At 72.8% G+C, this 57,671-nt stretch carries 47 protein-coding genes (2 of these 47 only partly in view); 20 read left to right on the top strand and 27 right to left on the bottom strand.

Annotated elements, in window-relative coordinates:
* Positions 1-278, top strand: the 3' end of a protein-coding gene (locus CXR04_RS25635) for a CbiX/SirB N-terminal domain-containing protein (RefSeq protein ID WP_101424618.1). Its footprint begins 721 nt before the window's first position; the window shows 278 of its 999 coding nt (coding positions 722-999); its start codon lies beyond the left edge, outside the window; the stop codon is at positions 276-278.
* A 122-nt stretch (positions 279-400) separates the two neighbouring features.
* The gene (locus tag CXR04_RS25630) at positions 401-1,564 is read left to right on the top strand and encodes an alkaline phosphatase PhoX (RefSeq protein ID WP_101426604.1); all 1,164 of its coding nucleotides are present in this window, start codon (positions 401-403) and stop codon (positions 1,562-1,564) included.
* Positions 1,565-1,579: 15 nt separating this feature from the next.
* Here the strand turns inward: CXR04_RS25630 and CXR04_RS25625 are convergent, their stop codons facing one another.
* On the bottom strand, positions 1,580-3,757 hold the full coding sequence (locus CXR04_RS25625) for a WD40 repeat domain-containing serine/threonine protein kinase (RefSeq protein ID WP_101424617.1): 2,178 nt from the start codon (positions 3,755-3,757) through the stop codon (positions 1,580-1,582).
* A 291-nt stretch (positions 3,758-4,048) separates the two neighbouring features.
* Here CXR04_RS25625 and CXR04_RS25620 point away from each other — a divergent pair, with 291 nt between their 5' ends.
* Complete coding sequence (locus CXR04_RS25620; RefSeq protein ID WP_101424616.1) at positions 4,049-4,780, top strand: SDR family oxidoreductase; 732 nt, start codon at positions 4,049-4,051, stop codon at positions 4,778-4,780.
* 100 nt (positions 4,781-4,880) lie between these two features.
* Here CXR04_RS25620 and ppdK read toward each other — a convergent pair whose 3' ends face one another.
* Positions 4,881-7,739, bottom strand: a complete 2,859-nt coding sequence (gene ppdK, locus CXR04_RS25615) for a pyruvate, phosphate dikinase (RefSeq protein ID WP_101424615.1) — start codon at positions 7,737-7,739, stop codon at positions 4,881-4,883.
* Between the two features lie 571 nt (positions 7,740-8,310).
* Between ppdK and CXR04_RS25610 the strand changes: the two genes are divergently transcribed.
* Complete coding sequence (locus CXR04_RS25610; protein ID WP_101424614.1) at positions 8,311-10,260, top strand: amylo-alpha-1,6-glucosidase; 1,950 nt, start codon at positions 8,311-8,313, stop codon at positions 10,258-10,260.
* Between the two features lie 13 nt (positions 10,261-10,273).
* Here CXR04_RS25610 and CXR04_RS25605 read toward each other — a convergent pair whose 3' ends face one another.
* Positions 10,274-11,569 (bottom strand): discoidin domain-containing protein, encoded by a 1,296-nt coding sequence (locus tag CXR04_RS25605; RefSeq protein ID WP_101424613.1) that lies wholly within the window; start codon positions 11,567-11,569, stop codon positions 10,274-10,276.
* Positions 11,570-11,761: 192 nt separating this feature from the next.
* Positions 11,762-15,421, bottom strand: coding sequence for a chondroitinase-B domain-containing protein (locus CXR04_RS25600; protein ID WP_234380489.1), 3,660 nt, complete (start codon positions 15,419-15,421; stop codon positions 11,762-11,764).
* Positions 15,422-15,657: 236 nt separating this feature from the next.
* Between CXR04_RS25600 and CXR04_RS25595 the strand changes: the two genes are divergently transcribed.
* Positions 15,658-16,221: a dihydrofolate reductase family protein gene (locus tag CXR04_RS25595; protein ID WP_101424612.1), complete on the top strand. Its 564-nt coding sequence runs from the start codon at positions 15,658-15,660 to the stop codon at positions 16,219-16,221.
* Here the strand turns inward: CXR04_RS25595 and CXR04_RS25590 are convergent.
* Entirely contained in the window at positions 16,218-16,679 is a 462-nt protein-coding gene (locus CXR04_RS25590; RefSeq protein WP_234380488.1) for an NUDIX hydrolase, read from the bottom strand. The genes CXR04_RS25595 and CXR04_RS25590 overlap by 4 nt on opposite strands.
* Positions 16,680-16,801: 122 nt before the next feature.
* Positions 16,802-17,389 (bottom strand): TetR/AcrR family transcriptional regulator, encoded by a 588-nt coding sequence (locus CXR04_RS25585; RefSeq protein ID WP_101424610.1) that lies wholly within the window; start codon positions 17,387-17,389, stop codon positions 16,802-16,804.
* A gap of 64 nt (positions 17,390-17,453) precedes the next feature.
* On the opposite strand from CXR04_RS25585, the gene CXR04_RS25580 reads away from it, so the two are divergent.
* Positions 17,454-17,981, top strand: coding sequence for a hypothetical protein (locus CXR04_RS25580; RefSeq protein ID WP_101424609.1), 528 nt, complete (start codon positions 17,454-17,456; stop codon positions 17,979-17,981).
* Positions 17,982-18,096: 115 nt separating this feature from the next.
* On the opposite strand, the gene dusB is transcribed toward CXR04_RS25580, so the two are convergent.
* The 6 genes from dusB to CXR04_RS25550 all read right to left on the bottom strand — a co-directional run bounded on the left by dusB (position 18,097) and on the right by CXR04_RS25550 (position 22,923).
* Positions 18,097-19,227, bottom strand: a complete 1,131-nt coding sequence (gene dusB, locus CXR04_RS25575) for a tRNA dihydrouridine synthase DusB (protein WP_101424608.1) — start codon at positions 19,225-19,227, stop codon at positions 18,097-18,099.
* 119 nt (positions 19,228-19,346) lie between these two features.
* Positions 19,347-19,946 carry a hypothetical protein gene (locus CXR04_RS25570; RefSeq protein ID WP_101424607.1) on the bottom strand — a complete coding sequence of 200 codons (600 nt, stop codon included), beginning with the start codon at positions 19,944-19,946 and terminating at the stop codon, positions 19,347-19,349.
* Positions 19,943-20,584, bottom strand: coding sequence for a hypothetical protein (locus CXR04_RS25565; protein ID WP_234380487.1), 642 nt, complete (start codon positions 20,582-20,584; stop codon positions 19,943-19,945). Before CXR04_RS25565 ends, CXR04_RS25570 begins: the two co-directional genes overlap by 4 nt.
* Before the next feature lie 166 nt (positions 20,585-20,750).
* Positions 20,751-21,242, bottom strand: a complete 492-nt coding sequence (locus CXR04_RS25560; protein WP_101424605.1) for a hypothetical protein — start codon at positions 21,240-21,242, stop codon at positions 20,751-20,753.
* Between the two features lie 53 nt (positions 21,243-21,295).
* Complete coding sequence (locus CXR04_RS25555) at positions 21,296-22,648, bottom strand: putative T7SS-secreted protein (RefSeq protein WP_234380486.1); 1,353 nt, start codon at positions 22,646-22,648, stop codon at positions 21,296-21,298.
* 5 nt (positions 22,649-22,653) lie between these two features.
* Positions 22,654-22,923 (bottom strand): hypothetical protein, encoded by a 270-nt coding sequence (locus CXR04_RS25550; protein WP_234380485.1) that lies wholly within the window; start codon positions 22,921-22,923, stop codon positions 22,654-22,656.
* Positions 22,924-23,043: 120 nt separating this feature from the next.
* Here CXR04_RS25550 and CXR04_RS25545 point away from each other — a divergent pair, with 120 nt between their 5' ends.
* Together CXR04_RS25545 and CXR04_RS25540 are read left to right on the top strand one after the other, a co-directional pair.
* On the top strand, positions 23,044-23,874 hold the full coding sequence (locus CXR04_RS25545; protein WP_101424603.1) for a helix-turn-helix domain-containing protein: 831 nt from the start codon (positions 23,044-23,046) through the stop codon (positions 23,872-23,874).
* Positions 23,871-24,053, top strand: coding sequence for a DUF397 domain-containing protein (locus CXR04_RS25540; protein WP_101424602.1), 183 nt, complete (start codon positions 23,871-23,873; stop codon positions 24,051-24,053). Before CXR04_RS25545 ends, CXR04_RS25540 begins: the two co-directional genes overlap by 4 nt.
* A gap of 7 nt (positions 24,054-24,060) precedes the next feature.
* Here the strand turns inward: CXR04_RS25540 and CXR04_RS25535 are convergent, their stop codons facing one another.
* Both CXR04_RS25535 and CXR04_RS25530 read right to left on the bottom strand, forming a co-directional pair.
* Complete coding sequence (locus CXR04_RS25535) at positions 24,061-25,791, bottom strand: serine/threonine-protein kinase (protein WP_267898207.1); 1,731 nt, start codon at positions 25,789-25,791, stop codon at positions 24,061-24,063.
* Between the two features lie 167 nt (positions 25,792-25,958).
* A complete protein-coding gene (locus CXR04_RS25530) occupies positions 25,959-27,602 on the bottom strand; it encodes an MFS transporter (RefSeq protein ID WP_442802471.1) in 1,644 nt (547 codons plus the stop codon).
* 371 nt (positions 27,603-27,973) lie between these two features.
* Between CXR04_RS25530 and CXR04_RS25525 the strand changes: the two genes are divergently transcribed.
* Positions 27,974-31,486 carry a BTAD domain-containing putative transcriptional regulator gene (locus tag CXR04_RS25525; RefSeq protein ID WP_234380482.1) on the top strand — a complete coding sequence of 1,171 codons (3,513 nt, stop codon included), beginning with the start codon at positions 27,974-27,976 and terminating at the stop codon, positions 31,484-31,486.
* Between the two features lie 41 nt (positions 31,487-31,527).
* Here the strand turns inward: CXR04_RS25525 and CXR04_RS25520 are convergent, their stop codons facing one another.
* On the bottom strand, positions 31,528-32,667 hold the full coding sequence (locus CXR04_RS25520) for an MBL fold metallo-hydrolase (RefSeq protein WP_234380481.1): 1,140 nt from the start codon (positions 32,665-32,667) through the stop codon (positions 31,528-31,530).
* Positions 32,668-32,791: 124 nt separating this feature from the next.
* Here CXR04_RS25520 and CXR04_RS25515 point away from each other — a divergent pair, with 124 nt between their 5' ends.
* Together CXR04_RS25515 and CXR04_RS25510 are read left to right on the top strand one after the other, a co-directional pair.
* Positions 32,792-33,829 (top strand): aldo/keto reductase, encoded by a 1,038-nt coding sequence (locus tag CXR04_RS25515; RefSeq protein WP_101424601.1) that lies wholly within the window; start codon positions 32,792-32,794, stop codon positions 33,827-33,829.
* Positions 33,830-34,041: 212 nt separating this feature from the next.
* Positions 34,042-34,746: a TetR/AcrR family transcriptional regulator gene (locus tag CXR04_RS25510; protein ID WP_101424600.1), complete on the top strand. Its 705-nt coding sequence runs from the start codon at positions 34,042-34,044 to the stop codon at positions 34,744-34,746.
* Positions 34,747-34,774: 28 nt separating this feature from the next.
* Here the strand turns inward: CXR04_RS25510 and CXR04_RS25505 are convergent, their stop codons facing one another.
* Both CXR04_RS25505 and CXR04_RS25500 read right to left on the bottom strand, forming a co-directional pair.
* Positions 34,775-35,008 (bottom strand): hypothetical protein, encoded by a 234-nt coding sequence (locus CXR04_RS25505; RefSeq protein ID WP_101424599.1) that lies wholly within the window; start codon positions 35,006-35,008, stop codon positions 34,775-34,777.
* A gap of 231 nt (positions 35,009-35,239) precedes the next feature.
* A complete protein-coding gene (locus tag CXR04_RS25500; protein ID WP_101424598.1) occupies positions 35,240-36,622 on the bottom strand; it encodes a glycine--tRNA ligase in 1,383 nt (460 codons plus the stop codon).
* 187 nt (positions 36,623-36,809) lie between these two features.
* Between CXR04_RS25500 and CXR04_RS25495 the strand changes: the two genes are divergently transcribed.
* From CXR04_RS25495 to CXR04_RS25480, 4 genes are all read left to right on the top strand, one after another.
* Positions 36,810-37,832 (top strand): metal ABC transporter substrate-binding protein, encoded by a 1,023-nt coding sequence (locus CXR04_RS25495; protein WP_199850530.1) that lies wholly within the window; start codon positions 36,810-36,812, stop codon positions 37,830-37,832.
* A complete protein-coding gene (locus tag CXR04_RS25490) occupies positions 37,829-38,629 on the top strand; it encodes a metal ABC transporter ATP-binding protein (protein ID WP_199850529.1) in 801 nt (266 codons plus the stop codon). Before CXR04_RS25495 ends, CXR04_RS25490 begins: the two co-directional genes overlap by 4 nt.
* The gene (locus CXR04_RS25485) at positions 38,629-39,528 is read left to right on the top strand and encodes a metal ABC transporter permease (protein WP_199850668.1); all 900 of its coding nucleotides are present in this window, start codon (positions 38,629-38,631) and stop codon (positions 39,526-39,528) included. Before CXR04_RS25490 ends, CXR04_RS25485 begins: the two co-directional genes overlap by 1 nt.
* Before the next feature lie 98 nt (positions 39,529-39,626).
* Positions 39,627-40,046: a Fur family transcriptional regulator gene (locus tag CXR04_RS25480; protein WP_101424595.1), complete on the top strand. Its 420-nt coding sequence runs from the start codon at positions 39,627-39,629 to the stop codon at positions 40,044-40,046.
* A 118-nt stretch (positions 40,047-40,164) separates the two neighbouring features.
* Here the strand turns inward: CXR04_RS25480 and CXR04_RS25475 are convergent, their stop codons facing one another.
* The 9 genes from CXR04_RS25475 to CXR04_RS25435 all read right to left on the bottom strand — a co-directional run bounded on the left by CXR04_RS25475 (position 40,165) and on the right by CXR04_RS25435 (position 50,838).
* Positions 40,165-41,028 (bottom strand): isoprenyl transferase, encoded by an 864-nt coding sequence (locus CXR04_RS25475; RefSeq protein WP_101424594.1) that lies wholly within the window; start codon positions 41,026-41,028, stop codon positions 40,165-40,167.
* A 114-nt stretch (positions 41,029-41,142) separates the two neighbouring features.
* On the bottom strand, positions 41,143-41,889 hold the full coding sequence (gene recO, locus CXR04_RS25470; RefSeq protein WP_101424593.1) for a DNA repair protein RecO: 747 nt from the start codon (positions 41,887-41,889) through the stop codon (positions 41,143-41,145).
* Between the two features lie 114 nt (positions 41,890-42,003).
* Positions 42,004-43,911: a sialidase family protein gene (locus CXR04_RS25465; protein ID WP_234380480.1), complete on the bottom strand. Its 1,908-nt coding sequence runs from the start codon at positions 43,909-43,911 to the stop codon at positions 42,004-42,006.
* A 200-nt stretch (positions 43,912-44,111) separates the two neighbouring features.
* Entirely contained in the window at positions 44,112-44,804 is a 693-nt protein-coding gene (locus tag CXR04_RS25460; RefSeq protein ID WP_101424591.1) for a FadR/GntR family transcriptional regulator, read from the bottom strand.
* Positions 44,805-44,905: 101 nt separating this feature from the next.
* Entirely contained in the window at positions 44,906-45,610 is a 705-nt protein-coding gene (locus CXR04_RS25455; protein ID WP_047015725.1) for a response regulator, read from the bottom strand.
* The gene (locus CXR04_RS25450) at positions 45,607-46,965 is read right to left on the bottom strand and encodes a sensor histidine kinase (RefSeq protein ID WP_101424590.1); all 1,359 of its coding nucleotides are present in this window, start codon (positions 46,963-46,965) and stop codon (positions 45,607-45,609) included. Before CXR04_RS25450 ends, CXR04_RS25455 begins: the two co-directional genes overlap by 4 nt.
* Before the next feature lie 165 nt (positions 46,966-47,130).
* The gene (locus CXR04_RS25445; protein WP_101424589.1) at positions 47,131-49,203 is read right to left on the bottom strand and encodes an MMPL family transporter; all 2,073 of its coding nucleotides are present in this window, start codon (positions 49,201-49,203) and stop codon (positions 47,131-47,133) included.
* Between the two features lie 227 nt (positions 49,204-49,430).
* Positions 49,431-49,697, bottom strand: coding sequence for a protealysin inhibitor emfourin (locus CXR04_RS25440; protein WP_101424588.1), 267 nt, complete (start codon positions 49,695-49,697; stop codon positions 49,431-49,433).
* 10 nt (positions 49,698-49,707) lie between these two features.
* On the bottom strand, positions 49,708-50,838 hold the full coding sequence (locus CXR04_RS25435) for a M4 family metallopeptidase (protein WP_101424587.1): 1,131 nt from the start codon (positions 50,836-50,838) through the stop codon (positions 49,708-49,710).
* Between the two features lie 289 nt (positions 50,839-51,127).
* Here CXR04_RS25435 and leuA point away from each other — a divergent pair, with 289 nt between their 5' ends.
* Both leuA and CXR04_RS25425 read left to right on the top strand, forming a co-directional pair.
* Positions 51,128-52,894, top strand: a complete 1,767-nt coding sequence (gene leuA / locus CXR04_RS25430; protein WP_101424586.1) for a 2-isopropylmalate synthase — start codon at positions 51,128-51,130, stop codon at positions 52,892-52,894.
* Between the two features lie 407 nt (positions 52,895-53,301).
* Positions 53,302-53,997, top strand: coding sequence for a hypothetical protein (locus CXR04_RS25425; RefSeq protein WP_101424585.1), 696 nt, complete (start codon positions 53,302-53,304; stop codon positions 53,995-53,997).
* A 65-nt stretch (positions 53,998-54,062) separates the two neighbouring features.
* Here the strand turns inward: CXR04_RS25425 and era are convergent, their stop codons facing one another.
* Positions 54,063-54,992, bottom strand: coding sequence for a GTPase Era (gene era, locus CXR04_RS25420; RefSeq protein WP_047019898.1), 930 nt, complete (start codon positions 54,990-54,992; stop codon positions 54,063-54,065).
* Between the two features lie 515 nt (positions 54,993-55,507).
* On the opposite strand from era, the gene CXR04_RS25415 reads away from it, so the two are divergent.
* The 3 genes from CXR04_RS25415 to CXR04_RS25405 form a co-directional block, all read left to right on the top strand.
* Complete coding sequence (locus CXR04_RS25415; protein WP_101424584.1) at positions 55,508-55,900, top strand: hypothetical protein; 393 nt, start codon at positions 55,508-55,510, stop codon at positions 55,898-55,900.
* Positions 55,901-55,998: 98 nt separating this feature from the next.
* Positions 55,999-56,229, top strand: coding sequence for a hypothetical protein (locus CXR04_RS25410; protein WP_101424583.1), 231 nt, complete (start codon positions 55,999-56,001; stop codon positions 56,227-56,229).
* 251 nt (positions 56,230-56,480) lie between these two features.
* On the top strand, positions 56,481-57,671 hold the 5' portion of the coding sequence (locus CXR04_RS25405) for a PhoH family protein (RefSeq protein WP_101424582.1). Its footprint extends 927 nt past the window's final position; 1,191 of the gene's 2,118 nt are visible here — the first part of the coding sequence; the start codon lies at positions 56,481-56,483; its stop codon lies beyond the right edge, outside the window.

Raw genomic sequence — 57,671 nt, 5'->3', positions numbered from 1 at the left:
CCGCCGCCGCGCCGACCGTCGCGGAGGCGGCCCGTGCCCTCGCCGCCCGGGGCTGCCGCCGCATCGGCGTGGCCTGCTGCTTCACCGCACCCGGCCTCTTCGCCCACCGCACCGCCGCCGACGCCCGCGCCCTCGGCCTGACCTTCGCCGCGCCGCTCGGCGCGCACCCGGCGCTGGCGCGGCTCGTACTCCACCGCTACGACGAAGAACTCGCCTGCGCCGGCACCCGGGCCGGCGCCCCCGCTACCCCCGCCGCCACCGTCCGCGCCGCCGCCTGACGGCGAGCGGTCAGCTCTGCGTAACCGGACTGTTGCCGCTCCGTCAACCTCGCAGTTCTATGGTGCGAAGGCGGCCCGCGGGCGGCTGTCCCGGGCTCCCCCACCTCAAGGAGTGGATGGTCGTGGAGCGCCGTTCTTTCCTGCGCGGAGCGGTCGTCAGCGGTTCGGCGGCGGCGTTCGGCGGCAGTCTGTGGCGGGGATCCGCCGCCGCGGATCCGGCACAGCCGGGGGCCGGCCCGTACGGGGCGCCCGGCCCGGCGGACGGCAACGGGATCCGGCTGCCGCAGGGCTTCACCAGCCGGGTCGTGGCCCGCTCCGGGCAGCAGGTGGCGGGTACGTCGTACACCTGGCACCCCGCGCCCGACGGCGGCGCCTGCTTCGCGGACGGCGACGGCTGGATCTACGTCTCCAACTCCGAGGTCACCCCCTCCGGCGGCGCCGGCTCGATCCGCTTCACCGCCGCCGGCGAGGTGGCGGGCGCGTACCGCATCCTCTCCGGGACCCGGCAGAACTGCGCGGGCGGCAAGACCCCGTGGGACACCTGGCTGTCCTGCGAGGAGGTCGACCGCGGCTACGTCTACGAGACCGACCCCTGGGGCGCGAACGCCGCGGTCCGGCGCGACGCGATGGGCCGCTTCAAGCACGAGGCGGCGGCCGCGGACCCGGAGCGGAAGGTCGTCTATCTGACCGAGGACGTATCGGACGGCTGCTTCTACCGCTTCCGGCCCGCCACCTGGGGCTCGCTCTCCGCCGGCACCCTGGAGGTGCTGCGGATGGGCTCGGGCACCTCGGGCCCGGTGACATGGGCGCAGGTGCCGGACCCGAGCGGCGCGTCGACGGCGACGCGGAACCAGGTGGCGGGTGCGAAGCGGTTCGACGGCGGCGAGGGCTGCCACTACGCGAGCGACAGCGGCACCTGCTGGTTCACGACGAAGGGCGACGGCCGCGTCTGGCAGTACGACGCGGCGGCGCAGACCCTGGAGCTGGCGTACGACGACTCCCTGATACCGGGCACCGCCCCGCTCACCGGCGTCGACAACGTCACCGGCAGCCGCTCCGGCGACCTCTACGTCGCCGAGGACGGCGGCAACATGGAGATCTGCCTCATCACCCCGGACGACGTCGTCGCCCCGTTCCTGCGCGTGGAAGGACAGGGCGGCTCGGAGATCACCGGCCCGGCCTTCACCCCGGACGGCACCCGGCTGTACTTCTCCAGCCAGCGCGGCACCACGGGCAGCTCCTCGGGCGGCGTCACGTACGAGATAACGGGCCCGTTCCGCACATGAGCCCGCGCGCCCCCGTCACAGGGGGTTCTGCCACAGCCATACGGCGCGGTCCTTGCGGTCGGCGCCCGCGATCAGCTTCCCGTCCCGGCTGAACGTCACCTCCTCGATCAGGCCCTTGCCCTTCCCGTCCTCATCGCCGCTCACCAGCCGCGCGCTCGGCTTGCCGCGGGCGACGTTCCACAGCAGCACGCCGCCGCCGCTTTCCGCGGTGGTGGCGAGCGTCTTCCCGTCGGGGCTGAACTCCAGGTCGGCGACCTCGGTGAGGTAGTCGTCGCGAAGGGTCGCCTTCTTCCGGCCGGTGCTCACGTCCCACAGCCACACCTCGCCGTCGGGGTAGCCGACCGCGAGCGTCCTGCCGTCCGGGCCGCCGAACGCCACGGCCGTCGCCTCCCACGGCTGCTTGAGGACCTTGGCAGGGTCCCCCTGGCCGTACGGCTCCGGGTCGCGGCCGGCGATGTCCCAGAGCCGGGTCGTGTCGCTGCGGCCGGAGGTGCTCTCGGAGTCGTCGCCCACGGAGGCCAGCGTCTTGCCGTCCGGGCTGAAGGCGATGGCCGTGACGTCGTGCTCGTGGTCGAAGTACGCGACGATGTCGTCACCGCGCTCGGCGGGGTCGAAGAGGAACACCGAGCCCGTCCTGCTGCCGATCGCGAGCAGTTTGCCGTCCGGGGAGAACGCCACGTTCTCGCCGCCCATGTGCAGGTAGTTGAGCCACCGCCGCCCCGCCACGTCGTACAGGCCGGTCCCGCCGGTGCCGGTGCCGGTGGCGAGCAGCTTGCCGTCGGGGCTGAACTCGACGCTGACCACCCCGGGCACGTAGTTGCTGACGGTGTTCTTCTGGGTGACGGCGTCGCTCTGCTTGCGGCTTGCGACGTCCCAGAACCGGATCTTGCCGTCGTCGCCGCCGGTGACCAGCGTCCTGCCGTCGGGGCTGAAGTCGATGCCGGCGGGGCCCGGGGCACGGGCGGGGAAGGCGAGGCCGCCGGTGGGCTCGTACGACCCATACGGCGAACTCGACTGCTGCTGCTTGTCGGAGCCGGACGAGGGCAGGAGGACGGCGACCAGGACGATGACGAGCACGACGGCGGCGACCCCGCCGAGCAGCAGTGCCGGCGGCCCGAAGGTGCCGGTCGCGGTCTCGGGGCGGGGGCCGGGGCCGGGCGCGGAGGGAGAGGACGGCGCGGCCGGGGCGGCGGTCCGGGTCAGGGCGTACGGGCCGGGGGCGGCCTGGTCGTGGGCGTCGGGCACCGTACGGGGCGGCGGCACGTCGACGACGGTCGCCGGATGCCCGGCCCCGCCTCCGCTCCCGCCCCCGTCGCCCGCGGCGCGGCGGCACATCCCGATGACCTCGGCGGGCGTCGGCCGCCGCTCCGGGTCCTTCGCCAGACAGGCCGCGGCGACGGCCCGTACCGGCTCCGGACTGCCGCCGAGGTCGGGCTCCTGCTCCAGGATCCGGTACACCACGCCGTGGTCCGTACCGCCGCCGAAGGCGTGCCCGCCGGTCGCGGCGAAGTGGGCGACGCCGCCGAGGGCGAAGATGTCGCCGGCCTCGGCGACGGTATGGCCCCGGATGTACTCCGGCGCCATGTAGGCGGGCGTGCCGGTGCGTACGCCGGTGGCGGTCACGGCGGTGAGGTCCGCGGCCCGGGCGATGCCGAAGTCGATGACCTTGGGCCCGTCGGCGGTCAGCAGGATGTTGGAGGGCTTGAGGTCGCGGTGGATGACGTCGGCGGCGTGGATGGACTGCAGCGCCTCGGCCACCCTGGCTATGAGCGCCAGCGCCGCGTCGGCGGGCAGCGGCCCGCTCTCCGCGACGGCGTGCTGGAGGGAGGGCCCGGGCACGTACGCGGTGGCGAGCCAGGGCTCGTCGGCCCGGAGGTCGGCGTCGACCACGGGCACGGTGTAGAGGCCCTGCACCCGCCGGGCGGCGGCGACTTCCTGCGCGAAGCGTTTGCGGAACGCCGCGTCGCCCGCGTACTCGCGGTGCACGAGCTTGACCGCCACCGCGCTGCCCGCCGGCGTACGCCCCAGATAGACGCGGCCCATGCCGCCCGCGCCGAGCACCGCCTCCAGTTGGTAGGGACCGGCGACGGCGGGGTCGGATGCCCCCAGCGGCAGGCGCGGCGGCGCGACCGTGGACCACCCCGCGTCCCCCGTACGGCCGTGCGGCACCGCCGATTCGTCCGGTCGGGACATGATCCCCCTCACCCCCGGCGGTCTGCCGACCGCCTCGCCTGACCCGAACCGCCACCCGCGGCCCGGTAGAGCGAGCGACAGCGTAACGAACCCCCGGCCTGCGGCGGTCCGCGCGGTGAACGGCCGGTCTCCCCTCCCGTACGGAGTGCCTCGTTTTCGGCGGGCGCGCGGCATCCGGCGCGTTTACGGTGGCCGAGGGGTGTGCGTACCGCAGGCGGCACGGGCGGCAGCGCGACCGCCGGGAGCGGCGCGCGGCGGCCCGACTGCCGCGTGCTCGACGGAAGGTGACCCATGAAGATCGCAGTCATCGGCGGAACCGGCCTGATCGGGTCGCAGGTCGTGAAGAAGCTGACCGCGGCCGGCCACGAGGCCGTGCCGCTCTCGCCCTCCACGGGAGTGGACGTGATCACCGGCGAGGGCCTGGCCGGGGCGGTGGCCGGTGCCGGCGTCGTCGTCAACCTGACGAACTCCCCGACGTTCGACGACGCCTCCCCGGCGTTCTTCCGGACCTCGATGGACAACATCCTGGCCGCGTGCCGGGACGCCGGGGTGGGGCACGCCGTCATCCTGTCGATCGTCGGCGTCGACCTGGTGCCCGGCCTGGACTACTACCGGGCCAAGTCCTTGCAGGAGGACATCCTCAGGGCAGGACCGATCCCGTACTCCATCGTCCGCGCCACGCAGTTCATGGAGTTCATGGAGCCGACCCTGGCCATGACCACCGAGGGCGACACCGTCCGCCTCCCCTCCACCCCGGTCCAGCCGATCGCCGCCCAGGACGTCTCCGACGCGGTCGCCGAAGTCGCCGCGGGCACGCCGCTGAACGGCATCCGCGACATCGCGGGACCGGATGTCTTCCCCCTGGACGAACTCGGCCGGATCACCCTGACCGCCCGCCCGGACGGCCGCGCGGTCGTCACCGACGACACCGCCGGCATGTTCGCCGCAGCCCCCGGCGACGCCCTCCTCGCCCCACCCGATGCCCGCATCGCCCCCACCCGCTACCGCGAGTGGCTCGCCTGAACCGGGGTCGAGGGGCGGCGCCCCCGCACGGGCGCCGCCCCTCTGGGAACCGGTCTGCCGTCGGGTGAGGGTCAGGGCAACACCGACGGTGGCCGGGGGTTCAGGTGGCCGGTTGCGGCTTCCTGCCGGTCCTGGTGCCGGCCGGCGTCCTGCCGTTCGGGGAAGTCCCGTTCTGCGGGGTCCCGTTCGACTTCCCGTTCGCCGCCGCGTGGGCCGCCGCCCGCGCCGCTTCCAGCCGGGCCACCGGGATGCGGAAGGGGCTGCACGAGACGTAGTCGAGACCCACGTCGTGGAAGAAGTGCACCGACTCCGGGTCGCCGCCGTGCTCGCCGCAGACGCCCAGCTTCAGGTCAGGACGCGTCGCCCGCCCCGCCTTCGCCGCGTCGCGGACCAGCGCGCCCACGCCGTCCTTGTCGATCGTCTCGAACGGGGAGACGCCGAAGATGCCCTTCTCCAGGTACGCGGTGAAGAAGCTCGCCTCCACGTCGTCCCGCGAGAAGCCCCACACGGTCTGCGTCAGGTCGTTGGTGCCGAACGAGAAGAAGTCCGCCGACTCCGCGATCTGGCCCGCCGTCAGCGCGGCGCGGGGCAGCTCGATCATCGTCCCCAGCGACAGCTTCAGCTCCACGCCCCGGGCGGCCTCCACCTCGGCGATGACGGCCTCGGCCTCGTCGCGTACCAGCTCCAGCTCCTGCACCGTGCCCACCAGCGGGATCATGATCTCCGCCCGCGGGTCGCCCTTGGCCTCCAGGCGCTGCGCCGCCGCCTCCGCGATGGCCCGCACCTGCATCGTGAACAGCCCCGGGATCACCAGCCCGAGGCGCACCCCGCGCAGGCCGAGCATCGGGTTCTGCTCGTGCAGCCGGTGGACGGCCTGGAGCAGCCGCAGGTCGTTCTCGTTGTGGTCCTTGCGGGACTCGGCGAGCGCGACCCGTACCGACAGCTCGGTGATGTCCGGCAGGAACTCGTGCAGCGGCGGGTCGAGCAGCCGCACCGTCACCGGCAGCCCGTCCATCACCTCGAAGAGCTGCACGAAGTCCCGCTGCTGGAGCGGCAGCAGCTCCTTCAGCGCCGCTTCCCGCTCCTCCTCGGTGTCGGCGAGGATCAGCCGCTCGACCAGCTCGCGCCGCTCGCCGAGGAACATGTGCTCGGTGCGGCACAGCCCGATGCCCTGCGCGCCGAAGCGGCGGGCGCGGGCGGCGTCGTCGAAGTTGTCGGCGTTGGCCCGGACGCGCAGCCGGCGGATGCGGTCCGCGTACGACATGAGGCGGTGCACGGCGACGACGAGTTCGTCGGCGTCCTCGGCGCCCGCGTGCATGCGGCCCTCGAAGTACTCCACGACCGGTGACGGCACGACCGGCACCCGGCCGCGGTAGACCTTGCCGCTGGAGCCGTCGATGGACACGACGTCGCCCTCGTCGATGACCTCGCCGCCGGGCGCGGTCAGTTGCCGCCGCTTGGTGTCGACCTCCAGCTCCTCCGCGCCGCACACGCACGTCTTGCCCATGCCGCGGGCGACGACGGCGGCGTGCGAGGTCTTGCCGCCGCGGGAGGTGAGGATGCCCTCGGCGGCGATCATGCCGTCGAGGTCGTCGGGGTTGGTCTCGCGGCGGATGAGGATGACCTTCTCACCGGAGCGCGACCACTTCACGGCCGTGTACGAGTCGAAGACCGCCTTGCCGACGGCGGCGCCCGGGGAGGCGGCGATGCCGCGGGCGAGCAGGTCGCCCTTGTGGCCGTTGTCGAACCTCGGGAACATGAGCTGCGCCAACTGCGCGCCGTTGACGCGCTGCAGCGCCTCGGCCTCGGTGATCAGCCCCTGGTCCACGAGCTGCACGGCGATACGGAACGCCGCCGCCGCGGTGCGCTTGCCGATCCGCGTCTGCAGCATCCACAGCCTGCCGCGCTCGATGGTGAACTCGATGTCGCACAGGTCGCGGTAGTGCGTCTCCAGCGTCTCCATGATCCGCATCAGCTCGTCGTAGGACTTCTCGTCGAGGTCCTGGAGCTTGGCGAGCGGCACGGTGTTGCGGATGCCGGCCACCACGTCCTCGCCCTGCGCGTTCTGCAGGTAGTCGCCGTAGACGCCCTGCTGGCCGCTGGCGGGGTCGCGGGTGAAGGCGACGCCGGTGCCGGAGTCGCGGCCGAGGTTGCCGAAGACCATGGAGCAGATGTTGACGGCGGTGCCGAGGTCGCCCGCGATGCGCTCCTGGCGGCGGTAGAGCTTGGCGCGCTCGCCGTTCCAGCTCTCGAAGACGGCCCGTACGGCGAGGTCCATCTGCTCGCGCGGGTCCTGCGGGAAGGGCCGGCCGGTCTCCTCGGCGACGATCTCCTTGAATGTGCCGACGAGGGCTTCGAGGTCGGCGGCGTCCAGTTCGACGTCGGTGGCGACGCCCTTGGCGCGCTTGGCGTCCTCGATGGCGGTCTCGAACAGCTCTCCGTCGATGCCCTGCACGGTGTTGCCGAACATCTGGATGAGGCGGCGGTACGAGTCCCAGGCGAACCGCTCGTCGCCGGCCTGGGCGGCGAGCCCCGGCAGGCAGGCGTCGGAGAGGCCGATGTTGAGGACGGTGTCCATCATGCCGGGCATGGAGAACTTGGCGCCCGAGCGTACGGAGACCAGCAGCGGGTCGTCGGCCTGGCCGAGCTTCTTGCCCATGCGCCGTTCGAGGGCGTCGAGGTGGGCGCTGACCTCGTCGCGGAGGGCGGGGGGCTCGGCACCGCTGGCGAGGTAGACCTTGCAGGCGTCGGTGGTGATGGTGAAGCCCGGCGGGACGGGCAGGCCGAGGTTCGTCATCTCGGCGAGGTTGGCGCCCTTGCCGCCGAGGAGGTCCTTGAGGTCCTTGTTGCCCTCGTGGAAGTCGTAGACGAACTTGACCGCGGCGGCCTTGGCGGAGGCGGCCCCTTTCCCCGGGGACTTCTTCGCTGCCTTCTTCTTATCCGGCTTCGTTTCCGGCACGGGATCGACTCCTCGTGTGGGACCCCTGGCGGGGAGCTGCCCTGACGGCGAGGAACATACCCAGATCGAAGGCTCCCGGGGATGAGGCGTAGACGATCACGAGGGGGTTCGGCCCTCACACCTGGGATCCTGTTGGCGACCGGGAGCCGCGCCCCTTCTTCACTTCTCTTAACGACGATCCCGCACGGGCGGGCATCGGCAAGCCGGGACGGGTCATCCGCGTTACGGAACGCGTTGGTGGCTTCGAGGGGTGAAGGGATGAGGATGGCACTCAGTGCCGCGCATACGAGAGATGACGTCCACATCTGAGCGCTCGTTTGAGCGCAAGACGTATCAAGCGTGGGGAGAATCACGCGAATGAGCGCGCGGAATCTCACGATGCGGACAGCGGGGTGTGCGAAACGCGGGCCGGCCCGGCCGGAGCCGGAGGCGGGCGGGCCATGCTCCCGCAACGTGCGTACGTGCGCCCCCGGTTCTGCTTGTCGACCCGACAGCCGCGCGCTAGTTTTGCGTGCCAACCAGACTTAATAGCGCGATGACGCGATGACACCTCGCTGAGGGAGGCGCTCGCATGAGCGGCCCGGAACACCGTCTTCTCTTCCACGGCGGGGCGTTCGCCGCGGTGACCCGCGCCGGGGACATCACCGGCGCCCGCGGCACGCAGCCGGACGGCTTCTTCCTCGGGGACACCCGGCATCTGAGCCGCTGGCAGTTGACGGTGGACGGCGCGGTCCCGACCCTGCTGGTCGCGGAGCGGGACGCGGCGGTCCTCGTACCGCCCACGGCCCGCGACGAGCCGCCGCCGCACACGGTCTTCCGCGAGCAGCGCGTCGAGGGCGGCGCGCTGGTCGACGTCCTGCGCGTCACCTGCAACCGCGCGGAGCCGGAGAAGCTGTGGCTCGCGCTGACGGTGGACGCGGACTTCGCGGACCAGTTCGAGTTACGAGCCGACCACCGCGTCTACGGCAAGCCGCACGCGGTACGGGCCCGGGAGGTGCTGCCGGCGGGCGTGGAGTTCCGCTACCGCCGCGGCGGCTGGCAGGCGAGGACCGCGGTCACGGGGGAGCCGCCGCCGGATGCGGTGGAGGAGACGGGGAGCGGCGCACGACGCCTGGTGTGGCACCTGAAACTGGAGCCCCACGAGACCACAGAACTGACACTCCGTGCCGCGGCCGACCCGGGAGCGGGCCCGGGACCGACGGCGGGCCCCGGTGCCCGGGCCACGGGAACGGAGGCCGCGGAGGCGGCAGTCGACGCGGCCCCGCCCCTCGCGCAAGCCGCCCCCTGGCCCGGCCTCGCCCGCGCCGCCGAGCAGGGGCTCGCCGATCTCGACGGGCTTCTCATTCCCGCCGCGGGGCCCGGCGGCGAGGAGGTGCGGGTGCCGGCGGCCGGGGTGCCGTGGTACCTGGCGCTCGTCGGCCGGCACGCGCTCGTGACGTCGCTGTTCGCGCTCCGCCACCGCCCCGCGCTCGCCCGCGCCACGCTCCTCGCGCTCGCCGCGACCCAGGCCGGGGAGGCGGACGGCGAGCCGGGGAAGATCGTGCACGAGGTGCGCCACGGCGAGTTGGCCCACTTCGGGCAGGTGCCGTACGGGCACTACTACGGGGCCGTCGACACCACCCCGCTGTTCCTCGTCCTCCTCGGCGCGCTCACCGAGCACACCGGCGACGACAAGCCGGCCCGCCGCCTGGAGCCGCAGGCCCGCGCCGCGGTGGAGTGGATGTTCCGCCACGGCGGCCTCGACGACTCCGGCTACCTCCGCCACCGTACCGACGACGCCGGCGCGGGCACCGCCCCGGCGAACCAGAGCTGGCGCGACTCCCCCGGCGCCCTCTGCGCCGCCGACGGCACCCGTATCACCGGCGCCCCCGCGCCCGCCGCCCCCCAGGGCTACGCCTACGCCGCCCTCGTCCACACCGCCCGCCTCGCCACCACCGCCTGGGCCGACCCGCGGCTCGCCGGCCGCCTCACCGCAGCCGCCGAGGACCTCCGTGCCCGCTTCCTCACCGACTTCTGGCTCTCCGCCCAGGACTTCCCCGCCCTGGCCCTCGACGGCGCGGGCCGCCCCGCCGACGCGCTGGCCTCCGACGCCGGGCACCTGCTGTGGTCCGGGCTGCTGGAGCCCGACCGGGCGGGGCGGGTGGGACGGCGGCTGCTGGAGCCGGACTTCTTCTCCGGCTGGGGGGTACGGACCGTGGCCGCCGGGCAGGGGGCGTACCACCCGATGGCGTACCACCGCGGCAGCGTCTGGCCGCACGACAACGCGATCCTGGCCCTGGGCCTGGCCCGCTACGGCCTTCACGAGGAGGCACGCACCGTGGCGAGGGCCCTCACCGACCTGGCGACCCACACCGCGGGCCGCCTCCCGGAGGCCACCGCCGGCTACCCCCGCACCACCCAGCCCACCCCGGTCCCCTTCCCGCACGCCTGCTCCCCCCAGTCCTGGTCGGCGGCCACCCCCCTGGCCCTGCTCACCGCCCTCACGGCGGCGGAGGGCCGGGCGGAGGGTCTGCCGTCGTGAGGGCGGTGATCCGTCAGGCGGGCCCTTCGCCCGGTGTGATCGTCATGCCGACGGACCCGTAGTCCGGGCCGACGCGGTTGTCGCTGTAGAACTGCACGCCGGTCGAGGCCGAGGTGACTTCCATGACCCGGGTCGAGGAGCCCACGAAATCGTTGCGGGTGATCGACACGTTGTCCGGCCCGTCCAGCTTGATGGCCTGGTTCCAACTGTCGCCCATCTCGTTGTCCGCGACGATCCAGTTCTTCATGCCGTCGGTGTTGCCGCCCGAGTTCCCGCCGCGGCCGTAGTCCTCGGCCATCAGCCACTGGTGGATGCTCGGCACGCTGTTCTCGCGGTCCGGGTTCGCCGGGCCGACGGCCTTGTTGCCGCGGATCTGCACGTCGTCACTCGCGATGGGGTGCGAGCTGGACACCCACGTCTGGATGAAGTCGGTGTGGCTGTCGCCCGGGTCGCCGGTCACGAAGTCGATGGCGGTGTTGTAGAGGATCTTGTGCCGGTTGCCGAAGAACGTGATGGCGTTCAGGTCGCCGGGGCCCTCGACGCCCTTGATGTCGTTGTTCTGGATGGTCACGTCGGTGTTGTCGTCCGAGTAGATGCCGTACTGCTGCTCGGCGTCGACCCGGCAGTTCTGTATCACCACGTGGTCGGCTTCGATCAGGACGCCGCCGCGGATGGTGTTGCCCTGGCAGTCGTAGACCTCGGGTGCGGCGGCGGTGCCGCCGGAGTCGATCCCGAACCGGGAATCCTGGTCCGGCACCAGAACCGCACCCGGCGGAGTCGCCACCCCGCCGACGCCGAGAGACTGCCCGGGGGGCTGCGGATCGCCACCGGGCTCCCCGGACACGGCCGCCTCCGTGATGCTCGTCCACCTGGACGAGTCGGAGGAGTCGTTGCCGTGCCCGACGATCCGTACGTAGCGGGCGGGTCCGCCGGCGAAGTCGTACGTCTCCAGGCTGCGCGTGGTGCCGCTGCTGGTTTCCCGGGACAGCACGGTCGACCACGCCGAGCCGTCCTGGGAGAGCTGGACGTCGAACGTCGTCCGCCGGCCGTCCCCGACGTACCAGGCCAGCGATACCGAGTCGACGGTGGTGACCGAGCCGAGGTCGAAGCGGATCCAGACCCCGTCACCGGCGCCGGACCACCGGGTGGACAGGTCGCCGTCGATCGCGTTGGCCGGCACGTTGCCGTCGTGGGAGCTGGCCGTCGCCGCGGTGATGGGCACCGTCGCCGCCGATGCCGTCGGGCCGAGCAGGGCCACCGAGCCGAGCGCCGTGCACGCGCACAGCGCGGCGGTCAGCAGACGTCTCACCGATACGCTTCTGCGCTTTGCCGTACCCGTCCGGCGGAGTGGGTGGGCGACCGGGGGACGTAGGGGGGCGTTCAGATCGTTCACGTGCGTCTCCTTGGAGTACGGAGGGGAGGGCGCCCGTGCCGGAGCGGAGTGTCCGGCACGACGGCACGACCGGTGGCGGCTGAGCCGCCACCGGTCGTGTGGCACGTCCTACGCGGAGCCGGGGCCGACGTCGGCCGCGGTGAGGGGTGCTCGCGTGACGGCGGACGACGCCCGCTCGTCGGCTCCGACGTCGACGGCGCCGGTGCGGGCCTGACCGTCCATGTCGTCGGTCACGAACGCGTGGTCGTCGGTACCGGCGTCGATGGCCGGGCTTCCCGCGCCGATCCGGTGGACCGGCCCGTCGGGGGCCAGCAGCGGATCGACCGCCCTGACGGCGCCGGAGGGCACGGTGACGCCGATGGTCGCCGATCCGGTCGGCCACGCGATGTTGCCGGCGTAGGTCATGTCCACCGGTGCCTTGAGTTCGTTGAACAGCTTGCCGCTGCCTCCTGTGACCACGTTGTCGGCGACGACCGAGTCGACCGGCGCGAGCCTGTAGTTGGCGCCGACCTCGATGTTCGACACGTTGTTCACGAAAGTGTTGTTCACGACGGTCGCCCGGTAGACGCGCCAGTGCGCGTTCAGTGCGCCCGAGGTGTCGGCGTCGCCGCCGTCGATCTGCAGCGCGGCGTCGAAGCCGGTGCCGGTCAGACCCTCGAAATAGTTGTTGTAGACCTGGTGGTCCTGGCCGTAGATCCGGATTCCACCGGTTCCCGCCTTTCCCTCGCCGAGGAAGAAGTTGCCGTAGAAGGCGCCGCGGTTCCCGTGCCTTTGTGACAGCACGCCCTGCGAGGTGCGGAACGTGTTGTGGCGGACGATGTTGTCGTTGCTCTTCACGGAGACGATCTCCGGATCACCGTCGCAGTTCTCGAAGAGGTTCGACTCGACGACGGTGAATCCGCTCGACCGGGATATCTCGCTCCAGCCGACGCGGATGGCTTCCATCTCGTTCTCCGCACGCGGGCCCATGTTGCGGAAGTGGTTGTTGTCGATGAGATCGTGCTGCGACTGCTGGGTTGCGGATCCGTCGATGGTGATGAAGTTTCCCAGTTGGTGCTTCTCCTCGAAGAGGTTGTGATCGATCCGGTTGTGGTGGCTGTTCGCACCCTGGATGATCACCCACTTCAGCGAGGATTCCTCGGTGAGCCGGAAGTGGTTGCGGGTCAGGCGCACGTTGTTCGATCCTGTGATCTTCAGCGTGTCACTGTTCGTCCACTTCAGACCCTCGAAGGTGACGTACGAGGAGTTGGCCACCTCCAACTGCCCGTCCGTGACCACCGCCCGGCCGCGGTTCTCCGCGACGACGGTGATGGGCTGGTCTGCGGTCCCGTTCTTCCCGCTCATCTTGCCGATCGTGTATTCACCGTCCGCGAGCACGACGCGGTCTCCGGCGCGCGCGTCCGCGAACGCGTCCTGTAACTGGTCCGAGTCGGCGACCTCGACGGTACGGCCGGGGCCGGGATCGCCGGGATCTCCGCCGTCGCCGCCGTCGGCCCCGTGGACGGTCGTCTCGGTGATGCTCGTCCAGTCGTTGGAGGTGTTGCCGTGGCCGACGATGCGCAGATACCGCGCGGTGGTGTCGGCGAAGTCGTAGTTCTGCGGCTGGAGTGTGGTGCCGCTGCTGGTTTCCCGGGTCAGGACCTTTCTCCACGAAGACCCGTCGTCGGACACCTCGACGTCGAAGGTGTTCTTTCTGGTGTTGCCCTGGTGCCAGGCGATCGACGCCGAGCCGACGGTCTTCGCCGAGCCGAGGTCGTAGCGGATCCACACCCCGTCGCCCTGGGCGGACCAGCGGGTACTCAGGTCGTTGTCGAGGGTGTTGGCGGGCACGTTGCCGTCATCGGCGTTCGCCGAGACTCCCGTGACGGTCACCGGAGCACCCGGGGAGCCCGGAGAGCCCCCATCCGGCGCGACCGGATACGTCCTGACCCAGTCGACCTCGTACACCGCCGGGCGCAGACCGCTGTCGCCGGTGAAGTTGTCGAGCTGGATGACGAGGTTGCCCAGCGGCATCTTCTGGATGTCCCCGCGGTCGGAGTTCGCGCCGTCCGCCAGCCGGAACCATTCGGCACCGTCGACGTAGCCGACCAGCGCGTCCGGCGTCCACTCGAACGCGAAGTTGTGCCACTCCGTCATGTCCACGGGGCAGAGCTCGCGGTATTCCTTCTCGTCCGACGGGCTCTCCGGGTAGTGCAGGAACGCCGAGAGGCACTGCGCGTCGGGGTTCGAGTACTCGACCCAGTCGTACTCCCCGTTCTTGAGCCGGTCACCGGCGGTGGGCCAGATCAGGTGCAGGGGATGGTAGAGCCCGCCGGAGGAGCCGGTGTTCCGCGAGCGGGAGCGGATCTCCCAGCGGGCGTACTGGGTGTCACGGTTCTGCCTGATCCATCCCGTGTCGCCGTTCGCCTCACCGCGCATGGTCATGATTCCGTCCGCGACGGTGCTGTTCTTCCCGCACCGGCGGCCGTTCCCGGCGTGCCCTTCCCAGCACTGCTCCGTGCCTCCGACGTTGCCCGACGGTACGTCCCACTTCTCCGGGTCGACCGGTCCGGTGTAGTCGAACTCGTCCGAGATCGGCAGCGGTTCGCCCCAGCCGTACCGCTCGGCCGCCTCTGTCGGGTCCTCGGTTTCCTGACCGTCGTCGTGGGTGACGCTCAGGTCGTAGATCTCCACCTGGCCGTAGTTGTCGTCGCTGCACGGCGACGAGCGTTCGCAGTTGGCCTGGGTGTACGCGCCCGCCTTGAAGTAGCCGCCTTCGAAGTCGGCCGCGATCGTGGTCTGCAGCACGCCGTTGTAGTACGCCTTGATCTCGCCGTCGCCGACCACGAACTTCGCCTGGAACCTGTCGCCCAGCGCGTAGTCGTCCGTCACCAGCTTGTAGTTGCTGTCATCGGGAGAGGTGACGTAGAGCTTGGTGCCTTCCAGGCGGAAGACCGAGACGTCGTCGTCGGCGTCGTGGATCTGCCCGGCGACGACATGCGGCTTGTCCGCGGGAAGATCCGTGATGGCCTGGTCGATCACCATCGTGTGCGTGCCGGAGGTCGACGACCAGCTCGCCTTGTTCTGCCCCGTCATCTCGCGCAGCTCCGAGCGGGGATAGCTGGAGCCGCTGGTGGTGACCCCGTTGACGGCGGCGCGGAACTGAACGGCGTCGCAGTCCGGGGTCGCGGTGAACCACGGGTCGTTCGCGTACGTGGCGAGTTCCGGCTGTTCGACGTTGGTCGGCGACTCCTCCTCGCCGACCGGCAGCCCGATGTACCAGTTCGTCAGGTCCAGCACGTCGGCCGGGTAGTCACAGGTATCGCCGCCGCCGCCGTCGGCCCCGTAGACCGCTGTCTCGGTGATGCTGGTCCAGTCGTTGGAGGTGTTGCCGTGGCCGACGATGCGCAGATACCGGGCGGAGGTGTCGGCGAAGTCGTAGTCCTGCGGCTGGAGCGTGGTCCCGCTGCTGGTTTCCCGGGTCAGGACCGGTCTCCACGACGATCCGTCGTCGGACACCTCGACGTCGAAGGTGTTCTTCCTGGTGTTGCCCTGGTGCCAGGCGATCGACGCCGAGCCGATCGTCTGCGCCGAGCCGAGGTCGTAGCGGATCCACACCCCCTCGCCCTCGGCGGACCAGCGGGTGCTCAGATCGTTGTCGAGGGTGTTGGCCGCCACGTTCCCGTCGTCGGCACTGGCCAGGACCCCCGCGACCGTTAACCGGGGACCCGCCTCGGCCGACGCGACGGGGTGGTACGCGGCCGAGACTCCGAGGGCTAACAGCCCCACCAGAAGCGCACGATGTATCCGTCTCACAGGGCCTCACTGTCGTTGAAGGGATGACCCGGTCGGGCTCCGGAATCCGGGCCACGCTGTCAGACCCCGGTCGGGACCGGTCCCCGGACACCGCACCCGTATCCCGTCAAGAGGCTCCGAGCCGTGCCGCGGCCGTCTGGGCGCGTCGCGATGAGTTCTGGGGGGCTCGCCGGTCTTACTGTCGAACCCCTTACCGAGGAGGATGTGCGATGCGCAGCGTGACGTACTCGATGGCCGTTTCGCTCGACGGCTTTGTCACCGGGCCCGACGGCGGCATCGACTGGGGGGCGCCCAGCCAGGAGGTCTTCCGCTTCTCCATCGAGGAGATCAAGGACGTCGGTGTTCATCTGATGGGCCGGCGGCTCTACGAGACGATGCTGTACTGGGAGACCGCCGCGCAGGACCCCTCCCTCGGCGAGGACGAGCGGGAGTGGACCACGTTGTGGAACCCGCTGCCCAAGGTGGTGTTCTCCCACACGCTGACGGCGGTCGAGGGCAACGCGCGGCTGGCGTCCGGGGGGCTGGCCGAGGAGATCGCGCGGCTGCGGGAGGAGCCGGGTGACGGGGACATCGCGATCGGCGGGGCGACGCTCGCCGCCCAGGCGGCGGAGCTGGGGCTGATCGACGAGTACCGGATCAGGGTGAACCCGGTGCTGCTCGGCGGCGGCACCCCGTTCTTCGCCCGTATCGAGCGCCAGGTGGACCTCGAACTGGTGGAGACCCGCACCTTCGGCAGCGGCGTCGTCTACCTCCACCACCGCGTGGTGCGCTAACCCCAGGGGCCGCCGGGGGCGAGGTCGGCGAGGACCGCCTGCAGGTGCGGGGGTTCGAGCGGGTCCGGGAGGGCGGGGACGTCGGGCCAGGCGATCCAGGCGTGGCCGGCGAGGGTGACCTGCTCGTCGGGGAGCAGGCCGGTGCGGTGCAGCGGGGGGCGGTCGTCGGGGTAGCGGGCGAGGAAGAAGTGCTCGGTGCCCACGAAGTGGGTGCCCTTCCAGTGGAAGTCGCGCGCGACGGGCACCCCCCGGTCCGCCACGGCGGCGGGGTCGAGCCCGGTCTCCTCGGCGAGTTCGCGCCGCGCGGCGGCGAGCGGCGTCTCGTCCGGCTCGATGCCGCCACCGGGCGGCTCCCAGATCAGGGCACCGTCGAAGGGGTCGCGCCAGCGCAGCAGCAGTATGCGCTGGGCGGCGTCGAGGCAGATGACCCGCGCGGCGGGCCGATGGGTCGTATCCACCACTCCGAGGCTAGGCCCTGTCCGGCGCACAGCGCCGTCCGCCCACAGGGCGGGCTCCCCACAGCGCGCTGCGCGCACGTGGGCGGTACCCCCAGCCGCAGACGGGAGACTGCGGTCAGGCCCTAGCAGTTCAGGAGCGCGGCAGCGCCCTGCCCGGCAAGGTCCTCGGCATGCGCGGGCAGGGCCGACCCGGAGCGCAGGTGGCGGCGTACGAGCGCGAGGGGGAGGTCGATCAGGGCGAGGGTGATCCGGTCGGCGGCTTCGGGGCCACGGAGCCCGAGGGCGGCGGCCAGATCGGCGAGTGCCGCGTGCACGCGCCGGTTACCGGCGTCGGCGCGCGTGACCTGCGGGGCGGACCAGCGGGCGCGGTCGAAGGCGTCCGCGCCGTGGAGCAGCACGGTGGCCCGCGCGGGCTCGGCGCGGCTCCAGGCGACCACGTGCCGGGCCGCGGCCCGCGCCGCCTGCGCGGCATCGCGGTCGGCGTCCGCGAGCACGGCGAGGTAGCCCTCCTGGAAGACCTCCACCGTCCGCAGCCAGGTCTCGGCGAGCAGGTCGGTGCGGCCGGCGAAGCGGTGGTAGATCGAGCCGCTGGGTGCGCCCACCTCGGAGGCGACGGCGGACATGGTCACCGCCGCGGGACCGGCCGCCGCGGCCTTGCGTACGGCGGCGTCGAGGAACTGGTCGGTGGTGAAGCGAGGTTGCCTGGCCACGAAGTAGAGAGTACTCTCCAGAAAATATTAGAGACTTTCCTCTAAAACGAGAGGGGCGGCCCACATGGGCGTGTACAACGTGCACCAGCGCCTGCTGAGGGCGGAGCGGAGTGAGGTGGGGGCGCTGCTCGACACCCTCGCCGGCGACGGCGACGCGCTCTGGCCGCGTGCCGGCTGGCCCCCCATGCGCTTCGACGGCCCCCTGGCGGTCGGCGCGACCGGCGGCCACGGCCCCATCCGCTACACCGTCACGGCCTACGTCCCCGGCACCTGGGTCCGCTTCACCTTCCGCGCGCCGCGCGGCTTCGACGGCTTCCACGAGTACGCGGTCCTGGCCTACGACGAACACCGCACCCTGCTGCGGCACACCCTGGCCATGAAGGTACGCGGCCCGGCCCGCCTCACCTGGCCGGTGCTGTGGCGCCCGCTGCACGACGCGTGCCTGGAGGACAGCATGAACCTGGCCGAGGCCGCCGTGCAGGCACCGGCGCCTCCCGTACGCCGCACCGCCTGCGTCCGCCTCCTCCGCACCCTGCCCCGCACCGCCGATACCCTCCGGCGCCGCCCGGCCCCCCGGTCGCCAAAGCCCTGACCGAAGCCCTCCAGAGGGCGGGCCGGGAGCGCCGGGGCATAGCGAAGGAGACGGGGGTCCGGGGGCCCCGCTCCCGGTTTCGGGACGGGGCGGTGTCGGGGAACGACCCCCCGCCTCAGCCGCCCGACGTGTCCAGTTCCGCCGCCGCGTCGACCTGCGCGCACTCGTACGGGTCCGCCAGCCAGCCCTCCGGCAGCACCACCTTGTTCCGCCCCGCCGTGCGCCCCCGCGGGCCCTCCGCGCTGTCCGGCCACGGCTGGTCCAGGTCCAGGGTGCCCAGCAGGTCGTCCAGCTCCGCCAGCGTGCCCGCCATCGCCATCCGGTGGCGCAGTTCCTTGCCGACCGAGAAGCCCTTCGTGTACCACGGCACGTGCTTGCGGAAGTCGATCACGCCCCGCCGCTCGTCGCCGAGCCACTGCCCCAGCAACTCCGCGTGCCGCAGCATCACCCCCGCGACCTCCTTCAGCGTCGGCCGCGCGTACGCGGCGGACGACCCGTCGAACGCCGCCACCAGGTCGCCGAAGAGCCACGGCCGCCCCAGGCAGCCGCGCCCGACCACCACCCCGTCGCACCCCGTCTCGCGCACCATCCGCAGCGCGTCGGCCGCCGACCAGATGTCCCCGTTGCCCAGCACCGGGATCTCCGGCACGTGCTCCTTCAGCCGGGCGATCGCGTCCCAGTCCGCGGTGCCGCCGTAGTGCTGCGCGGCAGTGCGGCCGTGCAGCGCGATCGCCGTCACGCCCTCTTCGACGGCGATCCGGCCCGCGTCCAGGTACGTCAGGTGGTCGTCGTCGATGCCCTTGCGCATCTTCATCGTCACCGGCAGGTCCCCCGCGCCGGCCACCGCCTCGCGGAGGATCGCCCGCAGCAGGTTCCGCTTGTACGGGAGCGCAGAGCCGCCGCCCTTGCGGGTCACCTTCGGTACGGGGCAGCCGAAGTTGAGGTCGATGTGGTCGGCGAGGTCCTCGTCGGCGATCATGCGGGCCGCGCGCCCGGTGTACACCGGGTCCACTCCGTAGAGCTGGATCGACCGCGGCTTCTCCGTGCCGTCGAAGTGGACGAGCCGCATCGTCTTCGCGTCCCGCTCCACCAGCGCCCGCGTCGTGATCATCTCGCTGACGAACAGGCCCCGGCCGCCGGAGAACTCCCGGCACAGCGTGCGGAACGGCGCGTTCGTGATCCCCGCCATGGGCGCGAGCACCACGGGCGGGGAGACGGTGTGCGGGCCGATCTGCAGCTCGGACATGGGCGGACTACCTCGATGCGTACGGGGACGGCGACGGACCCTCTATTGTCCCTCACCGCGGGCGGGGCCGCGTACGACTGGCCCCCGGCCCTTGACCAGCGGCCCGTCAGGGGTCCCCGTCAGCGGTCCTCGTCCCGCCGGACCCGTACCGCCAGCGCCAGCTCGTCCATGTCCTGCGCCGCCGCCGCGAGCCGTCCCACGTCGGAGCTGAGGGCGCGGACCAGGACGTCCACGCCGTGCGGCTCGGAGCGGAACGCGTAGTTCAGGGAGCAGCCGAGCGTGCCGTCGGCCTTGTCGGTGAAGTAGCGCATGGCCCGCAGCCCGTTGCCCAGGTGCGGGTGGCGGAACAGCTCCACGATCGGCGCCTCCACCGCCTCGGCGTCCATCGACCGCACCAGCTCCCGCAGCCGGTCGTTGCGGTCCCCCGACGTCGCCAGCCCCCACACCGCCAGCGGCACCGGCGCCTGCCGCGGGTCCGGCAGGTACAGGTACAGGTCCTGGCCGGGAAAGATCGTGCCCGCGCGCGTCGCGAACTCCAGCAGCGCGTCCCGCAGCCGCGCCACCTCCTCCTCGTCGCCCGGCTCGACGTCCGCGAGCGTCCACCACGCCTCGGCGAACGCCTCCGCCCACTCCGCGGGCCCGGGCCACGGCATGCCCTCCCACTGCTGCGGCACCCACAGCCACTTGGCGTCGTCGTAGTCGACCTCGATCCAGCTCACCGGCTGCTCCTCGTCCAGCGGAAGGTGGTCATCAGGGCGTCGAACAGCTCGACCAGCACGTCCGCGAACTGCCCCTTCGGGTCGCCGTCCGCGAGCGTACTGAACCCCACCGTCACCCACCGGGTGTCGTCCTCGGGGACCGCCAGCACGTAGTCGACGCGCCGCGAAGCGTACTCGCCGCCCTCGTCGCCGGAGCCGCGCGCGACCCGCTCGTTGCGGTAGCCGACGGACCCGTCGACGGCCGTGGGCTGCGACTTCTCCGCGTCGGCGAGCAGCCGGGCGAGGATCAGCGAGGGTTCCGCGCCCGTGGCCAGGGTGATCTCGGAGACGACGAACGAGGCGGCGACCGTCACGCCGTGCATCTGCTGCACGGGGAGGTAGAGGTCGAGACCGCCGCTCTTGCGGGCGTCGGCGGCGGCCTTGCGCAGCCGCCGCACCAGTTCCAGGCGCACCTGGGGTATCTGGTCGCGCGGCATGTCGTCAGGGAGGTCGGCGACGGCCTCGTCGACGATCCGCATGATCGCCTCGTCCGTGCCGTCGCGCAGGGGGATGCGGGACCAGTTTGGCGGCAGCACGAGGGTGTATCCGACGGCGACCCCCTCGTCCCGGTCCGCTACGGACTTGTCTGTACGGTCCATGCGCGCGGCGCGCTCGGGCCGGTCCGTACGGTCGGGCCGTTCCGGCTGTTGCGTACGCTCGGCGCCCTCCGCCCGTTGCCTACCCGCCGGCCCTTCGGCCCGTTGCTTAGGCTCCGGCCGGACCGTACGCCCCGGCCGTTTGACGTAGTCGATCCGTCCCGCCTGCTCAGCCACCGCCTGCTCCCCCGCTCTCCCTCTTACGCCGCTTCTTCTCCGCATGGTGCGCCCGCACCCGCGCGTCCCGCTCCCGCCGCTCCCGCCGGCGCCGCCGCTCCGCCCGGTCCGTACGCACCGCGGACACCACCCCCGTCACCAGCGCCACCCCCGGCACCGCGACCAGCGCCACCGGCCCCGTGAAGTACGCGGCGATCATCAGCACCACCGACCCGAAGACGGCGGTGACCTCCAGCTCGCCGTCGCCCACGTTCCGTAGCGCCGCCGTGACCACCGACCACACCAGCACCGCAACGGCCGCGCACAGCAGCCCCCGCTCGACCCGGGCCATCGCGTCGGCGGTCCCGTCGAAGAGGGCCGCCAGCGCGACGAGCACCGCCCCCGCCCCCAGTGGCACCAGCACCGCGGCGCGCGCGGCCACCAGCAGCGGCCCGTCGGCGCGCCCCCGCGCGGAAGGGGTGGTGCGGCGGGGCAGGAAGACCATGGCTCCTCTTCACGTCGGGTGCCCGGCCTCCGGGCGTTACGGCACCGGCTGCCTCACCACGTCGAGCCGATCGGCGCCTTCCAGGTGTCGCCCTTCCAGTCGTTGTACGAGTCGTTGAACGGCTTGAAGGGCAGCATGTCGCTGCTGCCGAACGCCTTGTCGCCGAGGTCGACGATCGTACCTCCCCAGGCAGCGCCCAGAGAGGCCGAGTAAGCGGCCCCCGCCTTCGCCGCCGTACCGCCGCTGACCAGGCCGGGGAAGCGGTCCGAGATCCGCCCGATGTTGCGCATCATGGACAGGCCCTCGCTGTCGCCCATGTTGAGGATCTTGCCCAGGCGCCCCACAGAGGGCAGGTTCTGCGGCACGCTCGTCGCCTGCCGCCGCGCCTGCGCCTTCAGCGCGTCGATCTGCGCGCGGGCGGCGCGCTTCGCCGCGGGACTCGCCGTACGGCTGCTGAGCACCCGGCCCAGCGCCTGCCGTTGCGAGGACGACCTGGCGAGATTCTGCGCGACCTGCTGCGAACGGGCCCCGGTCGCCGCCGTCTTCGCCAGCGCGTTGGTGCCCTTCAGAGCGGCCATACCGGCGCGGCCCAGCCCCATGGTCAGCAGCCCGATGGAGTCGACCAGCACGTCCATCCAGCTCGCGTTGCCCGTGGCCGCGAGCAGGGCTCTGCCCCCGACCACCAGCAACCCCGCGATCAGCAGGAACGCCACCACGTTCAGACCCGGGATGAACAGCGAGATGATCGCCACCGCCGTAGCGATCCAACTGATCACGTCGATGACGATTTTGATGATGTCCGCGTACTTGTCGACGAAGTCCTTGACGTTGTCCCACCAACTGTCCTTGACATCGTCATCGATGGACTTCTTGATCCGCCCGGCGGCGGTGTCGGCGTCACTGTCCCGCGCGGACGTCGCCCGCCCGAGCATCCGGCGCGCCTCGTCCAACTCCCCCTCGGCCGCCCCGTACGCCTTCTCCCGCCGCTTCTCCGCTTCCTTCTCGTCATCGGTGGGCTTCGGCGCGTCCGGCGCGGATGCCTGGTCCGGCGGCTTGTTCTGCGCCATCGACCCGGCGGCACTCTGCGCCTTCGTCAGCGCCCGCTCGGCCGCTTTCTGCGCCTCGTTCAGATCACCCGCCCACGAGGACAGATGCCCGGCAACCTCCTTGTACCGCCCGGAGGTCTTCTCCATCTTTCCGGCCAGATCGGTGGCGGCACTGCGCAGCTTGTCGGCGTACTTGCCCTTCAGGGCGCCGTCCTTGCCGATGTCACGCAGCTTGCCGACCTGAGACTCGATCGTCTCGCCGATCTTCTTCAGCCGGGCAGCCTCATCCCTGATGTCCTCGACGTTCCCCGGTACGGGATCGGAGTCGGCGAGCGGCTGCCAGTCGGTGGGGCGGGCCATGACCGTCACTCACCCTTGCATTCCTGCTCAAGCTTCTTGTCCGTCTTCAAGAACGACTGATGGACGCTGCTCGCCATCTCGCCGACGGATTTCACGGACTGCAGCACCTCTTTGCGGTGCCGGTCCCAGTTGGTGGTGAAATCCTCCATCGCATCCGCAACGGTGCCGGATCCCCATATTCCACGCAGTTGCTCCTGATGATCCTCGCAGCTCTCGAACTCCCGCTTCACGATGCCGAGATCACGCTCGATCACCTGAAGGCGTTCGTAGTCCACGCACAGATCGCCCATGTTCGTCCCCCTGAGGTCTTACGTCGCTGGCGGCAGGGTACCGGCGGTCGTACAACCGCGCATGTATCGACTTCGTACGGCACATGAGCCACTACCTTCAGTCACATGACTCACACGCGACGACTCGATCCCTACGACTCTCCACGCGCTTTCTACGCATCGGAGTTGCGACGACTGCGGGATTCGGCGGGACTTTCGCAAGAACGGCTCGGTGAGCAGGTGTTCTGCTCGGCGGCGTACATCGCGCACTTCGAGAACATCGTGCGCCTGCCGCAGGAGGAGATCTCGAAGATGCTCGACGACATCTTCGGGACAGGAGAACACCTGCAACGGCTGTGCCGGTTAGCGCGGCGGTCCAAGCACCCGGACTACTTCGCGGACGCGGCGGAGTTGGAGAAGGAAGCGGCGAGGCTGTACGAGCACGCACCGATGCTCGTGCCTGGCCTTCTGCAGACGGCGGGCTACGCGCGTGCGCTCAGCCGGGCTACTGCACCCTTCGCCGCCGAAGAAGTAGTCGAAGGCCACGTCCAGGCTCGCCTGGAGCGCCAGCGGTTACTGCGAGCGCCGGAAGGCCCCGAACTCTGGGCGATCATCCACGAGGCGGTGCTCCGCGTGCCGATGGGCGGACCCGAGGTCATGGCCGCACAACTCCGCCACATCGTGGACCTCGCCCGGGCGGACCGGATCCTGGTGCAGGTGCTGCCGTTCGCCGGGGCTGCGGACGGCCTCCTCAACGGTGCAGCGAAGATCATGACGTTCGCCGAGGGGCCGCCCGTGGTGTACCTGGAAGGTGCTCACAGCGGGTACCTGCTAGATGACCCGGCCCTGGTCGCCCGCTACCGGGCGTCCTACGATCTCGTCAGGGCCGCTGCTCTGTCACCGACCGCGTCCCTGGAGATGCTGGCTTCGGTGGCGGAGGACTACGGGAGACGATGATCACCTGGAGCAAGTCGTCGTACAGCAACGGCGAAGGCGGCGACTGCGTCGAGATCGGGGAGGGTATCCCCGATCTCGTCCCCGTCCGTGACAGCAAGGACCCCGACGGTCCCCAACTCGTCTTCAGCACGGCAGGTTGGACCGCATTCCTCGCCGCCGTGAAGAACGACGAGTTCTAGCCCGCACTCAACCCCGCAGCGCACCCCACGTGTCGGGGCCCACCTGGCCGTCGACCGACAGGCCCTCGTCGCCCTGGAACTTCTTCACCGCCGCCTCCGTCTTCGGGCCGAACACCCCGTCGACGCCATCCGAGCCGAGGTCGTAGCCGCGGGCGTGGAGGATGCACTGGAGCTGCACCACGCGTTCGCCGGAGTCGCCGTTCTGCGTGAGGGCGGTGCCCGAGTAGTACGTGCAGGAGTCCCACGGGTCCGCGGGCGGGGCCGAGGTCGTCGGTCCGCTCGTCGGCTTCGCCGAGGTCGCGTCGGGGCGCGAGGGCTTGGGGGTGGGGTCGGTGGTCTCGCCGGGGGTTTCGGTTGAGTGCGAAGTGCCTGCGACGGAGGGGCTCGGGGACGGGGAGGCGGACTCCTTGCCGTCCTCCTTCTCCTCGGACGGCTTCATGTCGCCCCGCTGCTTGCCGTCCTCGGCCGGGGCGCTCGAACTCCGGTCCGGCCCCGCGGCATTCGCGTCGTCGCCGTCGTCGGAGCCCACCCATCCCGGCACCGTGAACGCAGCCGCCGCCACAGCCGCCACCGCGACTGCCGCGCCGGCCAGCACCAAGGGGCGGCGGCGCCGCGACGGTCGGTGCCCGGGGGAGGTCTCCGCCGAGCCGGGAGGGATCTGCCCGTACGGGGTGAACTGGCCCTGCGGCTGCCCACCCTGGCCGTACGGGGCGGCCCCCGCGAAGCCCGCCGCCGCGTTCAGGGCCTCCGGCGGCATCGACGGGGTATGCGACTCCGGCGCGGGCCCGAACCCGCCCGCCCCCGCACTCGCAGCGGCACCGGCGCCCGTACCGCCGCCGCTCGCGGTGATCGGGCCGCCCAGGCGCATCGTCTCCGCCGGGTCCGGCAGCGGCTCCCCCGCCGCCACCGCCGCCAGCAGCCGCCCCGCGCGCAGCGCGTCCGCGCGGCGGTCCGGGTCCTTTTCCATCAGCTCCCGCAGCGCACCGGTCAGCGCGCCCGCGCGCTGCGGCTCCGGCAGCGGGTCCACGACGATCGCGCTGATCGTCGACCACGTGGAGGAGCGGCGGAACGGGGACATGCCCTCCACCGCCGCGTACAGCGTCGCGCCCAGGGACCAGACGTCCGACGGCGGTCCCGGCAGGTCGCCGCGGGCCCGCTCCGGCGACAGGTAGTCGATGGAGCCGACCATCTCGCCGGGGGCCGTCAGCCGCGTCGAGCCGTCGTCGCCCGGGTCGTCCATCGCGGCGATGCCGAAGTCGGTGAGGACGACGCGGCCGCTGCGGGCCAGCAGGATGTTCGCCGGCTTGACGTCGCGGTGCAGGACGCCGGCCCGGTGGGCGGCGGCCAGCGCGTCGACGACCTTCGCGCCGATACCGGCGGCCTCCGCGGGGTCGAGCACCCCCCGTTCACGGATGACGTCGTCCAGCGACGGTCCTTCGACCAGTTCCATGACGATCAGCGGCCGGCCCTCGTGCTCCGTGACGTCGTGCACGGCGATCACGCCCGGGTGGTCGACACGGGCCGCGGCCCGCGCCTCCCGCTGCATCCTTAACCGCAGCTCGCCCGCGTCATGCGCTGCTCCCTCGCCGAACGCCCGCAGTTCCTTCACCGCGACCTCGCGGCCCAGGACCTCGTCCACGGCACGCCACACCGTGCCCATGCCGCCCCGGCCGAGCTGCCCCACCACGCGATACCGCCCGGCGAGCCGCCGGCCGTCACCCGCTTCGCTCTCCCCCACAGCCGCCCTCTGCCGTTCGGTGCGCGCACCGTGTCCGATGCGCGCACTGTGTCCAAGCTTCGGAAGGCAGCCTAACGGGCCCGGGTGACAACGGAGTCGCATGCATCAGGCGGGGCGCGGAGCCCGCGGCGGTACGGGGGCGGGGTACGCCCCCGTACGCCCCCGGCTCACTTCCCCGCGCCCCCGTCTCCGGCACCGGCCCCGACTCCGGCCGCGTCCCCAGCACCGGACCCGACCTCGGCACCGGCACCGGCACCGGCACCGGCCAAGTCCTCGGCTCCGTCCCCGTCTTCCGCGCCGGAACCGGACCCGTCCCCGCCCCCGGCGCCCCCCGCGCCCCGTAGCGCCGTGATCGCCAGCACCGCCACCGACAGCGCCAGCAGCGCGCTGATCACGCCCACCGCCGCGAGACCGCCCGCGAACGCCTCCCGCGCCGCACCCAGCAACTCCGTGCCCCGCTGCCCCGGCAACTCCTCCGCCACCGCCACCGCGCCCGCCAGGGTGTCCCGCGCCGTCTCCGCCGCCGCCTCCGGCGTGCCCTCCGGCAGCCCGCCGCCGACATCCGACCGGTACACCGCCGTGCCCACGCTCCCCAGCACCGCGACGCCCAGCGCCACCCCCAGCTCCGAACTCGTCTCGCTGATCGCCGACGCCGCCCCCGCCTTCTCCGGCGGCGCGGAACCCACCACCATCTCCGTACCCAGCGCCAGCACAGGACCGATACCGGAGTTCACCAGCGCGTACGCCACGACGATCAGCGCGATCGCCCCCGCGTCGCCCGGCTCGACCCTGGTCAGCAGCAGGTACCCCACCGCCGACGCCGCCAGCCCCGCGCCCATCACGGGACCTGGACCGAACCGCCGCGCGAACACCGGCGCCGTCACCGAAGCGGCGATCAGCACCCCCGCGGGCGGCAGCAGCCACAGCCCCGCGCGCAGCGCCGACTGGCCCTCCACCATCTGCAGGTACTGCGTCACGAACAGGTACGTGCCGCTGACCGCGACCGTCCCCACCAGGATGATCAGCAGCGCGCTCCGGAACGACCGGTCGGCGAACAGCCCCAGGTCCAGCAGCGGGTTCGCCAACCGCCGCTGCCTGCGCACGAACAGCGTCCCCGCCGCCACCCCCACGGCGGCGGCCAGCAGCGGCAGCACCGCGAGCCCGTGCGCCAGCTCCTTGATCGCGTACGTCACCGGCAGCATCGTCACCAGCGACAGCACCACGCTCGCCGCGTCCACCCGGCCCGCGTCCGGATCCCGCGACTCCGGCAGCAGCAGCGGCCCCGCCACCAGCAGCAGCACCATCACCGGGATGCCCAGCAGGAAGGCAGAACCCCACCAGAAGTACTCCAGCATCGCGCCGCCCAGCACCGGCCCCAGCGCGACGCCCAGGGAGAACATCGCCGCCCAGATCGCGAACGCCAGCCCCCGCTGCCGCGGGTCGGGGAAGAGATTGCTGATCAGCGAGAGCGTCGACGGCATCAGCGTGGCACCGGCCACGCCCAGCAGCAGCCGGGCGGCGATCAGCGCCTCCGGGGTCGGCGCGTACGCGGCGGCGACGGACGCGGCGCCGAAGGCGGCGGCGCCGATCAGCAGCAGCCGGCGGCGGCCGACGCGGTCGCCGAGGGTGCCCATGGTCACCAGGAAACCGGCGATCATGAAGCCGTAGATGTCGATGATCCACAGCATCTGCGTGTTGCCGGGCTGCAGATCGGCCGCCAGATGCGGCACCGCCAGGTGCAGCACGGAGACGTCGAGGGCGAGGAGGAGGGTGGGCAGGGCCAGCACCGCGAGCCCGGCCCACGCGCGCAGCCCGGCGCCCTCGCCGGGGCCGGCGGCGCCCGTGCCGCCCGCGCCGCCTGGATCGGGGGCGCCGGGGGCGTCGGTGCCGGTGGTGAGGTCGGTGTTCACGGGAATCCCTTCGAGGCGGTCGGGTGGCTCGTCCGGGGGCGCGGCCGATGCGGTTTGGCGCGGCGGGCGATGCGATACGAAGCCGCAGGTCCGAGCCGTTCGGACACGTCCCCCGCTGCTACAGACCCGACTGTGCGACCCGCCTCTCTCGGTCCACTCCAGATCCGCTCCCGGCCGGCGCCCCCGCGCCCGGGAGCGGCCCGCGGCGCACACCGGGTGACGGCCCGGACACGGCGGCGCGGGATGTCAGACCGGCTGCGTACCGTTGACGCATGCGATACGGGATCCTCGGTCCGCTGGCGGTGTGGACGGACGCCGGCGAACCGGTCAAGGTCGCCGAGCGCAAGGTCCGCGCGCTCCTCGCCGACCTGCTGCTGCACGAGGGCCGTACCGTCTCCGCCGGCCGCCTCATCGAGGACCTGTGGCCGCCCGGCAGCCTCCCCGCGAACCCGGCCGCGACGCTCCAGACCCGCGTCTGGCAGTTGCGCCGCGCCCTCGCCGCCGCCGAGCCCGGCGCCCGCGACCTGGTCGTACGCGAACACGGCGGCTACCGCCTCGCCGCGCCCCCCGAATCCGTCGACGCCGGCCGCTTCGCGGCCCTCCTCGCCCGCGCCCGTACGACCGAAGACCCGGAGAAACGGGCGGCGGGACTCCGCGAAGCCCTCGCGCTGTGGCGCGGCGGCGCCTACGAGGACGTCGCCGACCAGGACTTCGCCCGCGCCGAAGTCGCGCGGCTGGAGGAGACCCGGCTCACCGCCGCCGAGGAGCTGGCCCACGCCCGGCTCGCCCTCGGCGAGCACGGCCCCCTCGCCGCCGAACTCGCCGACCTCGTGGACCGCCATCCACTACGGGAACGGCTGCGCGCCGCACACATGACCGCGCTGTACCGGGCGGGCCGGCAGAGCGAAGCCCTCGCCGCCTACGGCGACCTGCGCCGGCACCTGGCCCGCGAACTGGGCCTGGAGCCGGGGCCCGAGGTGGCGGCACTGCAACGCGCGATCCTGGCGCAGGACGCCGCGCTGCTGGCAGGGAGCGCGGAGCCAGCGAGCGCGCGTACCGGGGGCGGCCCGGATAAAGCGGGCGCAGCCGCTGCCGCACCGGGTACGGCGAGCACAACCCCCGGCACACCCGCCCCCGACCCGCCGCCCTCCAACCTCCCCGCGCCCGTCACCGAACTCATCGGCCGCGACCGCGAGCTGACCGACGTACGCAAACTCCTCCACACCGAACGCCTCGTGACCCTCGCCGGCCCCGGCGGCGTCGGCAAGACCCGGCTCGCCCTCGAAGCCGCCGCCCAGGCCCTCACCGACACCCCCGCCGGCCTCCCCGGCGACTTCCCCGACGGCGTATGGCTCGCCGAACTCGCCGGCCGCCGCTGCTACGACGACCCCGCCGACGTCATCGCGCAGGCCCTCGGCGTCCACGACACCGAGGGCCGCCCCACCCACGACGTCCTCGCCGACGCCGTACGCGCCAAACGCCTCCTCCTCGTCCTCGACAACTGCGAGCACCTCGTCGAGGCCGTCGCCCCGCTCGCCGCCCGCCTCCTGCGCGCAGCACCCGGCCTGCGCATCCTCGCCACCAGCCAGGAGCAGTTGGCCATCGCCGGCGAAACCCTCTACGCCGTACCGCCCCTCGACCTCCCCCGCCCCGGCACCCCGCCCGCCCACACCACCGCCGCCGGCACCCCCACCCCGAGCGCCACCGCCCCGAGCGCCACCGCCCCCGCCGCCGAGTGCCTGCACGAGTCCAGCGCCGTACGGCTCTTCCTCGCCCGCGCCGCCGCCGCGGCCCCCGGCTTCCAGCTCGACCCCGGCAACACCGCCGCCGTCGCCGCCATCTGCCGCCGCCTCGACGGCATCCCCCTCGCGCTCGAACTCGCCGCCACCCGCGTCCGCGCCCTCGGCGTCCACCGCCTCGCCGAACGCCTCGACGACAGGTTCCGCGTCCTCGCCGCCGCGGGCACCCGCAGGGACGCGCCCGAACGGCAGCGCACACTCCGCGCGACGATCGCCTGGAGCTGGGAACTCCTCACCCCCGCGGAACAGGCCGTCCTGCGCCGGCTCTCCGTCTTCGCCGCCGGCACCACCCTGCCCGCCGCCGAAGCCGTCTGCGCCGGAACGGACATCGCCCCCGCCGACGTCGCCGACCTCCTCGCCCGCCTCGTCGACCGCTCCCTCGTCGTCACCGCCCCCGGGCCCGAAGGCCCCCGCTACGGGCTGCTGGAATCGGTCGCCGCCTACGCCCTGGAGGAACTGACCGCCGCAGGCGAACACCCCCGCGCGCTACGCCACCACGCCACCCACTACACCGGCCTCGCCGAGCGCGCCGCCCCCCACCTCTACACCCGCACCCAGACACGCTGGCTCACCGTCCTCGACGCCGAGGCGGCCAACCTGCGCCGCGCCCTGGACACCGCCACCACGACGGGCGCCGCCGCCCTGGCGCTGCGCCTGGCGAACGCGCTGGCGTGGTACTGGTTCCTGCGCGGCCGCCACCGCGAAGGCACAAGAGCGCTGACGCGCGCGCTGGAAGCGGCGAGGACCGCGGAGGCGGGCGGCGGGGCGGACGCCCCGGGTGGCGGGGACGTGCCCGGCGCCGCTCGGCTCGCCACCGGTGCCACCTGGCACGCCGGTTTCACCCTGCTCGACGCCACTGCCCGCCCCCCGCGCAGCGGCGGGACCCGCGGCAGCGGGGAGTACGTACCCAGGGAAACCCACGACAGCGGCGGCCCCGGTCAGCAGCCGGCCAGTACCGGCGACCACACCGCCCCCCGGGACGCCGACACCCGGGCGGTGTGGTTCCTCGCCTTCGCCGAGGCCAACTTCGGCAGCATCCCCCGCGCCGCGGTGTTCGCCGACCGGGCGCTGGGCGACTTCCGTACCCGCGGGGACCGCTGGGGCGAAGCCGCCGCGCTCGTCGTCATGGCGACCGTGGCGCTCTTCCGCGGCGAACTGGCCGCGCTCGCACAGAACTCCGCGACCGCCGCCCGTATCTTCGACGAACTGGGCGAGGACTGGGGCCGCCTCGAAGCAGGCGAGGCCATGGCCGAGCACGCCGAGATCACCGGCGACTACGCGCGCGCCGCGCGCCTGCACCGCGACGACGCCCGCCGGGCGGAGGAACTCGGCCTGTGGGCCCAGCAGTCGTACCGCCTCACCGGGCTCGGGCGGATCACGATGCTCACCGGCGACCTGGCCGAGTCGCGGCGGCTGCACGAGCGGGCCATGGCGCTGGCCGTCGCGCACTTCGACCCGGTCGGCGAGGAGTTCGCGGAGATCGGCCTCGGCATGGTCGCGCGCAGGGCCGGACGGCCCGAGGCGGCCGAGGCGCATCTGCGCCCGTGGCTGACGTGGTGGCGGGGACTCGACTGCTCCGCGGCTCCGCGCGGGGTGGCGCTGATCGCGGCGGAGTTGGGCTTCATCGCCGAGCAGCGCGGCGACGTCGAGGAGGCGCGTGCCCTCCAGCGCGAGGGGCTGGCCGCGGCGCTCGCCTCGGAGGACCCGCGGGCCGCCGCGCTGGCGCTGGAGGGCCTGGCGGGCGTCGAGACGCTCACCGGCAACCACGTGCCCGCCGCCCGCCTCCTCGGCACCGCCGCCGCCCTCCGCACGGCGGCGGGCGCCCCGCTGCCGACGGCGGAACGGGGCGACGTGGACCGCATCACGACCCGCGCCACGGCCGCCCTGGGCCGGAAAGCCTTCGCCGAGGCACACGAAGAGGGCCAAGAGATGCCACTGCCGTCCCACCCCGCAACCCGCCAACCCCCGCCCGCAACCGTGCCCTAGCCCCACGGGTCCGGCACCCCGCCGCCCCGCGCCCGCTCCCCCTACTGCTCCGTCGCGGGGCTCGGCTTCGCCGGGGCCTGGCGGCCGCCCCCCGGCTGGGGGCTGCGCTCGGGGGCGGCGATCTCCTGCCACCACGGGGTCGTCGGCAGCGTCTGCGCCGACGGCTCGAAGGGCTCGCCCGGGCGGGGGATCGCCGCGCGGACGTCCGCTGCCGCCGCCGCGGCGGCGGTGCGCTCCGCGGGCTCCTCCCAGCGGTGCGGGGCGAGGTTGAACGTGCCCCAGTGGATCGGCAGCAGCACCCCGCCGCGCAGGTCGAGATGGGCCCGTACGCCCTCCTCCGGGGTCATGTGGATGTCCGGCCAGTACTCGCTGTACGCGCCGATCTGCACCATCGCCGCGTCGAACGGGCCGTGTTCCGCGCCGATGCCGGCGAAGCCGGGGAAGTAGCCGGTGTCGCCGCTGTGGAACACCCGGTGCTCCGGGCCGCGGACGGACCAGGACGCCCACAGCGTGCGCTGCTTGTTGCGGATGCCGCGGCCGCAGAAGTGGCGGGCGGGCGTCGCGGTGAGGGTCAGGCCCGCGGCCTCGGTGGACTCGTTCCAGTCCAGTTCGGCGATGCGGTCCTGCGGCACTCCCCAGCGCTCCAGGTGCGCGCCGACGCCCAGGGGGACGGCGAAGAGCACGTCGGGGGCGACCGCCTTGCGGAGTTCGCGGACGGTCGACATGTCGAGGTGGTCGTAGTGGTCGTGGGAGATGACGACCGCGTCGAGCGGGCCGAGTTCGCCGGTCGGCAGCGGTACGCGGTGGAAGCGGCGCGGGCCGGCGAAGGAGAAGGGCGAACAGCGCTCGCCGAAGACCGGGTCGAAGAGGACGCGGCGGCCGTCGATCTCGGCGAGGACGGTGGCGTGGCCGAGCCAGGTCAGGCGCAGCCCGTCGGCGGGCGGGGCGGACAGGTCGGGGCGCTGCACGGGGATGGGGCCCGCGGGCTTGCGGCCGTCGCGGCGGAGCAGGGCGCGGAACATCTCACCGCGGGAACCGGCGCCGGGCTGCGGGCCGATGCCTGCGGGGACGGGGTTGCGGAAGGCGCCGGCCTCCGGGTCGTAGTTCGGCGAGTTGAGAATCCGCGCCAGCCGGGCACCAGCCGGCTCGGCGCCGAACGACGCGGGGCGAACTCGACGCATGGGCTACTCCTCGGTCTCGGACTGTGGGGTCAACGGCGGCGGGGACGGCGGTGTTCCGGATCACGTGAGAATGTAGCGCTGACAGATTTTGACATCTGTTATCTGTCATTCCATACTTGTCGCCATGACTTCGATCCCGACTCGCCCCCTCGGCACCACCGGCCCCCGCGTCTCCGCCCTCGGCCTCGGCTGCATGGGCATGTCCGCCCTCTACGGGCCCGTTGACCGCAAGGAGTCCATCGCCACCATCCACGCCGCCCTCGACGCCGGCGTGACCCTCCTCGACACCGGCGACTTCTACGGCATGGGCCACAACGAGCTGCTCATCCGCGACGCCCTCGCCGCCCGCCCCGGCAGCCGCGACCAGGCCGTCGTCAGCGTCAAGTTCGGCGCCCTGCGCGACCCCGCCGGCGGCTTCCTCGGCTACGACGGCCGGCCCGCCGCCGTGAAGAACTTCGCCGCGTACTCGCTGCAGCGCCTCGGCACCGACCACATCGACGTCTACCGGCTCGCCCGTCTCGATCCCGACGTGCCCGTCGAGGAGACCGTCGGCGCGGTGCAGGAGCTGATCGACGCCGGCTACGTGCGGCATATCGGGCTCTCCGAGGTCGGCGCGGAGACCGTGCGCCGGGCCGCGGCCACCGCGCCGGTCGCCGATCTCCAGATCGAGTACTCGCTGATCTCCCGCGGCATCGAGGACGAGATCCTGCCCGTCTGCCGCGAGCTGGGCGTCTCCGTCACCGCGTACGGCGTGCTCTCCCGCGGCCTGATCAGCGGGCACATGACCCGCGAGAGCGTGCAGGGGATGGGCGCGCAGGACTTCCGGGCGCACTCCCCGCGGTTCGCCGCCGAGAACATCGACCGGAACCTGGCGCTCGTCGACGCGCTGCGGCGGGTCGCGGACGACAAGGGGGTGACGGTCGCGCAGATCGCCATCGCCTGGGTGCTCGGCCGCGGCGAGGACATCGTGCCGCTCGTCGGTGCACGGCGCCGCGACCGGCTCGCGGAGTCCCTCGGCGCCCTGGACGTGGTGCTGGACGCGGCGGATCTGGCCGCGATCGAGGAGGCGGTGCCGGCGGGCGCGGCGGCCGGGGAGCGGTACGCGCCGGAGCAGATGGCGATGCTGGACAGCGAGCGGACGAGCGGTACGGCCGGCGCGTAGCCCACGGCGATACGGCCGACGCGCAGCCGGGTGCCGCCGCCGGTCCCCCGGTCCCCCGCCCCCGGCCCGAGCCCGTGCCACCCCCGCCCCGAGCCCGTGCCGCCGCCGGGAGGGCCGGGGTCCGGCGGCGGGTGTGTCGTTGTCGGCGGCGGCTGCGAAGCTGGTAGCAGAGCCGACGCCAGTCGGGAGAGCCCGAGAGCCGGAGAGCGCCGATGCCGCCCGAGACCCTGACCCCCGAGCACATCCTCGAAGCCACGGAGGACGTGCTGCGCCGCTATGGTCCGGCGAAGGCCACGGTGGTGGACGTGGCGCGGGTGCTGGGGGTGAGCCACGGCTCGGTGTACCGGCATTTTCCGAGCAAGGCGGCGCTGCACGCGGCGGTGGCGGCGCGGTGGCTGGACCGGACGTCGGCGGCGCTGGAGAAGGTCGCGGCGGCGGAGGGTCCCGCGGATGTGCGGTTGCGGCGGTGGCTGGCGGAGTTGTTCGACGCGAAGCGGGACAAGGCGCATGCCGATCCGGAGATGTTCGCGACGTACATGGCGCTGATCGGCGACAGCGGCTCCGCGGCCCGTACGGGCCCGGCTGCCGGCGCGGCGGCGGGGGCGGCGGGCGCGGCGACGGTGGCGGGTGTGGTGGCGCGGCATATCGCGGAGCTGACGGGGCAGTTGACGCTGATCCTGGAGGACGGGGTGCGTCAGGGGGTGTTGTCGGTGCCGCCGGCCGTGGCGGCGGGGGATGCGGAGGGGACGGCGGTGGCGCAGGCGGCGCGGCGTTCGGTGGAGGGGGTGGCGCGGGCGGTGTTCGATGCGACGCGCCGGTTCCATGATCCGGCGTTTGCGCCGGACTGGGAGGAGCCGGGGGTGGCGGCGGAGTTCGCGCTGGTGGTGGATGTGGTGGTGCGGGGTCTACGTCCCTGACGCGGGTGCTGCGCCCCTGAGGTGGCCGCTACGTCCCTGACGCGGGCGGCGCACCGTCGTTGGATCCGGTTCCGGCGGCGGCTTCGTGTGCTTCCGCGAGGTGTTCTTCTGCTTTGAGCCAGGGCAGGAACTGGGCGGCTCTGGTCCAGTCGCAGCTTTCGCAGCGGAGTGTGCGCCGGGCGCCGGCGCCGGTGACGTGGACGGTGTGTTCGTGGCCGTCGGGGTCGGTGGCGGTGACCCGGCTGGTGGCCCTCGCGTGCATGGCGCGCCTCCTGCTGCTGCTTGTTCGTGCTGTGCGTGGCTCCTTCTGGCCTGGCGGTGGGGCTCAGTGTGCAGCAAGGGGCCCGCGTGCCGCAGCTTGCTGGGCGGATTCCGTACGGTCTGCGCACGCGGCTCCCGTGCGGTCCTGGCTCGCGGTTTCCGTGCGGTCCGCGCATACGGCGACGGCGCCCCCCCCCGGCCGGGGGGGCGCCGTCGTGGTGTGGCGGGTGGGTCAGCAGCCGAGGAGGCGGCCGCCGAGGTAGGTGCCGACCTGGTCGAGGGAGACGCGCTCCTGCTTCATGGTGTCGCGTTCGCGGACGGTGACGGCGTTGTCGTCGAGGGTGTCGAAGTCGACGGTGATGCAGTAGGGGGTGCCGATTTCGTCCTGGCGGCGGTAGCGGCGGCCGATGGCGCCGGCGTCGTCGAACTCGATGTTCCAGTGGCCGCGGAGGTCGGCGGCGAGGCCCTTGGCCTTGGGGGAGAGTTCGGGGTTGCGGGAGAGGGGCAGGACGGCGGCCTTGACGGGGGCGAGGCGGGGGTCGAGGCGCATGACGGTGCGCTTTTCCATCTTGCCCTTGGCGTTGGGGGCTTCGTCTTCGACGTAGGCGTCGAGCATGAAGGCGAGCATGGTGCGGCCGACGCCGGCGGCGGGTTCGATGACGAAGGGGGTCCAGCGTTCGCCGGCTTCCTGGTCGAAGAAGGAGAGGTCCTGGCCGGAGGCGGCGGAGTGGGCCTTGAGGTCGAAGTCGGTGCGGTTGGCGATGCCTTCGAGTTCGCCCCACGTGCTTCCGGCGAAGTCGAAGCGGTACTCGATGTCGACGGTGCGCTTCGAGTAGTGGGAGAGCTTGTCCTTGGGGTGGTCGAACCAGCGGAGGTTGGCTTCCTGCATGCCGAGGCCGGTGTACCAGTTCCAGCGCTGCTGCATCCAGTACTCGTGCCAGGTCTCGTCTTCGCCGGGCTTGACGAAGAACTCCATCTCCATCTGCTCGAACTCGCGGGTGCGGAAGATGAAGTTGCCGGGGGTGATCTCGTTGCGGAAGGACTTCCCGGTCTGGGCGATGCCGAAGGGGGGCTTCTTCCGGGACGAGGTCTGGACCTGCATGAAGTTGGTGAAGATGCCCTGGGCGGTTTCGGGGCGCAGGAAGGTCTCCGAGCCGGCGTCCTGGGTGGGGCCGAGGTGGGTGGAGAGGAGGCCGGAGAACTGCTTGGGCTCGGTGAAGCCGCCCTTGTTGCCGCAGTGGGGGCAGTTGATGTCGGCGAGGCCGCCGGTGGGGGGGTGGCCGTGCTTGGCCTCGTATGCCTCTTCGAGGTGGTCGGCGCGGAAGCGCTTGTGGCAGGAGGTGCATTCGGTGAGGGGGTCGGTGAAGGTGGCGACGTGACCGGATGCTTCCCAGACCTCGCGGGCGAGGATGACGGAGGAGTCGAGGCCGACGACGTCGTCGCGGGAGGTGACCATGTGGCGCCACCACTGGCGCTTGATGTTCTCCTTGAGCTCTACGCCGAGGGGGCCGTAGTCCCAGGCGGCGCGCTGGCCGCCGTAGATCTCGCTGCACGGGTAGACGAAGCCACGGCGCTTGCTCAGGCTGACGATGGTGTCGATCTTGTCGGCGGCCACGGTGCTCTCTTCATTACGACGACGAAGCGGTGCTCCAGGTTACCGGCGGCGGTGCCCTTGGTTTCAAATCGGGGGGCGGGCGGGGCGGAGGCATGGGGGGCGGCGGGCCGCCCCGGGGTGGTCCCGCGGTGGGCCGGAGGGTACCGCCCGTAAATATTTTTGACAATCGTTTCCATCTTTGATGAAAATGAGTGTCATGAGAGCTTCCCGCCGGTCCATATCCGGTCTCACCCCCGCCGCCGCCGCGGCGCTGTCCGCGGCCGCGCTGCTGGCCCTGTCCGCCTGCGGCGACGGGGCTTCGGGCACCACGACGGAGGACGGCAGGCTGCGGGTGACCGCGTCGTTCTATCCGATGCAGTTCCTGGCCGAGGAGATAGGCGGCGAGAACGCGGAGGTCTCGACGCTGACGAAGCCGGGGACGGAGCCGCACGATCTGGAGCTGAGCCCGCGGCAGACGGGGGACCTCGCGGACGCGGGGCTGATCGTCTATCTGAAGGACATGCAGCCGGCGGTGGACGAGGCCATCGAGCAGTCGGGCGCGGAGCATGTCGTGGAGGCGTCGGAGTTCACGTCGCTGGAGAAGCACGGCGGCGAGGAGGAAGGCGACGGCCACGCGCAGGACGACGGGGGCCACGCGGAGGAGGAGGCCGACGGCGGTCACGAGGGGCACGGCCACGGCGGCGAGGGGGGGACGGATCCGCACATCTGGCTGGACCCGGTGCGCTACGCGGAGGTCGCCGAGGGCGTCGGCAAGGCGATGGCGGAGGCGGACCCGGACCACGCGAAGGCGTACGAGAAGAACGCCGCGGAGCTGGCGGACCGGCTGCGGCAGTTGGACGGGAAGTTCGCCGCGGGGCTGGAGAACCGGGGTACGGACACGTTCATCACGACGCACGCCGCGTTCGGCTACATCGCCGACCGCTACGGCCTGGTGCAGGAGTCGATCAAGGGGCTGAGCCCGGAGTCGGAGCCGAGCGCGGCGCGGATGCAGCAGTTGCAGGACATCGCGGCGGACGACGGGGTGACGACGGTGTTCTTCGAGACGCTGGTCAGCGACAAGACGGCGCGCACCCTCGCGGGTGACCTGGGTCTGGAGACGGATGTGCTCGACCCGATCGAGGGCGTGACGGACAAGTCCAGGGGTGACGACTACTTCGAGATCATGGAGGCGAACCTCGGGGCGCTGCAGAAGGCGCTGGGGGCGAAGTGAGCGGGGTCTCGGCGGAGGGAGCGGGTGTGGAGCCGGTGGTGAGTCTGCGCGGTGCGCGCGCGTCGCTGGGCGGGCGCGCGGTGCTGGGCGGGGTGGATCTGGCGGTGGGCCGCGGCGAGGTGGTGGCGCTGCTGGGGGCGAACGGTTCGGGGAAGTCGACGACGGTGCGGGCCGTGGTGGGCCGGGTGCCGCTGGCGTCGGGTGAGCTGGAGTTGTTCGGGACGCCGCTGGGGCGGTTCCGTGAGTGGCGGCGGATCGGGTACGTGCCGCAGCGTTCGACGGCGGCGTCCGGGGTGCCGGCGTCGGTGCGGGAGGTGGTGTCGTCCGGGCGTCTTTCGCGGTCGCGGCTGCGGCCGCTGGGGCGGGCGGACCGGGCGGCGGTGGACCGGGCGCTTGAGGTGGTGGGTCTCGCGGACCGGGCGAAGGAGTCGGTGAATCGTTTGTCCGGCGGGCAGCACCAGCGGGTGCTGATCGCGCGGGCGCTGGCGGCGGAGCCGGAGTTGCTGATCATGGACGAGCCGCTGGGCGGGGTGGATCTGCCGAGCCAGCGGATTCTGGCGGAGGCGCTGGCCGGGCAGGTGGATGGCGGGGCGTCGGTGTTGCTGGTGCTGCACGAGCTGGGGCCGCTGCAGCCGCTGATCGACCGTACGGTCGTGCTGGGCGACGGTCTGGTGGTGCGGGAGTACGGGCGCGGGGAGGCGGATGCGGCAGCGCAGGTGCACGATCTGGCGTGCCATCCGCACCCGGGCGGTGCGGGCGAGCCGGCCGCGGCGGACAGGACGGGGCTGCTGACATGATGCTGGAGTTCCTGGAGCCGCCGTTCATGCAGCGGGCGCTGCTGGCGGCGCTGCTGGTGGGGATCGCGGCGCCGGCGGTGGGCATCTATCTGGTGCAGCGCCGGCAGGCGATCATGGGTGACGGTATCGGGCATGTGGCGCTGACGGGGGTGGCGCTGGGGTTCCTGCTGAACACGAGCCCGGTGTGGACGGCGGTGCTGGTGGCGGCGGCGGGCGCGGTGGCGATGGAGCTGATCCGCTCGTACGGGCACACGCGCGGTGATCTGGCGCTGGCGATGCTCTTCTACGGGGGCATGGCGGGCGGTGTGCTGCTGATCAATCTGGCGCCGAACGGGTCGACGGCGAATCTGACCACGTATCTGTTCGGTTCGGTGACGACGGTGTCGGATTCCGATGTGACGGCGATCCTGTGGCTGTCGGTGTTCGTGCTGCTGGTGACGCTGGGTTTGCGGCGGCAGTTCTTCGCGATCTGCCAGGACGAGGAGTTCGCGAAGGTCACGGGGCTGCCGGTGCGGTCGCTGAACCTGCTGCTCGCGGTGACGGCGGCGGTGACGGTGACGGTGGCGATGCGGGTCGTGGGGCTGCTGCTGGTCAGTGCGCTGATGGTGATTCCGGTGGCGGCGGCCCAGCAGGCGACGCGCGCGTTCGCGGCGACGCTGGCGCTGGCGGTGGCGATGGGGGTGGTGACGACGCTGTCGGGGACGGTGTTCTCGTACTACGTGGACGTGCCGCCGGGGGCGACGATCGTACTGTTTGCGCTCGGGCTGTTTTTGCTGGTCACGGCGTTGGCGGTGCCGTTGGCGAGGCTGCGTTCGCGGTCGGGTGGCGCGGCGGTGGCCGGGGCCGGGGGGCCGGTCGCGGCGGGGCCGGGTGAGCGGGTCGGAGGTGGGGCGCGGTGAGGACGGCTGCGGCGGCTGTGTCCGTTTCCGCGGGTGCTGCTGGCACAATGGCGGCTCGTGGGGCGGACAGGGCTTCGAGCGAGCAGCAGGAGGCAAGGGTGACGACCGCAGGTCCCCCGGTACGCGGCCGGTCGACGCGTCAGCGGGCGGCGGTGGCCGCGGCGCTGGCGGAGGTCGACGAGTTCCGCAGCGCCCAGGAGCTGCACGACATGCTGCGGCATCGCGGCGAGTCGGTGGGGCTGACGACGGTGTACCGGACGCTGCAGTCGCTGGCGGACGCGGGCGACGTGGACGTGCTGCGGACGACGGAGGGTGAGGCGGTGTACCGCCGGTGCAGCACCGGTGAGCACCATCACCATCTGGTGTGCCGGGTGTGCGGCAAGGCGGTGGAGGTCGACGGTCCCGCGGTGGAGCGCTGGGCGGAGTCGATCGCCTCGGAGCACGGGTTCGTGGACGTGGCGCACACCGTGGAGGTCTTCGGTACGTGCGCGGAGTGCGCGGCGCAGGCGCGGGACTGACCGCGGCGGTACGGGTACGGGCGCGCCGTGCGCGCCGCGGCCCGCGGTGCGGGGGCACCACCCGGGTCGTACGGGACCTGTTTTGCCGGCCCCGCCTGCCGGCTGCCGGGCGCCGGTGTCAGCGGCTGTGCGCCTCGTCGTCGAAGCCGGTGTCGAAGCCGGTGTCGGTGTCGTTGGGCATGGCGCCGCCGAAGCGGCGGTCGCGGGAGGCGTACTCGACGCAGGCGCGCCACAGGTCGCGGCGGTCGAAGTCGGGCCACAGGATGTCCTGGAAGACCATCTCGGCGTAGACGCTCTGCCAGATCAGGTAGTTGGACGTGCGCCGCTCGCCGGAGGGCCGGATGAACAGGTCCACGTCCGGCATGTCGGGGTGGTAGAGGTATTTCGCGAAGGTGCGTTCGCTGACCTTCTTGGGGTCGAGGCGGCCGGCGGCGACGTCGCGGGCGATGCCGGCGGCGGCGTCGGCGATCTCGGCGCGGCCGCCGTAGTTGACGCACATGTAGAGGGTCATGGCGTCGTTGTCGGTGGTCTGCTCCTCGGCGACCTGGAGTTCCTGGACGACGCTCTTCCACAGTTTGGGCATGCGGCCGGCCCAGCGGATGCGTACGCCCATGGCGTCGAGTTCGCTGCGGCGGCGGTGGATGACGTCGCGGTTGAAGTTCATGAGGAAGCGCACCTCGTCGGGTGAGCGCTTCCAGTTCTCGGTGGAGAAGGCGTAGACGGAGAGGTTCTTCACCCCGAGTTCGAGGCAGCCTTTGACGACGTCGAGGACGACGGCTTCGCCGACCTTGTGGCCTTCGGTGCGCGGCAGGCCGCGTTCCTTGGCCCAGCGGCCGTTGCCGTCCATGACGATCGCGACGTGCCCGGGGACCAGTTCGCCGGGCAGCTTCGGCGCGCGGGCGCCGGAGGGGTGCGGCTCGGGGGGCCGGTAGGAGCGGCGGTGCCGCGTCAGGGACGTGCCGCGGATCCCTCGTCGTGCCATGTGCCGTGCTCTCCCGTTCCTCGGCGTGGGCCGTGTCGTTCCCGTCCGTTTTTTCCCTGCTGCCCGGCTTCTGCCCGCCCGGGGCCCGTCTCAGGGCGGGGCGGTTCCGCCCGGCTACCTTTCGACGTGGCGCAGTGAGCGCAGGCCCCGCTCCAGGTGCCAGTGCAGATAGGCGGCGACGAGGCCGCTGCCTTCTTTGACGTGATGTGCTCCACAGCGGTCGGCGGTGTGCCAGTCGCCGGTCAGGAGTGCGCCGAGCAGCGCAAGTACTTCGGGTGACGGTACGACGCTACCGGGCACGCGGCAATCGCCGCACAGCACTCCCCCCGCGTTGACGGAGAAGAACCTGTGGGGTCCGTCGAGGCCGCAGCGGGCGCAGTCGCCGAAGCTGGGGGCGTAGCCGTTGACGGCGAGGGAGCGCAGCAGGTAGGCGTCGAGAACGAGCTGGGGGGCGTGGGCGCCGCCGGCGAGGGTGCGCAGGGCGCCGACGAGGAGCAGGTACTGCTGGGTGGCGGGTTCGCCTTCCTGGTCGGTGAAGCGTTCCGCGGTCTCCAGCATGGCGGTGCCGGCGGTGTAGCGGGCGTAGTCGGCGGCTATGGGGGCGCCGTAGGGGGCGATCGTCTCGGTCTGGGTGCACATGGGCAGGCCGCGGCCGACGAGGTCGCCGCCGCGGGCGAAGAACTGGACGTCGACGTGGCTGAAGGGTTCGAGGCGGGCGCCGAACTTCGACTTGGTGCGCCTTACGCCGCGGGCGACGGCGCGGACGCGGCCGTGGCCGCGGGTGAGGAGGGAGATGATCCGGTCCGCTTCGCCCAGTTTCTGGGTGCGCAGCACGATGCCGTCGTCGCGGAACAGGGTCATGGGCCCCATTCTTGCCTACGTGACGGGTTTCGCGCCCGGCGCGGTGCGGGCGGCGGGCGGCGGCGGAGGGCCGGCCCGGGCGGTTGGCCGCCCGGGCCGGCGTGGCCGCGTCTGCTACTGCGGGTTGACGGTGTCGAGGGGGAGGCGGAGCTGCTGGCCTCTGGGGACGGGGGCGTTGTCCTTGCGGATGGCGGTCAGCTCGCCGCGGTTGAGGGCGCGGTCGTAGACGCGCATGTCGTCGAGGTAGCCGTGGAAGCGGTTGGCGCCGTCGAGGCGCTGGCCGACGTCGATGCCGCCGATGCCGAACTCGCTGCCCGCGGTGGGTGAGCCGGGCGGGGCGTCGGCGGCGTAGGAGGTGCCGTCGACGCTGAGGGTGAGCTCGCCGCCGGCGCGCTGCAGGGTCACGAAGTGGAAGGCGTTGTCGTTGTACGCGCCGGTGGTCTGGACGCTGACGGCGGCCTGTTCCATCTGCATGCGGGCGATGATGCGGTTCTGCTCGGGTTCCGCGCGCAGCCAGACGGAGGGGGCGTTGCCGCCGACTCCGTAGGCCCACATGATCACGTGGGCGCCGTTGGTGCGGCCGTACTTGAACCAGCCGGTCCAGGTGAAGTCGCCGTCGCCGACGTCGAGGGAGTCGTTCCAGGGGACTTCGACGCGGGCGTCGACGTGGGGGGCGGCGTTGTCGAGGTAGAGGGACTGGCCGAACTGTCCGGGGCGCAGGTGGGAGCTGCCGCGGACGTAGGCGGTGTTGCCGCTGCGGGAGACGTCGGGGGTGGTCGCGCCGGGGGCGGGGGCGGGGGGCTGCGGCGGGTCGTCGTTGGGCTGGTCGAGGAAGGCGTCGTTGAAGCGGGCCCAGCGGATCGTCTCGTACGGGCCGGCGGCGCCGGCTTCGTAGAGGAGGCCGACGCGGTCGCCGTCGAGTCCGGCCATGTCGGAGTAGGCGGTGGGGCCCCAGTGGATGACGCGGCCCTGCTGCCAGGGTTCCCAGGTGGCGCCGTCGTCGCGGGAGGCGCGTACGGACATGACCTTGCGGTCGGCGGGGTGGGCGGGCAGGGAGGCGAGGACCTGGTCGCCGTGGCGGAGGGTGGCGCCCTGGACGACGGGGCTGACGAGGTCCGGGGTGGTGGCGAAGGGGGCGTCGAAGGTGGTGCCGCCGTCGCTGCTGACGGCGGCGGCGCGGTTGCCGGGGTCGGTGCCGCGTTCGTCGCGGGCGGCGGCGTACACGGAGCCGTCGCGGCGTTCGAAGAGGCTGAGTTCCTGGGGTTTGACGTCGGGCGGCTGGACGGCGCGGGTGTCGTCGGCGCCGAGCTGCCAGTTCAGGCCGCCGTCGTCGCTGTAGAGGAGGTGGGCGCCCTGGCGGCCGTCGAGGCCCTGGTGGTTGCCGCCGACGAGGAGGCGTCCTGCGTGGTCGCCGGTGGTGAGCTGGAGGCCGTGGCCGGGTCCGGTGGCGTACCAGCGGTCCCATTCGGGCTTGGAGAGTTCGGCGGCCATGTTGCGGGCGGCGCTCCAGGTGCGGCCGTTGTCGGTGGAGTGCTGGAGGTAGGGGGTGCGGACGGTGTCGTCGGCGCCGGGGTTGTGGGTGCTGAGGAGGGAGATGCGGCCGGTTTCGCGGTCGACGACGGGGGCGGGGTTGCCGCGGGTGTCGCCGTCGCCGGCGAGGACGACCTGCGGGGCGCTCCAGGTGGCGCCGCCGTCGGTGGAGCGGCGGAGCACGATGTCTATGTCGCCTTTGTCGGCGCAACTGGCGACGCGGCCTTCGGCGAAGGCGAGGAGGGTGCCGTCGGCGGCTTCGACGACGGCGGGGATGCGGTAGCAGAAGTAGCCGCCGGTGCCGCCCTGGAAGAGCACTTCCTGGCTGAACTCGGGTGCTGCTGCTGTTTTTCCGGGGTCCTGTGCGCTGGCGTGGGGGGCGAGTGCGGTCAGGCCGGCGCCGAGGACCGCGGCGCACGCCGCGAGGGCGGTGGCGCGGCGGGGGCTTCTTCGGCGGGAGCGGTCTGCGGCAGGTGCGAGGCGTGGCTGCATGGTGCGTCTCGCTTTCGTCGGGATACGTCGGGCGCATCGAGCACATCGGGCACGTCGGGGTGACGCGGACAGCGGTGGATACCCCATGTCCTACGTAGGACGTGGGATGTCCACCGGCGTAACGTAAAGGCAGCCCCCCGTACGGTCAAGGGTCCGTCCGCAGCTACCCGCAGTTCACCTTCTGCTCATGCCTGCGCCGTTCACCCGACGCCGCGCATCGCCTTCCCCGCGCGCGCTTCGATGCCGCGGAAGTGGGTGGTCATCGCGGCCCGTACGTGCTCGCGGTCGCGGGCCCGCAGCGCGGCGACGATCTCCTTGTGGCGGCGGGCGGTGCCCAGCGGCGAGGGGTCGTCGGCCCAGCCGCGGGCGCCGGCGACGCGGTGGAAGACGTTCCAGAACGCGCTGAGGAGCTGCGGGACCAGGGTGTTGCCTATCGAGCGGTAGAGGACCTCGTGGAACTCGCGGTCCTCCTCGGGGAAGACCTCGCCCTGCCCGGCGCGGGTCTCCATGCGCGCGACGATGGTGTCCAGCGCGTCGAGGTCTTCCTCGGGGATGCTCTCCACCACCCGGCTGATCAGGCCCTCTTCGAGTATTTCGCGGACCTGGAGGATCTCGGTGAGGGCGTGCGCGTCGTCGCCGCCGAGCTGCACCAGGGTGCGGAACGTCAGCCCGTCGGCGAGCGGCGTGAGCGACGCCTCGCCGACGTAGGTTCCGTAGCCGTGGCGGATCTCGACGATGTCGAGGGCCTGCAGCGCCTTGAGCGCCTCGCGCACCGAGTTGCGGCTCACCCCCAGGTCGTCCATCAGCTCGGTCTCGGTGGGCAGCACCGCGCCGGGGCGCAGCCCCCGGTCGAGGATGAGCTGCATGATCTCGCGCTGGATCTGGCCGCCCATGCGCTTCCTTCGGTCCGAACGCGGCTGGGGGTGCTTCAGCTCCTGGGGCATGGCGGTATCGTACGCACAAGGAGGGACATCCTACGTGTGATACGGGAGGTTCATCCGGAAGATGAGGAAGATCCGGGAGTGATGAGCCCCGATTCGTAGCCGATGACCACCAACTGCGCCCGGTCGCGGGCGCCCACCTTGCCCATGATCCGGCTCACATGGGTCTTGGCCGTCAGCGGCGACAGCGCCAGCGACTCGGCGATCTCGGTGTTGTTCAGCCCGCGCGCCACCAGCACCAGCACCTGCCGCTCGCGCTCCGACAGCGCGCCCAGCGCCGCCCCGCCGTGCTGCGTCGCGGCCGGCTGCGGCGCCTCCGGCAGCCGCACCAGGCGCTCGATGAGGCGGGCCGTGGGGCCGGGCGAGAGCAGCGCGTCGCCGGCGGCGACGGTGCGGATGGCCTCCAGCAGCGCCGCCGGCTGGGTGTCCTTGACGAGGAAGCCGGAGGCGCCGGCGCGTAGCGCGGCCATGATGTGCTCGTCGGTGTCGTAGGTGGTGAGGACCAGGACCCGGACGCCCGCCAGGTCCTCGTCGGCGGCGATGAGCCGGGTCGCCTCGATGCCGTCGAGCTCCGGCATCCGCAGGTCCATCACCACCAGGTCGACGCGCTCGCTGCGGGTCAGCGCCACGGCCTCGCGGCCGTTGCCCGCCTCGCCGACGACCTCCATGTCGGCGGCGGAGTCGACGAGCATGGCGAACGCCTTGCGCACCAGGGTCTGGTCGTCGGCGAGCAGGACGCGGATGGGCTGCGCGGTCATGCGGTGCGGCTCCTGTCGGTGAAGGCGGTACGGGCCCCGGGCCGGCCGGCGGGGGCCGCCTGGTCCGCGGGCGCGGCGGGTGCTGCGGGTTCCGCCGGGTCCGCTTCCACGGTCTCGACGCCCTCGGGGCCGCCCGGTACGCAGGGCAGCACCGCGGTGACCGCGAAGCCCGCGGCGTCCGTGCGGCGGGCCGCCTCCAGGGTGCCGCCGACGCTGCGGGCCCGCTCGCGCATGCCGACGATGCCGTAGCCGGGGCGCGCACCGGCGCCCGCGGCCGGCGCGGCGGCGGCCTTCGCCGGGTGGTCCGGCCCGTCGTCGACGACGGCGATACGCAGCTCGCCCGCCCCCTCGTCGTACGTGACGGCGACCCGCACGTGCACCGCGGACCCGGCGTGCTGCACGGCGTTGGTCAGCGACTGCTGCACGATCCGGTACGCGGCCGCCCCCACCCCCCGCGGCACGTCGCGGGCGGCGTCGGCGACGTCCAGGCGCAGCTCGGCGCCGCCGGAGCGCGCCGCCGCCGCCAGGTCGTCCAGACCCGCCAGGCCCGGCGGCGGCCGGGTGCCGTCGACGGCGTCGCCGCCGCGCAGCACCTGCAGCGTGGTGCGCAGTTCCACGCGGGAGTCGCGGCAGGTGCCCGCGATGCCGTCGAGGGCGTCGGCCAGCGCCGCGCGGTCCAGCCTGCCGGGGTCGGCGACCAGCAGGTGCGCGGCCACCGACGTCTGCACGCCGATGAGGGTGATGCTGTGGGCCAGCAGGTCGTGCAGGTCCTGGGCGATGCGCAGCCGCTCCTCGGCGACCCGGCGGGCCGCGGTCTCCTCCCGGGTGCGCTCGGCGCGTTCGGCGCGTTCGACGATGGCGCCGACGTAGTTGCGGTGCACCCGCACCGCCTCGCCGAGCAGCGCCACCGACATGACCCAGCCGGAGGTGCGCAGCAGTTCCGCGCCCTGGTCGGCGTTGCGCAGCGTCAGCATGGTGACGGCCAGCACGACGAGCCCGCAGGTGATCAGCAGCGTCCGCAGCCGGGGTCCGGCGACGGCGAGGGAGTAGACGGCGACCATCATGGTGGGCGTCGGCGCGCTGTGGATGTTGTCGAGGATGTGGTACGGCGCCTCGGGCAGGACGGAGACGAGGAAGACGGCCATCGGGTAGTGGCGGCGCCAGGCCAGCACCGCCACCATGACGAACAGCAGCAGCCAGCCGAAGGCGTCCGGCCGGTGCGCGGATTCCCCGACGCCGCCGAACAGCGCCAGGCACGCGACGACGACGCCGACGAGCGCGGTGAACAGAACGTCCCGGCGCGTCGGCTTCTTCAGCCCGCTCAGCGGGGTCCTCGCTGACTGCATGACCACCATCCTCGCCTACGTCTCCTCAGGCGAAACTCCTCGGTACGGGCGGGCGGTTCCCGCACGCCCGCGGGGCGCGGAAACGGCCGGGCCCGGCAGGGCGGCGGCCTCTCGGGACCGCCGCCCGGCCGGGGCGGGGGGCCGTACGGTGCGTACGGCCGTGGCGGGGCGGTGCTAGCGTGCCGCGCCCGCGCCCGCCGGTTCCGGCTCCTGCCGCTCGCCGGGAGCGGGCGGCGGTGCCTCCTCGCGCTTCGACAGCGGTCCCGGCCACCAGATCTTCTTGCCCAGCAGCCAGCTCGCGGACGTCACCAGGTACGTGCGTACCAGGAACGTATCCAGCAGCACGCCGACCGCGACGACGAAACCCAGCTCGAACATCATCACCATCGGCATCGTCGCCAGCGCCGCGAACGTCGCCGCCAGCACCAGGCCCGCCGAGGCGATCACGCCGCCGGTGCGGCGCAGCGCGGTGAGCGCCGCGGTGCGGGTGCCGGCGCCGTTCATGGCCTCCTCGCGCATCCGGTGCAGCAGGAAGATGCCGTAGTCGACACCCAGCGCCACCCCGAAGACGAAGGTGAGCAGCGCCAGTTCGCCGCCGATGCCCGGATAGCCCATGACCGGCTCGAAGATCAGGCCGCCGATGCCCATCGCCGCGCCCCACGACGCCACCACGGCGACGGTCAGCACCAGCGGCGCCACCAGGCTGCGCAGCAGGACGACGAGGATGACCAGGACGGCGGCCAGGGTGAGCGGGATGACGAGCTTGCGGTCGCCGGAGTTGGCCTCCGCCAGGTCCAGCGCCTCGGCGCTGGGCCCGCCGACCATGGCGTCGGCGCCGTCGACCGCGCCCAGTTCGGAGCGCAGGTCCGCGATCGTACGGTCCTCCCCCGCGGACTGCGGCGGGTCGGCGGCGTAGACGGTGATCTCGCTGAACCCGTTGCCGGAGCGTGCCAGCTCCGCGGAGGCGACGCCCTCGACGCCCCGTGCCGCCGACAGCGCCGCGTCCGCCCCCGCGTCCTTGGCGACGACGACGATCGCCTGGGCGCTCTGCTCGGGATAGGCGTCCTTCAGCTTCTCCATCGCGGTGATCGACTCGGGCTTGTCGGTGAAGGCGTCCTCCTGCTTGAGGTTGCCCGGCAGGTTGAACGCGCCGAGCGCCAGCGCGCCCAGCAGCACCACGCCGCCCACGAGGATCGCCGCCGGGCGGCGGCCCACCGAGGAGCCCATCCGGTCGAAGAAGCCGCGCCGCTTGGGCTCGCTGCCGTAGGCGGGGACCAGCGGCCAGAAGATGCGGCGGCCGAAGAGGACCATCAGCGCCGGCAGCAGCGTCGTCATGACCGCCAGCGCGCACACCACGCCGACCGCGCCGACCGGGCCGAGACCCGCGCTGGAGTTGAGGTCCGCGGCCAGCAGGCAGATCAGGCCGGCCGCGACCGTACCGGAGGAGGCGAGGATCGCCGGGCCGCAGTTGCGTACGGCCGTCAGCATCGCTTCCCGCGGGTCGGTGGTGCGGCGCAGTTCCTCGCGATATCGGGCGACGAGCAGCAGCGCGTAGTCGGTGCCCGCGCCGAAGATGAGCACCGTCATCACCGCGGAGCTCATCGAGTTGACCGTCAGGTCGAACGCCTGGATGAGGCCGTAGACGACGGCCATCGCGCTCATCGACGCGACGCCCACGCAGACCAGCGGCAGCAGCCACAGGAACGGGCTGCGGTAGGTGAGGATCAGCAGGATCGTCACGATGCCCGCCGTGGCGTACATCAGGGTGCCGTCGACCTCTTCGTAGACCGCCTCGGAGTCGGCCTGGACGCCGGCGGGGCCGCCGAGTTCGACGGACAGGCCCTCGGGGGGATCCGCGACGGCCTCCTCGCGGATCTCCTCGACGGCCGCCGTTTGGGCATCCTCGTCGGGCAGGCCGACGACGGAGAACGGCAGCATCAGCGTGCTGCCGTCCTCGGCGGGCACGGCCTGCGGCGTGCCGTCCTTCGCCAGCTCGAACCGGTCGGCGACGGCGCCGGCGTGCTCGGCGGCCAGTTCGCGGTCGGCGGCGGTGATGCCGCCGTCGCGCTGGTAGACGAGGATGCCGTCGAGGGTGTCGCCACCGGGCATGTCCTCGGCTATCTGCGACACCTGGGTGGAGTCGGCGCTGCCGGGCAGGTAGTCGACGGCGCGGTCGCGGCTGACGTCGCCGAGCTTGCTGCCGAACGGCATGGCCAGGGCGAGGATCGCGACCCACAGGCCGAGCACGGCCCAGGGCAGCCAGCGGCGCCCCCGTCTCGTCGCGGGGCCTGGCGGCGCTTCTGGTGGTGCGGATACGGCGCCCATGGCGGGCTCTCCCTCCGGGAGGCAACTGGACTGCGCCCAGCTTCCCCCGGCGATCCGGCACCGGGCTTCGCTCCCGGGTGCGAAACCTCGCCTACTGCACGGGGTGGCCCGCGGCCGCCGCTGCTCCCCGGGGAGTACCCCGGGGAGTACTAGGCACCCTCTTTCAGCACCGTCCGTACGAGCGCGCGCTGCGCGTCGGTCAGCTTCGGGTCGGCGAAGTGCACGGTGCGGCCGCCGGCCGTGACGCGGTACGCGAAGCCGTCCGGCACGCCCGCGGGCGGGGCCGCGCCGCCCTCCGCGAGCACCCGGCCGGCCAGCGCCTCCAGGCCGGCCGCGTCCGCGCGGCCGGCCGTGTCCAGGGTCGCCTCGCGGGTCAGGCCCGCGAAGCCCCCGGTGCGGATGACGGTGATGCGCATGCCCCCACGCCTACCCCGCCTGCGGCGCCGCACCCTCACGGGCCGGGGTCTGCCGCGGCACCGTGGCCTCGGCGTCGGTGTCCACCCCGACCTGCGACCACGCCGAGAGCACCGCGGTGCGCTCCGCGCCGTCGCCGTAGCGGGCCTCGGCGGCGGCGACGGTGGCGGCGGCGAACGCGGCGAAGTCGGCGGTGGTGGTGAGGCCGCCGCCGGTCAGCACGTCGTACCAGATGCGGCCTGCGCGCTCCCAGGCGTTGCCGCCGAGGTCGGTGGCCAGCAGGTAGAAGGCGTGGTTGGGGATGCCGGAGTTGATGTGGACGCCGCCGTTGTCGGTGGAGGTGTCGACGTAGTCGGCCATCGTCGCCGGCTGCGGGTCCTTGCCGAGGACGTCGTCGTCGTAGGCGGTGCCGGGGGCCTTCATCGAGCGCAGCGCCTCGCCGGACACGCCGGGCGCCAGCAGCTCGGCGCCGATGAGCCAGTCGGCGTCGGCGGCGCCCTGGCCGAGGACGTACTGCTTGATGAGGGAGCCGAAGACGTCGGAGACCGACTCGTTGAGCGCCCCGGACTGGCCGAAGTACTCCAGGTTCGCGGTGTACTGGGTGACGCCGTGCGTCAGCTCGTGCCCGATGACGTCGACGGCGAGGGTGAAGTCGAGGAACACCTCGCCGTCGCCGTCGCCGAAGACCATCTGCTCGCCGTCCCAGAAGGCGTTGCCGTAGTCCTCGCCGTAGTGGACGGTGGCGTTCAGCGGCAGCCCGGCGCCGTCGATGGAGTCGCGGGCGAAGCCGCTGAGGAACAGGTCGAAGGTGGCGCCGAGGCCGTCGTAGGCGCGGTTGACGGTGGCGTCGTCGACGGCCGCCCCGCCCTCCTTGCGGACTTCCGTGCCCGGCAGGTCCTGGGTCTGCCCGGCGTCGTAGACCGTCCGCTTCGGCTTCGCGTCGTCCGGCGCCTGCCGCGCGGCCCGCGGGGCGGCGGCACCGCGCACCGTGGTGATGCGGCGCCGGGTGCGCTGCAGCGCGTCGCGCTCCAGGGTGCGGCGGGCGCGGGCCGACAGCGCCGGGTCTTCCGTGCGGGCCAGCTTGTCCAGCATGTGGGGCGGCACGATCGTGCAGAACACGGGGGTACGTGAGGATGCGTCCATACCCTGCAATGTGTCACTGAGTAATTGACTTGTCACTCCCCGCAGCGAGTTCTTCGCGATTTCGGGTGGCGGGGGCCGCCCGGGGCTCCGTGCGGGGTCTCGCATCGTGATACTGATCGGCCGGCGCCGCCGCGGCTGGGCTACATTGGTCGGCATCGTGCGTTACGGGCTGCTTCTTCTTAGCCGCCGCGGCGAGGGTCTGCTGTCGTAGACCGACCCCCTCCCCGCGGAGTCCGGTGCTGCCACCCGTCGGTCGACGACCAGCTCGCGCGAAGGAGCCCACGCCACCATGTCCCACCCCGGTAACGCCGTCGGCCGCGGTACGCCCGTCACCGCCGCCACCGTGCGCCAGCAGCCCTCCGGCATGCCCGTGCACCGCTACCGCCCGTACGACGCCGTCGACATCCCCGACCGCACCTGGCCCGGCAACCGCATCACCCACGCGCCCCGGTGGCTCTCCACCGACCTGCGCGACGGCAACCAGGCCCTGATCGACCCCATGTCGCCGGCGCGGAAACGCGCCATGTTCGACCTCCTGGTACGCATGGGCTACAAGGAGATCGAGGTCGGCTTCCCCTCCTCGGGGCAGACGGACTTCGACTTCGTCCGCTCCATCATCGAGGACGGCGCCATCCCCGAGGACGTGACGATCTCCGTCCTGACCCAGGCCCGCGAAGAGCTGATCGAGCGCACCGTGGCGTCGCTGAAGGGTGCCCACCGCGCCACCGTCCACCTGTACAACGCCACCGCGCCCGTCTGGCGCGAGGTCGTCTTCCGCGGCTCGCGCGACGCGGTGAGGCAGATCGCCGTCGACGGTACCCGGCTGGTCGTGGAGTACGCCGAGAAGCTGCTCGACGACCGTACGGCCTTCGGCTACCAGTACAGCCCGGAGATCTTCACCGACACCGAGCTGGACTTCGCGCTGGAGGTCTGCGAGGGCGTCATGGACGTCTGGCAGCCCGAGGACGGCCGCGAGATCATCCTCAACCTGCCGGCCACCGTCGAGCGCTCCACGCCCTCGACGCACGCCGACCGCTTCGAGTGGATGTCGCGGAACCTGTCCCGCCGCGAGTACGTCTGCCTCTCCGTCCACCCGCACAACGACCGCGGCACCGCCGTCGCCGCCGCCGAGCTGGCGCTCATGGCCGGCGCCGACCGCGTCGAGGGCTGCCTGTTCGGGCAGGGCGAGCGGACCGGCAACGTCGACCTGGTCACCCTGGGCATGAACCTCTTCTCGCAGGGCGTCGACCCGATGATCGACTTCTCCGGGATCGACGAGATCCGGCGCACCTACGAGTACTGCAACCAGATGGGCGTCCACCCCCGCCACCCCTACATCGGCGACCTCGTCTACACCGCCTTCTCCGGCTCCCACCAGGACGCCATCAAGAAGGGCTTCGAGGCGATGGAGGCCAAGGCCGCGCAGGCCGGCAAGCCCGTCGAGGAGATGGCGTGGGCGGTGCCGTACCTGCCCATCGACCCCAAGGACGTGGGCCGCTCCTACGAGGCCGTCATCCGCGTCAACTCCCAGTCCGGCAAGGGCGGCGTGGCGTACGTGCTCCAGCACGACCACAGCCTCGACCTGCCGCGGCGCATGCAGGTGGAGTTCTCCCGCATCATCCAGACCAAGACCGACGCCGAGGGCGGCGAGGTCACCCCCGCGCAGATCTGGGACGTCTTCCGCGACGAGTACCTGCCCAACCCCGGCAACGCCTGGGGCCGCATCCAGCTCCGCGGCGGGCAGACCACCACCGACCGCGACGGCGTCGACACCCTCACCGTCCAGGCCGACGTCGACGGCGCCGGGACCACCCTCGTCGGCACCGGCAACGGCCCCATCTCCGCGTTCTTCCACGCCCTCCAGGGCGTCGGCATCGACGCGCGGCTCCTGGACTACCAGGAGCACACGATGAGCGAGGGCGCCAGCGCGCAGGCCGCCTCGTACATCGAGGTCGCCGTCGACGGCAAGGTGCTGTGGGGCATCGGCATCGACGCCAACACCACCCGCGCGTCGCTGAAGGCCGTCGTCTCCGCGGTCAACCGCGCCGCCCGCTGACCGCCGCGGCACCCCCGGAGCGCCTGGGGTCTGTCTTCAGTCTCCCGGCTGCGGCTGGGGGTACCGCCCACGTGCGCGCAGCGCGCTGTGAGGGAGCCCGGCACGCACGCTCGCCGCGTTGTCGGGATCGACCGCACAGGCCCACTGTGCGGACGACCGTCCGCCTCGCGATCGCACGCACCGGCCTCCCCCTACGCCCTGGGGGCGTGGGCGGTACCCCCTGCGCCGCCCCCCCCTGCGGGCGAACGACGCGGGATCGACGACAGACCCCAGCGCCCCGCGCGCCGTCCGACCGCGGACGGGGCGCGGGGCGCGGCTCGTTCGCACCGCCTTGACGTGCACGAGGGCTGACGATGTCGGCCGGTGTGGTTAGCATCACGTCAGCGCGGCAGCGTTGCCGAAGCGTGATGGAGGTCGACGTGACGCATATCCTCCGCCGGTTCGCCGGCGTGCGGACGTCCTGGCACACCGAGTCGGACGGTGAGTTCTTCTGCCCCGGCTGCGGCGGCGACCGCAACTACCGCCGGCGCAGCGGCAGACGGCGGTTCACCGTCCTCGGCGTGCCCGTGCTGCCGCGCGGCGCCGCGGGACCCGTCGTCGAATGCGCCGGCTGCGGCGGCCACTTCGGCCTCACGTCCCTGGCGGAGCCCACCTCGACGCGCTTCGCGCTGCTGCTGCGCGACGCCACCCACGCCGTCGCGCTCGCCGTCCTGCACGCCGGCGGCACCTCCTCCGCCGCCGTCCGCTGCACCGCCGTCACCGCCGTGCGCACCGCGGGCTACGACGACTGCACCGAGGAGCAGTTGCTGACGCTGCTGGCCGCCATCGAGGCCGACTCGGGGCGGATGCCAGAACTGTGCGCCGACCTGCCGCCGGAGCAGCGGAACTTCGAGGCGGAGCTGCGCGAGACGCTGGCGCCGCTGGCGCCGCACCTGGTGCCCGTCGGGCGGGAGTCGATCCTGCTGAGCGGCGCGCGCATCGCGCTCGCGGACGGGGCGTACACGCCGCCGGAGTGGGAGACCCTCGTCGTCGTCGGCGACGCGCTGCTGCTGCCGGCCCCGGACGTCGAGCGGCTGCTGACGTCGGCGCGTACGCCGTCGTAAGGGGCGCGCGGGACCCGCGCGCCTCTACGCGCCCCCGCGTACCACCCCCCTCGTTCTCCTCGGGCTCAGAAGCCCAGCCGGCGCAGCTTCTTCGGGTCCCGCTGCCAGTCCTTGGCGACCTTCACGTGGATGTCGAGATACACCGGCATGCCCAGCAGCGCCTCGATGTGCCCGCGGGCCTTGGTGCCGATCTCCTTCAGCCGCTTGCCCTTCGGCCCGATGACGATCCCCTTCTGGCTGTCCCGCTCGATGAACAGGTTGGCGTGGATGTCCAGCAGCGGCCGGTCCGCCGGGCGGTCCTCGCGCGGCTCCATCTCGTCGACCACCACCGCGATCGAGTGCGGCAGCTCGTCCCGTACGCCCTCCAGAGCCGCCTCCCGGATCAGCTCGGCGACCATCACCTGCTCCGGCTCGTCGGTCAGCTCCCCGTCCGGGTACAGCTCCGGGCCCTCCGGCAGCAACGGCACCAGCAGGTCCGCGAGCAGGCCGACCTGCTTGCCCTCGACCGCCGAGACCGGCACCACCTCGGCCCACTCGAAGCCCAGGTCCTTCGCCATCCGGTCCACCGCCACGAGCTGCGCGGCGACCGTGTCGGAGTCGGCCAGGTCGGTCTTGGTGACGACGGCGACCTTGGGGGTACGCCGCAGGGCGGCCAGCTCGCCGGCGATGTACCGGTCGCCCGGGCCGATCTTCTCGTTCGCCGGCGCGCAGAAGCCGATCACGTCGACCTCGGCCCAGGTGGCGCGCACCGCGTCGTTGAGCCGCTGGCCCAGCAGCGTGCGCGGCTTGTGGTAGCCGGGGGTGTCGACGAGCACGAGCTGCGCGTCGGGGCGGTGCACGATGCCGCGCACGGTGTGCCGGGTCGTCTGCGGCCGGCTGGAGGTGATGGCCACCTTCTGGCCGACCAGCGCGTTGGTCAGGGTCGACTTGCCGGCGTTGGGCCGGCCGACGAAGCAGGCGAAGCCGGAGCGGTGCCCGGTGTCAGGGGTGGTCATGGGGAGCATTCTCCCCGACCGCCGCCCGGCACCCGCCGCCGCTCCGGTCCCGGCGACCGCGGCGGGTGGCGGGCCGACCGTGGCCCGACGGCGGGCGCGATGGCCGAGCTGGTCGCCGAGGGACGTGGTGTCGGTGCCGGTACGGGGGCTGGCGCCATGCGAACTGGCGCTGCTGTGGCGGAAGGCCGACGGACGGCGGGAGCTCGCGGAGTTCGCGGCGGCGTTCCGGGGGGCACCGGTCGCCGCGGACGGCGGGCCGGGACCCGGACGGCAGGGCGGCAGGTCCCGGGAGAACACGGGGGAGAGAAGCTGGGCCGTCGCGGGCGTCGCGGGCATCAGGCACGTGTGTGGCCGGGGCGCGGGGGTGTGGGCGCGTACGTCTGGGGCGCGGGCGTGCGCCGCGCGTGCGGGGGCCGGACGGGCGGCGCGGGCGCCGGACGGGAGGCGCGGCGGCGCGCGGAACATCACCCTCAGGATGGACTGTACGGAACGTAGCACCGTGGTTACCTGAAGTCGTGACCGTCCGTGCCGCGCTCGTCCGCGGGCCCGCCCTGCGCGCCGTGCTCGCGCTGCTCCTCGGGGTGCTGCTGGTGCCCGGCGGAGCCGTCGAGCGCGCGAGCGCCGCGGATGGCTACTCCACGTCCTCCGCCGCCCCCGGGGCGGCCGGAGCCGCCGGCGAAGCGGCCCCCGGCGAGGACACCGGCCCCGCGCCCGCCCTCGCCCGGCGCGGGCCGCGGCCGGCGAAGGCCGGGCGCGCCGACCACGCCGGCCGCGTCGCGGCCGCCGCCTGGCCCGCGCCCCGGATGCCCCGCGGCGCCGGGAAGACCGGCTCCCCGTGGTGCCCGTACGCCCCGGAGGCCGCGGTGCTCGCCGCGGCCCGGGGGCGGTACGCCGTACTGCGCTGCTGACAGGGCCCGCGCGGCGGGCCCGTTCGCGTACGGACGGACGCCTGCCCCGCTGCCCGTACCCCCCACGTCAGCACCCAAGCGGCAAGCCGGAGTTCGCCATGCCGATCGACCTCTCGCGCGCGCTCGAAGCGTACGTGCGCGCCCAGACCCTCCCGCCCCCGCCCGCCGACCAGCCGCCCGCACCCGAACCCCGGGACCGCCGCCCCACAGGCCATGGCCCGGCACCCGGCCCCGATCCCGTACCCGACCCCGCAGAACCGCAGGCCGACGCCGCCCTCCCCGCCCCCGACGTCCCGCCCGAGCCGCCGGGGGCTCCGCTGCCGGCGTAACGGCACCCCGCCGCTCACGGGCTACCGCGGTACCGCGGTAGCCCGTGAGCAGGCACCCGCACCTCTCCCACACGTCTGGCGTACCGTCCTCGAAACTCACTGGCCACAGCCGCACCTCCCCCCGTTACGATGGCGTCAGGGCCTGCGTGTGGAGCAGGCGTCGGGACCCCGGGCGTGGTCCGTCCGGCGGGCCCTCCTCACCATCACGCGAGCGAAGAAGTGGGATGAGATTCAGGCCCGAGGGCCGGCCCATGACACAGACACCCGTAAGCCGCACCCCCGAAGAGGGACAGGCCCGCGCCCACATCACCATCCCTGCGAAGCACCCCATGGTGACCGTGCTGGGCTCCGGAGACTCCCTCCTGCGGGTCATCGAGAAGGCGTTCCCCGGCACCGACATCCACGTGCGGGGGAACGAGGTCAGCGCCGTCGGCGCGTCCGAGGAAGTCACCCTCGTGCAGCGCCTCTTCGACGAGATGCTGCTCGTCCTGCGCACCGGAGCCCCCATGACGGAGGACGCGGTGGAGCGGACGATCGCCATGCTCAAATCCGACCGCGACGACGAGGCCGGCGGCCACCACGCCCCCTCCGAGGTCCTGACGCAGAACATCCTGTCCAACCGCGGCAAGACGATCCGCCCGAAGACGCTGAACCAGAAGCGCTACGTCGACGCCATCGACAAGCACACCATCGTCTTCGGCATCGGCCCCGCGGGCACCGGCAAGACGTACCTCGCCATGGCCAAGGCGGTCCAGGCCCTGCAGTCCAAGCAGGTCAACCGCATCATCCTGACCCGCCCCGCGGTCGAGGCCGGCGAGCGCCTCGGCTTCCTGCCGGGCACGCTGTACGAGAAGATCGACCCGTATCTGCGCCCGCTGTACGACGCGCTGCACGACATGCTGGACCCGGACTCGATCCCGCGGCTGATGGCCGCGGGCACGATCGAGGTCGCCCCCTTGGCATACATGAGGGGCAGGGCGATGCCGTTGTTCACCAAGGTTCTGACACCCGATGGCTGGCGCCCGATCGGCGACCTCGAGGTCGGCGACCTGGTGATCGGCTCCAATGGTGAGCCGACCCCGGTGCTGGGGGTGTATCCCCAGGGCGAGCGGGACATCTATCGCGTGACGGCTCAGGACGGCTCGTGGACGCTGTGCTGCGGCGAGCACCTGTGGACGGTCAGGACCGCCGCGGACAAGCGGCGCAACAAGCCGTGGCGGGTCCTGGAGACCCAGGAGATGATCGGCAACCTGCGCGCTGCGCACGCCCGCCGGTACGAACTCCCGCTGCTGACCGGACCGGCGCAGTTCCCGGCCCGCGAGGTGCCGATGGACCCATATGCGCTGGGTCTGCTGCTGGGTGACGGCTGCATCACGGGTACCACCACGCCGGGCTCCACCACCGCCGATCCGGAGCTGGTGTCGGCGCTGGAACGGGCTCTG

The organism is Streptomyces sp. CMB-StM0423 (genome assembly GCF_002847285.1).
Taxonomy (GTDB): Bacteria; Actinomycetota; Actinomycetes; order Streptomycetales; family Streptomycetaceae; genus Streptomyces.
Note: the sequence above shows the minus strand (reverse complement) of the source record. Positions and strands in the feature narration are given on the sequence as shown.

Bases quoted from the DNA above. Each gene is read 5' to 3' on its own strand.
- era (WP_047019898.1), bottom strand. From the start codon at position 54,992: ATGACCACCCCTGACACCGGGCACCGCTCCGGCTTCGCCTGCTTCGTC.
- recO (WP_101424593.1), bottom strand. From the start codon at position 41,889: ATGACCCTGTTCCGCGACGACGGCATCGTGCTGCGCACCCAGAAACTG.
- CXR04_RS25440 (WP_101424588.1), bottom strand. From the start codon at position 49,697: ATGCGCATCACCGTCATCCGCACCGGGGGCTTCGCGGGCCTGACCCGC.
- CXR04_RS25610 (WP_101424614.1), top strand. From the start codon at position 8,311: ATGAGCGGCCCGGAACACCGTCTTCTCTTCCACGGCGGGGCGTTCGCC.
- CXR04_RS25540 (WP_101424602.1), top strand. From the start codon at position 23,871: ATGATCACCTGGAGCAAGTCGTCGTACAGCAACGGCGAAGGCGGCGAC.
- CXR04_RS25505 (WP_101424599.1), bottom strand. From the start codon at position 35,008: ATGCACGCGAGGGCCACCAGCCGGGTCACCGCCACCGACCCCGACGGC.
- CXR04_RS25580 (WP_101424609.1), top strand. From the start codon at position 17,454: ATGGGCGTGTACAACGTGCACCAGCGCCTGCTGAGGGCGGAGCGGAGT.
- CXR04_RS25460 (WP_101424591.1), bottom strand. From the start codon at position 44,804: ATGGGCGGCCAGATCCAGCGCGAGATCATGCAGCTCATCCTCGACCGG.
- CXR04_RS25625 (WP_101424617.1), bottom strand. From the start codon at position 3,757: ATGTCCCGACCGGACGAATCGGCGGTGCCGCACGGCCGTACGGGGGAC.
- CXR04_RS25510 (WP_101424600.1), top strand. From the start codon at position 34,042: ATGCCGCCCGAGACCCTGACCCCCGAGCACATCCTCGAAGCCACGGAG.
- CXR04_RS25525 (WP_234380482.1), top strand. From the start codon at position 27,974: ATGCGATACGGGATCCTCGGTCCGCTGGCGGTGTGGACGGACGCCGGC.
- CXR04_RS25410 (WP_101424583.1), top strand. From the start codon at position 55,999: ATGCCGATCGACCTCTCGCGCGCGCTCGAAGCGTACGTGCGCGCCCAG.
- CXR04_RS25475 (WP_101424594.1), bottom strand. From the start codon at position 41,028: ATGGCACGACGAGGGATCCGCGGCACGTCCCTGACGCGGCACCGCCGC.
- CXR04_RS25595 (WP_101424612.1), top strand. From the start codon at position 15,658: ATGCGCAGCGTGACGTACTCGATGGCCGTTTCGCTCGACGGCTTTGTC.
- CXR04_RS25450 (WP_101424590.1), bottom strand. From the start codon at position 46,965: ATGGTGGTCATGCAGTCAGCGAGGACCCCGCTGAGCGGGCTGAAGAAG.
- CXR04_RS25495 (WP_199850530.1), top strand. From the start codon at position 36,810: ATGAGTGTCATGAGAGCTTCCCGCCGGTCCATATCCGGTCTCACCCCC.
- CXR04_RS25465 (WP_234380480.1), bottom strand. From the start codon at position 43,911: ATGCAGCCACGCCTCGCACCTGCCGCAGACCGCTCCCGCCGAAGAAGC.
- CXR04_RS25435 (WP_101424587.1), bottom strand. From the start codon at position 50,838: ATGGACGCATCCTCACGTACCCCCGTGTTCTGCACGATCGTGCCGCCC.
- CXR04_RS25425 (WP_101424585.1), top strand. From the start codon at position 53,302: ATGGAGGTCGACGTGACGCATATCCTCCGCCGGTTCGCCGGCGTGCGG.
- leuA (WP_101424586.1), top strand. From the start codon at position 51,128: ATGTCCCACCCCGGTAACGCCGTCGGCCGCGGTACGCCCGTCACCGCC.
- CXR04_RS25515 (WP_101424601.1), top strand. From the start codon at position 32,792: ATGACTTCGATCCCGACTCGCCCCCTCGGCACCACCGGCCCCCGCGTC.
- CXR04_RS25565 (WP_234380487.1), bottom strand. From the start codon at position 20,584: ATGGACCGTACAGACAAGTCCGTAGCGGACCGGGACGAGGGGGTCGCC.
- CXR04_RS25560 (WP_101424605.1), bottom strand. From the start codon at position 21,242: ATGGTCTTCCTGCCCCGCCGCACCACCCCTTCCGCGCGGGGGCGCGCC.
- CXR04_RS25520 (WP_234380481.1), bottom strand. From the start codon at position 32,667: ATGCGTCGAGTTCGCCCCGCGTCGTTCGGCGCCGAGCCGGCTGGTGCC.
- dusB (WP_101424608.1), bottom strand. From the start codon at position 19,227: ATGTCCGAGCTGCAGATCGGCCCGCACACCGTCTCCCCGCCCGTGGTG.
- CXR04_RS25620 (WP_101424616.1), top strand. From the start codon at position 4,049: ATGAAGATCGCAGTCATCGGCGGAACCGGCCTGATCGGGTCGCAGGTC.
- CXR04_RS25545 (WP_101424603.1), top strand. From the start codon at position 23,044: ATGACTCACACGCGACGACTCGATCCCTACGACTCTCCACGCGCTTTC.
- CXR04_RS25555 (WP_234380486.1), bottom strand. From the start codon at position 22,648: ATGGCCCGCCCCACCGACTGGCAGCCGCTCGCCGACTCCGATCCCGTA.
- CXR04_RS25485 (WP_199850668.1), top strand. From the start codon at position 38,629: ATGCTGGAGTTCCTGGAGCCGCCGTTCATGCAGCGGGCGCTGCTGGCG.
- CXR04_RS25455 (WP_047015725.1), bottom strand. From the start codon at position 45,610: ATGACCGCGCAGCCCATCCGCGTCCTGCTCGCCGACGACCAGACCCTG.